This is a genomic window from Gracilibacillus thailandensis, assembly GCF_010994055.1.
GTDB lineage: Bacteria > Bacillota > Bacilli > Bacillales > Amphibacillaceae > Gracilibacillus > Gracilibacillus lacisalsi.
This window is the reverse complement of the sequence record NZ_WJID01000016.1, coordinates 1-57671: the sequence shown is the minus strand read 5'-3', so window position 1 is coordinate 57671 and position 57671 is coordinate 1. Positions and strand designations below refer to the sequence as shown.

Annotated in this window: 54 protein-coding genes, 1 pseudogene and 1 other annotated feature; of the genes and pseudogenes, 30 read left to right on the top strand and 25 right to left on the bottom strand. The window is 33.9% G+C overall.

Going from position 1 to position 57671, the window contains the following annotated elements; genetic code table 11:
* Positions 1-41: 41 nt before the first annotated feature.
* The 9 genes from GH715_RS06625 to GH715_RS06585 all read left to right on the top strand — a co-directional run bounded on the left by GH715_RS06625 (position 42) and on the right by GH715_RS06585 (position 6632).
* Entirely contained in the window at positions 42-443 is a 402-nt protein-coding gene (locus GH715_RS06625) for a hypothetical protein (RefSeq protein ID WP_163578501.1), read from the top strand.
* Between the two features lie 67 nt (positions 444-510).
* The gene (locus tag GH715_RS06620) at positions 511-1248 is read left to right on the top strand and encodes a DUF5027 family lipoprotein (RefSeq protein ID WP_153834653.1); all 738 of its coding nucleotides are present in this window, start codon (positions 511-513) and stop codon (positions 1246-1248) included.
* Between the two features lie 12 nt (positions 1249-1260).
* Positions 1261-1527, top strand: a complete 267-nt coding sequence (locus GH715_RS06615) for a hypothetical protein (RefSeq protein WP_153834654.1) — start codon at positions 1261-1263, stop codon at positions 1525-1527.
* 59 nt (positions 1528-1586) lie between these two features.
* Complete coding sequence (locus tag GH715_RS06610) at positions 1587-2120, top strand: hypothetical protein (protein WP_153834655.1); 534 nt, start codon at positions 1587-1589, stop codon at positions 2118-2120.
* Positions 2121-2238: 118 nt separating this feature from the next.
* Entirely contained in the window at positions 2239-2949 is a 711-nt protein-coding gene (locus tag GH715_RS06605; RefSeq protein ID WP_163578500.1) for a hypothetical protein, read from the top strand.
* A gap of 37 nt (positions 2950-2986) precedes the next feature.
* Positions 2987-3646 (top strand): ATP-binding cassette domain-containing protein, encoded by a 660-nt coding sequence (locus GH715_RS06600; protein WP_153834657.1) that lies wholly within the window; start codon positions 2987-2989, stop codon positions 3644-3646.
* Positions 3643-4275: a DUF5028 domain-containing protein gene (locus GH715_RS06595; protein ID WP_153834658.1), complete on the top strand. Its 633-nt coding sequence runs from the start codon at positions 3643-3645 to the stop codon at positions 4273-4275. Before GH715_RS06600 ends, GH715_RS06595 begins: the two co-directional genes overlap by 4 nt.
* 458 nt (positions 4276-4733) lie before the next feature.
* Entirely contained in the window at positions 4734-5819 is a 1086-nt protein-coding gene (locus GH715_RS06590) for a sensor histidine kinase (protein WP_153834659.1), read from the top strand.
* Positions 5820-5867: 48 nt separating this feature from the next.
* Positions 5868-6632 (top strand): LytR/AlgR family response regulator transcription factor, encoded by a 765-nt coding sequence (locus GH715_RS06585; protein ID WP_153834660.1) that lies wholly within the window; start codon positions 5868-5870, stop codon positions 6630-6632.
* Positions 6633-6649: 17 nt separating this feature from the next.
* Here the strand turns inward: GH715_RS06585 and GH715_RS06580 are convergent, their stop codons facing one another.
* Positions 6650-6922 carry a hypothetical protein gene (locus tag GH715_RS06580; protein WP_153834661.1) on the bottom strand — a complete coding sequence of 91 codons (273 nt, stop codon included), beginning with the start codon at positions 6920-6922 and terminating at the stop codon, positions 6650-6652.
* 538 nt (positions 6923-7460) lie between these two features.
* Here GH715_RS06580 and GH715_RS06575 point away from each other — a divergent pair.
* The gene (locus tag GH715_RS06575) at positions 7461-9038 is read left to right on the top strand and encodes a Na+/H+ antiporter (RefSeq protein ID WP_153834662.1); all 1578 of its coding nucleotides are present in this window, start codon (positions 7461-7463) and stop codon (positions 9036-9038) included.
* Between the two features lie 444 nt (positions 9039-9482).
* Positions 9483-10571, top strand: coding sequence for an NAD(P)-dependent alcohol dehydrogenase (locus GH715_RS06570; RefSeq protein ID WP_153834663.1), 1089 nt, complete (start codon positions 9483-9485; stop codon positions 10569-10571).
* 121 nt (positions 10572-10692) lie between these two features.
* Here GH715_RS06570 and GH715_RS06565 read toward each other — a convergent pair whose 3' ends face one another.
* Complete coding sequence (locus GH715_RS06565; protein WP_240469354.1) at positions 10693-12879, bottom strand: Z1 domain-containing protein; 2187 nt, start codon at positions 12877-12879, stop codon at positions 10693-10695.
* Between the two features lie 854 nt (positions 12880-13733).
* Between GH715_RS06565 and GH715_RS06560 the strand changes: the two genes are divergently transcribed.
* From GH715_RS06560 to GH715_RS06495, 14 genes are all read left to right on the top strand, one after another.
* A complete protein-coding gene (locus GH715_RS06560; protein ID WP_153834665.1) occupies positions 13734-14579 on the top strand; it encodes a polyprenyl synthetase family protein in 846 nt (281 codons plus the stop codon).
* Positions 14580-14595: 16 nt separating this feature from the next.
* A complete protein-coding gene (gene comX / locus GH715_RS06555) occupies positions 14596-14751 on the top strand; it encodes a competence pheromone ComX (RefSeq protein ID WP_163578498.1) in 156 nt (51 codons plus the stop codon).
* 30 nt (positions 14752-14781) lie between these two features.
* Positions 14782-17037, top strand: a complete 2256-nt coding sequence (locus tag GH715_RS06550) for a sensor histidine kinase (protein WP_153834667.1) — start codon at positions 14782-14784, stop codon at positions 17035-17037.
* An 18-nt stretch (positions 17038-17055) separates the two neighbouring features.
* Entirely contained in the window at positions 17056-17706 is a 651-nt protein-coding gene (locus GH715_RS06545) for a response regulator transcription factor (protein ID WP_153834668.1), read from the top strand.
* A gap of 73 nt (positions 17707-17779) precedes the next feature.
* On the top strand, positions 17780-18451 hold the full coding sequence (locus GH715_RS06540; protein WP_163578497.1) for a response regulator transcription factor: 672 nt from the start codon (positions 17780-17782) through the stop codon (positions 18449-18451).
* On the top strand, positions 18448-19779 hold the full coding sequence (locus tag GH715_RS06535) for a sensor histidine kinase (protein WP_153834669.1): 1332 nt from the start codon (positions 18448-18450) through the stop codon (positions 19777-19779). The genes GH715_RS06540 and GH715_RS06535 overlap by 4 nt, the downstream gene beginning before the upstream one ends.
* A 258-nt stretch (positions 19780-20037) precedes the next feature.
* Entirely contained in the window at positions 20038-20970 is a 933-nt protein-coding gene (locus GH715_RS06530) for an ABC transporter ATP-binding protein (protein ID WP_153834670.1), read from the top strand.
* Positions 20957-21682: an ABC transporter permease gene (locus GH715_RS06525; protein WP_163578496.1), complete on the top strand. Its 726-nt coding sequence runs from the start codon at positions 20957-20959 to the stop codon at positions 21680-21682. Before GH715_RS06530 ends, GH715_RS06525 begins: the two co-directional genes overlap by 14 nt.
* 879 nt (positions 21683-22561) lie before the next feature.
* Complete coding sequence (locus GH715_RS06520) at positions 22562-22753, top strand: plantaricin C family lantibiotic (RefSeq protein WP_153834672.1); 192 nt, start codon at positions 22562-22564, stop codon at positions 22751-22753.
* Between the two features lie 69 nt (positions 22754-22822).
* Positions 22823-25987, top strand: a complete 3165-nt coding sequence (locus GH715_RS06515) for a type 2 lanthipeptide synthetase LanM family protein (protein WP_153834673.1) — start codon at positions 22823-22825, stop codon at positions 25985-25987.
* Positions 25980-28118, top strand: a complete 2139-nt coding sequence (locus GH715_RS06510; RefSeq protein WP_153834674.1) for a peptidase domain-containing ABC transporter — start codon at positions 25980-25982, stop codon at positions 28116-28118. The genes GH715_RS06515 and GH715_RS06510 overlap by 8 nt, the downstream gene beginning before the upstream one ends.
* A gap of 23 nt (positions 28119-28141) precedes the next feature.
* Positions 28142-28315, top strand: coding sequence for a class II lanthipeptide, LchA2/BrtA2 family (locus GH715_RS06505; RefSeq protein WP_163578495.1), 174 nt, complete (start codon positions 28142-28144; stop codon positions 28313-28315).
* A gap of 34 nt (positions 28316-28349) precedes the next feature.
* Complete coding sequence (locus tag GH715_RS06500) at positions 28350-28526, top strand: class II lanthipeptide, LchA2/BrtA2 family (protein ID WP_163578494.1); 177 nt, start codon at positions 28350-28352, stop codon at positions 28524-28526.
* Between the two features lie 118 nt (positions 28527-28644).
* Positions 28645-31521 carry a type 2 lanthipeptide synthetase LanM family protein gene (locus tag GH715_RS06495; protein ID WP_153834675.1) on the top strand — a complete coding sequence of 959 codons (2877 nt, stop codon included), beginning with the start codon at positions 28645-28647 and terminating at the stop codon, positions 31519-31521.
* Between the two features lie 310 nt (positions 31522-31831).
* On the opposite strand, the gene GH715_RS06490 is transcribed toward GH715_RS06495, so the two are convergent.
* The 7 genes from GH715_RS06490 to GH715_RS06460 form a co-directional block, all read right to left on the bottom strand.
* A complete protein-coding gene (locus tag GH715_RS06490; protein ID WP_153834676.1) occupies positions 31832-32167 on the bottom strand; it encodes a DUF779 domain-containing protein in 336 nt (111 codons plus the stop codon).
* A 23-nt stretch (positions 32168-32190) separates the two neighbouring features.
* The gene (gene adh, locus GH715_RS06485) at positions 32191-33711 is read right to left on the bottom strand and encodes an aldehyde dehydrogenase (RefSeq protein WP_153834677.1); all 1521 of its coding nucleotides are present in this window, start codon (positions 33709-33711) and stop codon (positions 32191-32193) included.
* A 300-nt stretch (positions 33712-34011) separates the two neighbouring features.
* Positions 34012-34482: a spore coat protein gene (locus GH715_RS06480; RefSeq protein WP_153834678.1), complete on the bottom strand. Its 471-nt coding sequence runs from the start codon at positions 34480-34482 to the stop codon at positions 34012-34014.
* Positions 34482-34769 carry a hypothetical protein gene (locus GH715_RS06475; RefSeq protein WP_018931967.1) on the bottom strand — a complete coding sequence of 96 codons (288 nt, stop codon included), beginning with the start codon at positions 34767-34769 and terminating at the stop codon, positions 34482-34484. The genes GH715_RS06480 and GH715_RS06475 overlap by 1 nt, the downstream gene beginning before the upstream one ends.
* A 656-nt stretch (positions 34770-35425) precedes the next feature.
* The gene (locus GH715_RS06470) at positions 35426-35680 is read right to left on the bottom strand and encodes a hypothetical protein (protein WP_153834679.1); all 255 of its coding nucleotides are present in this window, start codon (positions 35678-35680) and stop codon (positions 35426-35428) included.
* Positions 35681-35684: 4 nt separating this feature from the next.
* Complete coding sequence (locus GH715_RS06465; RefSeq protein ID WP_153834680.1) at positions 35685-36050, bottom strand: SHOCT-like domain-containing protein; 366 nt, start codon at positions 36048-36050, stop codon at positions 35685-35687.
* Positions 36051-36246: 196 nt separating this feature from the next.
* Complete coding sequence (locus GH715_RS06460) at positions 36247-36618, bottom strand: DUF2089 domain-containing protein (protein WP_018931971.1); 372 nt, start codon at positions 36616-36618, stop codon at positions 36247-36249.
* A 254-nt stretch (positions 36619-36872) separates the two neighbouring features.
* Here GH715_RS06460 and GH715_RS06455 point away from each other — a divergent pair, with 254 nt between their 5' ends.
* Both GH715_RS06455 and GH715_RS06450 read left to right on the top strand, forming a co-directional pair.
* Positions 36873-37502, top strand: a complete 630-nt coding sequence (locus GH715_RS06455; protein ID WP_153834681.1) for a lysozyme inhibitor LprI family protein — start codon at positions 36873-36875, stop codon at positions 37500-37502.
* Between the two features lie 83 nt (positions 37503-37585).
* The gene (locus GH715_RS06450; RefSeq protein ID WP_153834682.1) at positions 37586-38902 is read left to right on the top strand and encodes a TolB family protein; all 1317 of its coding nucleotides are present in this window, start codon (positions 37586-37588) and stop codon (positions 38900-38902) included.
* A 256-nt stretch (positions 38903-39158) separates the two neighbouring features.
* Here GH715_RS06450 and GH715_RS06445 read toward each other — a convergent pair whose 3' ends face one another.
* The 3 genes from GH715_RS06445 to GH715_RS21760 all read right to left on the bottom strand — a co-directional run bounded on the left by GH715_RS06445 (position 39159) and on the right by GH715_RS21760 (position 41690).
* Entirely contained in the window at positions 39159-40358 is a 1200-nt protein-coding gene (locus GH715_RS06445; RefSeq protein WP_153834683.1) for an MFS transporter, read from the bottom strand.
* A 99-nt stretch (positions 40359-40457) separates the two neighbouring features.
* Positions 40458-41276 (bottom strand): MerR family transcriptional regulator, encoded by an 819-nt coding sequence (locus GH715_RS06440; RefSeq protein ID WP_153834684.1) that lies wholly within the window; start codon positions 41274-41276, stop codon positions 40458-40460.
* 279 nt (positions 41277-41555) lie between these two features.
* Positions 41556-41690: a hypothetical protein gene (locus tag GH715_RS21760; protein ID WP_276208101.1), complete on the bottom strand. Its 135-nt coding sequence runs from the start codon at positions 41688-41690 to the stop codon at positions 41556-41558.
* A 179-nt stretch (positions 41691-41869) separates the two neighbouring features.
* On the opposite strand from GH715_RS21760, the gene GH715_RS06435 reads away from it, so the two are divergent.
* Entirely contained in the window at positions 41870-42700 is an 831-nt protein-coding gene (locus GH715_RS06435; protein WP_153834685.1) for a TraX family protein, read from the top strand.
* 512 nt (positions 42701-43212) lie between these two features.
* Here GH715_RS06435 and GH715_RS06430 read toward each other — a convergent pair.
* The 9 genes from GH715_RS06430 to GH715_RS06390 all read right to left on the bottom strand — a co-directional run bounded on the left by GH715_RS06430 (position 43213) and on the right by GH715_RS06390 (position 50115).
* Complete coding sequence (locus GH715_RS06430; RefSeq protein WP_153834686.1) at positions 43213-44412, bottom strand: DUF819 family protein; 1200 nt, start codon at positions 44410-44412, stop codon at positions 43213-43215.
* Positions 44413-44625: 213 nt separating this feature from the next.
* The gene (locus GH715_RS06425; RefSeq protein WP_153834687.1) at positions 44626-45015 is read right to left on the bottom strand and encodes an RDD family protein; all 390 of its coding nucleotides are present in this window, start codon (positions 45013-45015) and stop codon (positions 44626-44628) included.
* A 482-nt stretch (positions 45016-45497) separates the two neighbouring features.
* Positions 45498-45890 (bottom strand): DUF2178 domain-containing protein, encoded by a 393-nt coding sequence (locus tag GH715_RS06420; protein WP_153834688.1) that lies wholly within the window; start codon positions 45888-45890, stop codon positions 45498-45500.
* An 85-nt stretch (positions 45891-45975) separates the two neighbouring features.
* Positions 45976-46182 carry a helix-turn-helix transcriptional regulator gene (locus GH715_RS06415; RefSeq protein WP_153834689.1) on the bottom strand — a complete coding sequence of 69 codons (207 nt, stop codon included), beginning with the start codon at positions 46180-46182 and terminating at the stop codon, positions 45976-45978.
* A gap of 139 nt (positions 46183-46321) precedes the next feature.
* Positions 46322-46663 (bottom strand): DUF2178 domain-containing protein, encoded by a 342-nt coding sequence (locus GH715_RS06410; RefSeq protein WP_153834690.1) that lies wholly within the window; start codon positions 46661-46663, stop codon positions 46322-46324.
* Complete coding sequence (locus tag GH715_RS06405) at positions 46656-46883, bottom strand: helix-turn-helix transcriptional regulator (protein WP_018931982.1); 228 nt, start codon at positions 46881-46883, stop codon at positions 46656-46658. The genes GH715_RS06410 and GH715_RS06405 overlap by 8 nt, the downstream gene beginning before the upstream one ends.
* 231 nt (positions 46884-47114) lie before the next feature.
* The gene (locus GH715_RS06400) at positions 47115-47819 is read right to left on the bottom strand and encodes a ferredoxin reductase domain-containing protein (protein WP_153834691.1); all 705 of its coding nucleotides are present in this window, start codon (positions 47817-47819) and stop codon (positions 47115-47117) included.
* Between the two features lie 529 nt (positions 47820-48348).
* Positions 48349-49581: an endo-1,4-beta-xylanase gene (locus GH715_RS06395; protein ID WP_153834692.1), complete on the bottom strand. Its 1233-nt coding sequence runs from the start codon at positions 49579-49581 to the stop codon at positions 48349-48351.
* Between the two features lie 438 nt (positions 49582-50019).
* Entirely contained in the window at positions 50020-50115 is a 96-nt protein-coding gene (locus tag GH715_RS06390) for a putative holin-like toxin (RefSeq protein ID WP_073200242.1), read from the bottom strand.
* A gap of 159 nt (positions 50116-50274) precedes the next feature.
* Here GH715_RS06390 and GH715_RS06385 point away from each other — a divergent pair, with 159 nt between their 5' ends.
* Positions 50275-50682: a (deoxy)nucleoside triphosphate pyrophosphohydrolase gene (locus tag GH715_RS06385; protein ID WP_153834693.1), complete on the top strand. Its 408-nt coding sequence runs from the start codon at positions 50275-50277 to the stop codon at positions 50680-50682.
* A 17-nt stretch (positions 50683-50699) separates the two neighbouring features.
* On the opposite strand, the gene GH715_RS06380 is transcribed toward GH715_RS06385, so the two are convergent.
* A complete protein-coding gene (locus GH715_RS06380; protein WP_153834694.1) occupies positions 50700-53846 on the bottom strand; it encodes a DEAD/DEAH box helicase in 3147 nt (1048 codons plus the stop codon).
* A 495-nt stretch (positions 53847-54341) separates the two neighbouring features.
* Here GH715_RS06380 and GH715_RS06375 point away from each other — a divergent pair, with 495 nt between their 5' ends.
* A complete protein-coding gene (locus GH715_RS06375; RefSeq protein ID WP_163578493.1) occupies positions 54342-54491 on the top strand; it encodes a hypothetical protein in 150 nt (49 codons plus the stop codon).
* 378 nt (positions 54492-54869) lie between these two features.
* On the opposite strand, the gene GH715_RS06370 is transcribed toward GH715_RS06375, so the two are convergent.
* From GH715_RS06370 to GH715_RS21495, 3 genes and pseudogenes are all read right to left on the bottom strand, one after another.
* Positions 54870-56531, bottom strand: coding sequence for a 2-isopropylmalate synthase (locus GH715_RS06370; protein ID WP_153834695.1), 1662 nt, complete (start codon positions 56529-56531; stop codon positions 54870-54872).
* A gap of 57 nt (positions 56532-56588) precedes the next feature.
* Positions 56589-56856: a binding site (T-box leader), on the bottom strand.
* A 175-nt stretch (positions 56857-57031) separates the two neighbouring features.
* Positions 57032-57349, bottom strand: coding sequence for a hypothetical protein (locus tag GH715_RS06365; RefSeq protein WP_153834696.1), 318 nt, complete (start codon positions 57347-57349; stop codon positions 57032-57034).
* A gap of 30 nt (positions 57350-57379) precedes the next feature.
* A pseudogene (locus GH715_RS21495) lies at positions 57380-57671 on the bottom strand (hypothetical protein); the annotation flags it as partial.

Below are 57671 nucleotides of genomic sequence, written 5' to 3'. Positions count from 1 at the left end.
CAAGGAGAGTTGATTACAGTAATCTACTATCTTCCATCATGATGCTTACTTTAGTTCCAATTTCTACATTTGCTTCAAACCATGGTGATACGTCTTTTCGTTTTAGTGTAAGTACTTCAAATAATTATGCATACACAGGTAGCCGTTCTAAAGAAAATACAACTTCTACTTACGTTAATGTAGAACAAGTACCAATCACTTACATTTATGCAGATGTACAAGGTTATCGCCCATCCTCTGTGTCTGGAACAAATTATTGGGTAGATGAAACACTAGGTGGAGATAAAGTTACCTTAAGTAAAGGAAAGTGGCTTGTCAAACAACTAGTTTATGAAAATGGAGGCAGGAGTGCTAGATTAAAATTCCAAAGATATTATGGTACTGGTACTGTTTCTGGAGTTTGGAGCCCAGATAGTGTTGGTTCATATCCATACGCAAATTAAGGAATCTTTTATTTGAAGAAATAGAATGAAAGAATCATTTATCTATTTACGAGGAGAATTAATCCAAATGAAAAGAAAAAATAAATTTGGCTTAGTGTACGTATTAATTTTATCCGTTCTATTATCTGCTTGCTCTTATAAAGAATTGGAGGATTCACTTAAAAGTAAATTAAACAATGGGGAAGAAGATCAATACGTCAATCCATCTACTATACCGGACAGTGAACCTGAAGTTGAGCAAACAGAAGAAGCTACAACGGAACCTGAGCTTGCTACGGTTGGTGATACGATCACATTTACTTTTGATGGAGGAGATAAATCCCACCAATTTCAATATACCCTTAATCAAGCTTTTAAATCGGATAATATAAACGAGTTAGATCTAAAGAAAGAAGATTTTTCAGATTCCTCGCTAATAAACGAAGATGGATCGATTGACCAATCGTACCGGCTAGTACTTGTTGATGTCACTGTCAAAAATATTAATGACGATTCATTTATGAGTGAAAAGGATAACAAACAACCAGTGATGTTTATTGAATCAGCTATTGGATTCAAAGAAGGAATTGAAGATCCAAATGGGCCGTTCACTTTAGAGGCTGCTTACTTTAGCGAACATCCCCCATATGAGCAAAATCAATGGAGTGATTACTATCAATTCCCCTTATCCTTTGGTGAAGAGCTAGATGCCAAGGTTGGTTGGTTTGTGCCTGCTGAACAGTTGGAAGTAGAACCTTTATATTACATCATTGGATCTTCCGGCAAAGCTGAATATTATAAGTATTTTGAATTAAAATTTGACTAAGGGAGACGCGTTATGAATAAAACGTTTATTCGCTTATTACAATTAGAGCTAAACAAAGCGCTAACAAATAAATTCTTTATCACCACCATGATAATTGCTAGTATTTTCACACTACTGAGCGCATGGTATATGATCGATACCTATATTTATACCAATGCTCATTCGGCTATGAATTCGCAAGGTAATCCTTTACCATATAACGCAACGCTCTACAAGTATTGGATTGGCGGGGAGACATCATCACTTGGATTCACACTTTTTTCACCTTACTTCCACTGATTGCCGTCTTCCCTTACGGCTGGTCGTACATAACCGAAAGTAAAAAAGGATATGTGAAAATGATCGTCACACGAAGCAATAAATGGCAATATTTTTTAACTAAGTACATCGCTACATTTACTGCTGGTGGGGTCGTTATCCTACTTCCACTTATCCTAAATTTTATAGTTGTGGCATTGTTTGTGCCTGCCATTTCGCCAACACAGCTTAATCCTTATGTATATGGCGTAGAAATTGGTGCGATCTGGTCAAGCTTGTTTTATACTCACCCGCTCGTTTATACGATACTTTATTTGCTTTTAGATTTTACTTTTGGAGGATTATTTGCAACAATCAGCCTTGCTATTTCCTTTTTTATAAAAAATAGAATTGCCATTATCTTAATTCCGTTTTTTCTTCTATTTATTTTGCATTATAGCCGTACCTTTTTACAGTACAAATTTTATAAAGAAATTTCACCATTAAATTACTTACATGCAATTGCTATTGAAAATCCTGCAAGCACTGTTATCATCCTTATTGAAGGAATATTACTATTTATTATGACATTTGGAATAACGATGAGATTAGGTGTTAAACGTGAAGTTTTTTAACCTATTTAAATATGATCTAAAGAACGGTTTTCGAATCAATCTGGTTCACCTATTCGTTATTGTCTTAGTCGTACTCGCGTTTTGTATTGATTTTTATATAAGAAAAAAACATGCATATATGTTTGATCCAACGATTCCACCCGGTACGTGGGTTGATTATTTATTTTATGTACTTGCAGGTATCAAAGAATACATACCTTCTGATACAGAAAGCTTTCTATTTCCAATCAAATGGATGCTATTACATCTGTTTATACTTTATAGTACGCTACATTATCCATCTAGGGACCTATCATCACTAGGATTGAACATGTTAATGAGAACAAAGGGGAGAATGGCTTGGTGGATTTCAAAGACACTCTGGAATATCTGTTACGTTTTGGCCAATTATGCCATCATATTTCTAACCATTTTTGTTTTTTGCTTCATCATGCAAGAACCCATTTCATTTGATATCACACCAATGTTTGTCAATGACCTGTTAGAGGCGAAAAGCCCATATGATAAATTTCCAAGTGAATTAGTAGTTTACATTGTATTTATTCCGATGTTGATGTCCATTGGATTTAACCTGCTACAGATGACCATCGTTCTGTTTATTAAACCATTGCATAGTTTTGGCATGCTGGCTATTCTTTTGCTGTCCTCTGCCTACCTTGTTACCCCTTACCTTCCTGGAAACTATGCTATGCCCATTCGAAGCGATTATGTAGTTGAGCAAGGCTTTACGTTTAATGAGGCAGTAATTGCTTGGATTATCTTAACTGCCGTATCATTTACCTTAGGCTGTTTTTATTTTAGGCGATACGATATTTTACACGATGAATAAGTTAATCGTTTCACATCTAAATGAGAGGAGATTTACTATGACAACCATTCATATGGATCATGTAACCAAAACAATGAAGGGTGTTACCGTAATCAACGATATTTCTTTAACATTTCATTCTGGCAAAGCCACCGGGTTACGTGGCGTAAACGGCTCTGGAAAGACGATGATGATGCGGTTAATTGCTGGTTTAATCTTTCCTACCAAAGGATCGATCCACATAGACGATAAAAAGCTTGGAAAAGACCTTACCTTTCCTGATAGTATTGGCATGCTGTTAGAAAATCCAGCTTTTTTAGATAGCTATTCAGGCTTTCAAAATTTAAAAATGCTTGCATCGATTCGCAATGAAATCGACGATAGGCAAATAAGAACCGTTTTAACCCAGGTCGGTCTAGACGAGGAAAGCAGTAAGAAAAAATATAAAAAATATTCACTAGGGATGAAGCAACGTCTTGGTATTGCTGGTGCCATCCTCGAAAAACCGGATATTATTATTCTAGATGAACCAACGAACTCACTGGACACGAATGGTGTAGAACTCGTTAAACAAATCGTTCATCTAGAAAAGGAACGTGGTGCTTTAGTCATTATCTCTTGTCATGATACCGATATTTTGGATGAATTAGCAGATGAGATTCATTACCTAGAAAATGGTGCATTAATCAGCAGCACCAAAGGGAGTGAAAGCATATGAAAAAGTTCCTCATCCTTCTCCTATGTTTAGCTTTCATTATAGGAGTAGGTATTCGCATCTGGTATGTCAATAAAGATGTCGAGCTTCCACCAGTCCATACCTTTAAAATGGGAGAAGAAGTAGCAATAGAAGATAATATCTTTTTAGATGACTTTGAAAATATGGATGGTTATACCGTAACCGTAAATAATGCAGAAATCATTTCTTATGATGCGTATCTTGCTAAATATGAGTATCAGGATGATCCAGATAACCCTTTGTTTGCAGAAGATGATTTTCTTTTTCCTGAAATGGTTTATGATGTAGAGGTAACCATTAAAAACACAAATAAAACGGATAATCCAAGGGAACATAGTGGTATTAACTTTATTAATTACTATTTAATTGGTACCGATTTTGAACTGCAAATTAGCGACCAATTATATCGTGTTGCTAATCCTGATTTGGAAACAGGCTTGACAGATGGATTCCGTCTACGTCCAGAAACAGAAATGGACTTTCGCCTGCCATTCTATTTTTCTCCATCAGCTATTGTTGGTCCGATTCAAGTAAAGGATATTACTAGTGATCAAGTGTATCTGGTGGTTTCTTTATATCCTATCGTTAATCAAATTTTAGTAGAATCCTAATGTTGTCCCTCTGAAACTTTAACATTCAGGGGGATTTTACTATTATTATTGCTACAATCCTCTATAAGAAGGTAAACTTCTATTCTTATATTTCCCTTAATCAATAGTAATAAGTTGCTAAAAATAGTATAATTCTGTATAGAATCGTGCCATCTCTATCACACTTTCACTCGTTATTTCATTAGCGTTCACTTACTAATAACTTTACATTTATCTCAATTGTTTATAGAAGGTTGTGGCTCAATGGTCTTATCTCTGTTCTTTTTTATCATTGAATTAATGGGTATGTTCTTTGGCTTGTTTTATACGTTAAACATAAGATTAAGGATAAAAACGATCTTGTTGGTTTACCTTCCATTCTAGTCTACTTATATATAGCTAGCTGGTTTAGTATCATTTATCTATTAATCGCCTTAAGTCTATTCTTTTATATCTATACCAAAAAACTACGTGTACTGTTGGACGTAGCTATCCTAGCGGTTGCTAGCCTTGTTGCAGAAAACTTATCACAAATTATTCGATATTCCATTGTTACAGATCAACCATTTTATGTAGGAATTAGTGGTTTATTCCTTTTATGCTTTTTCGCTATTTTTACATATCTTTATCGTTTATTTATAACGAAGGTTTGGCATATGTTTACCATTGCTACACAAATCTTATTATTTATAATCGTATGGATCACGACAACCGTTATCTACTTCAATCTATTTATCGCTTTAAATCGCAAACTATATTATGCTGCCATATTTAACGTGCTTATTGAGACCATTTACCTCTTATTAATGTTCATCATGTTTACTATCTTGATGCGAAACATTAAAAAAGAAAATACGTTAAAGCGTAAAGAAATAGAAAGAGAGCAAATGCTACAATACATGCAAGAATTAGAACGAATCAATAAGGATATGCAAAGCTTCCGACATGATTATCAAAATATCCTACTTACAATGCAAGGATACATAGAACAAAATAATATAGAGGGATTAAAGAACTATTTTGACAATTATATTATTAAAGTAGAAAACAACACCCTCCATCGCAATCATTTATTTCATCAGCTTGATAAAATTAAATTGATTGAATTGAAAGGTTTTCTTTCCTCTAAAATATTATTAGCCCAGGAGTCAAACATAAACATTAACGTAGAAGTATCCGATCAAATCCAAGCTGTTGAAATGAATATAATCGATCTCATACGGCTAATTGGTATTTTATTAGATAACGCGCTAGAAGCTTCTCTTCACCAAGAAGAGCGAGAGCTAAATATGGCATTTATGCAGAAAATGGACGGTTCCTTACTTATTGTAATAGAGAACCGAATCGGAAATGAAGAGATAACTATCAGGGAACTGTTTCAAGCCGGATACTCAACAAAAGGAACTGGTCGGGGCAACGGCTTAACAACCGCTCGTCAAATTATCAATCATTGGTCAAACACTACCATGAACACGCGAATCGAAAATCAATTCTTCATTCACGAAATTGAAATAAAAACTGTAAACCTACACATTTCCGTTCCATATGAAAAAACGCTGGTCTAATTGAACGATCACGAAAAAAACCGCACATCATTCAGAGGAGGTTTTCTTATGAAGGTGATTATTTGTGAAAATGAAACAGAACAACGAGCATTGTTGGAGTCGATTATCTCTGATTATGCTTTGGCCTTTGAACCAAGCATTAAGTTAGTACTTAGTGCTGCTACTCCAGAAGAAGTGCTAGCTTACCAACAAGCACAGAGAGCAGATTGTTACTTTTTAGATATAGAACTTGCTTCGACACTGAATGGAATGGATGTAGCACGCAAGATCCGAGAACAAGATCCCTTTGCTACAATCATTTTTATTTCTATGCATGCAGATCGATTAAAATTGACGTTTAAATACAAATTAGCTGCGCTCGATTTTATTGTTAAAGATGATGACCATGCACAAATAGCTGAGCAAGTAATCGACGCATTAGAAGTAGCCTTTACCAAGTATCAGCAGCAAAGCACCTCACAGGAGGAAGCATCATCACTTATTATCCGGATCGGGGAACAGATTAAATATGTTAATTATGCGGATATATATTACTTTGAAACTTCTCCTCATGTACATAAAATTGGCCTACACGAAAAAAATGGCTATTATGAATTTTACGCAAAATTAAAAGACCTTGAAGACCTTCATCCTTTCTTTTATCGTTGCCATAAAAGCTATGTCATCAATCTACAGCACATTAAAGTAATCGATAAAAAAAAGCGCAAGTTAATCATGACAAATGACCAAGAATGTTATCTGTCCTTCCGCAAAGTAAAAGAGTTACAGGCCAAGCTTAATCAACAGCATCCTAACATTTCCATTATCGGTTAATAAACATTAAAAACTGCTTACCTCATATATAAAATTGTACCCCTATTGATCGAGATAGGAAGATTAGAAATATCTAAATCTTTCCCTTGTTTGGATTCTTCAACAAAGACCAAAATATCCATAATTCGCTCGGTTGCACCTTGCGCTTTCTGTAATTGAGTGAAAAACATCGCAAAGGTAGTAAAGAGTAAGAAGGCGACGAGCGAACCAGTTGACCTTGAGCCTTCTGCCACACGAATACCACAATAGCCAATAATCATCACAATCATGACCATATTAATTACATACATTAAAGGAACTACTAACGCAAATATTCTAGCTTCTTTCAAGCCAAAGCTAAAGAGTTTCTTAATATTTTGAAAACCTTTTTGTTCCTCTACTTATTCTGCATTAGATGCTTTCATTATTGAAAAGTCCCGCTTCCCCCTTGACATCTTTTCAAAAGTAGTTGTAATTAATTATGTTAACGCTCACAAAAGTAATGTTTGTTTTTAGGATTGTTACTGTTCTTCAAGATGAAACAGCAATATTTGCGGGGGACATTCAATAAACATTAGGTGATATACGTTTTATAGAGCTTGGACTTATTAAGGGGATTTAATGATCAATAATTTAATGATTAAAAACAATGTTATGAAGGAAATTGATCTTGCCATTAAAAATGTAAGGAAGGAGGATTTAAGTATTGATTATGATCAAAATTATCTTCTTAAAGAAGATTCTATGAAAAATGCTTTCTATTTTCATTTGTGAACTAGGCTAGGTAATGATTTTGTTCCAATTGGGTAAGATGAATAGTAGCCTAAGGCAAGTAAGGAGGAACGAATCATGCATGACTTAGACTTACACCATATCTTTCAACTCGGTCTTATTTTAGTAATGATCGCAGCTGGTATTACCGCAATTGCCAAAAAATTTAAACAGCCTTACCCCATTGCATTAGTCATTGTTGGGGCAATTATCGGCCTTATCAACATTCCCGTATTGGAACCATTGAAAGACTTTATTACGGAGGGGGAAGTGTTTAATTTTGTCATTATTACATTGTTCTTACCAGCTTTATTAGGGGAAGCAGCATTAAAACTGCCCTTCTCCCATTTAACTGATAACAAAAAGCCAATTCTTGCTTTAGCATTTGGCGGAACCTTCGTATCTTTTATTATTATCGGTTTTTCTTCTATGTGGCTTTTACACTTTTCTATTCCTGCAGCATTTGTATTTGCAGCATTAATGAGTGCCACTGACCCTGTTAGTGTTTTGTCTATTTTTAAAAGTGTAGGCGTTAAAAAAAGGCTTGCTACTGTTATTGAAGGAGAAAGTTTATTTAATGATGGGTTAGCGGTTGTCTTATTTAATATATCAGCTTTTTCTTTAATCTCTTATCTTGACTTAGGATTATTAGGTGCAGGTTATGGATTATGGGAATTTATAAAAGTAGTATCATTAGGTTTGATAACCGGGGCTTTACTAGGTTATGTATTCTCACGTCTAACCAGATACTTCGATGATTACCCATTGGAGATCATCTTTAGTATTATTCTCTTTTACAGCGCGTTCTTAATAGCTGAAAGTATTCATGCTTCTGGGGTAATAGCAGTTGTTGTTGCTGCTCTTACATTTGGAAACTATGGTTCAAGAATTGGCATGAGCCCTGCAACTAAATTAAATATAAGTAATTTTTGGGATGTCGTAACATTACTTGCCAATTCTCTTGTCTTTTTAATGGTCGGACTAGAAATTACACGAATCAATGTCGCAGAAAACTGGGGATACATTTTTATCGCCATTCTGATCGTTCTAATTGCCAGAAGTATTGCGGTATATAGTAGCCTTTTCTTCATCAAAAACATCCCACTCTCATGGAAACACATTCTAAACTGGGGTGGTCTGAAGGGATCATTATCGATCGCGCTTGTGCTTAGTCTTCCAAGAGACTTTGAAGGCCGGGAGGAAATTTTACTCATGGCTTTTAGTGTCGTATTGTTTTCCCTTGTTGCCCAAGGCCTTTCGATCAAACCGCTTATTTCATGGCTAGGTGTAAACAAGAAGGAAAAAAGCTATCAAGAGTATGAAGCACTTATTACACGCTCCCATCGAATGGAAACAGGTATTCAAGAAATCATCAAGGTTAGAAAGAATTTATTTGTATCAGAATTAGTTTCAAAAGAAATTATTGATGAATATGAGAAAGAGCGTACGGCATTGCATAACGAAATTGAAGAGCTCTTCCGTAACTACCCTGAACTGAAGGAAAAGCAGAAAATGGCCCTATTGAAACATTCACTATATGCACAATACGAGGCAATTAGCCATTTGTTAAGGGAAGAAATTATTTCCAATGAAGTTGCGGAAAAAGAACAAGATTTAATTACCAATAAGATCGTCGAATTGGAAGATGAACATTAATATGGCATTTTCGGGGGAGATGAACGAGATCAACATGCTCTAGTAAACGGACCATTTCTCTCCGTGATCGGAAGGAAGTGAACGTTATTCTAAAAGAATCGAGGGTTGCCTTGCTCTTAGTCTCCCCCCTCCATTACCTTTACCTGCTCTAAGTTACTTATTAAAACTTTCTTCGTCATGTTAATAAATAATCCGTTTTCAACGACGTCTACTAAGCACTGTAAATCCCTATTTAATTTCTAGGATCTAATATTTTTTTCGAATTTACAATCTAAAATATAATTTCCATTGTCTGTACATAGACTTGACCATTAACTGTTCGACGTTCTAGTTCACACATTTGTGTTTTATTGTATGGATTTTGTTATCGTTCATTTCTGTATGCCCTGTTATAAATTGGAGATAATGATGTATAGATTACATATCATAGGAGGTAAATGAACGATGCAAATGAAAGGCGCAGTTATCCATGAAAAAGGACAAGAATTTAAAATTGAAGATTTGGAGCTTTCGGAACCAAAAGAAAATGAAGTGCTAGTGAAAGTAGTTGCAGCGGGGGTTTGTCACACTGATGCAGTTGCACGCGACCAGATGATTCCGGTGCCACTCCCTGCTGTACTCGGCCATGAAGGGGCAGGTATTATAGAAAAGGTCGGCTCGGGTGTTGAAACAGTGGAACCAGGTGATCATGTTGTTTTATCTTTTTCATCTTGTGGACAATGTGAGAACTGTCTAACAGGTCACCCAGCTTCTTGTATTTATTTAAATGAATTCAATTTCGGAGGCAGAATGCCAGATGGTACACACCGCATTCACCAGGGCGATCAAGAAATGTCAACCTTCTTTGGCCAGTCTTCATTTAGCACATACGCTGTTTCGAACGAAAGAAACGTAGTGAAAGTAGATAAAGACGTCGATCTTCATTTACTTGGCCCTTTAGGATGCGGGATCCAAACTGGAGCTGGAACCGTCATAAATAAATTACAACCTGCATTTGGATCAACACTCGCAATATTTGGGTGCGGCGCTGTAGGATTAAGTGCAATTATGGCCGCTAAAATAATAGGATGTGCCAAAATCATTGCAATCGATTTACACGACAGTAGATTAGAATTAGCAAAAGAATTAGGTGCAACACATGTTATCAATGGATCTGAAGTCGATACAGTAGAAGAGATCAGAAAGATAACCAACGGAGGAACAAATTACGCAGTTGAAACTACAGGTGTTTCATCAGTAGTTGTTCAATCCATACAATCACTACGAAGTTTAGGTACTGTTGCAGTAGTTGGAGCAACTGGAGAAGTGACACTAAACGTTCAAGAAGACCTATTGAATGAAGGAAGATCTATCATAGCAGTAGTTGAAGGAGATTCAATCCCTCAATTATTCATTCCACAGCTTATAGAATATTATAAAAAAGGGTTGTTTCCTTTTGATAAATTAGTGAAATTCTATGACTTAGAAGAAATTAACCAAGCATTTGCTGATTCTGGAAATGGGATTACGATAAAACCCATCTTAAAAATGTAAAGCAAACAACATATAGGCTGGTGTGAAGACGGTATGGAGCCGAACCTCACACCAGTCCTTTATGATGGCGCTGGAGAAAACGGCAATATACCGTAGTGGTGAACAACTAGCAAAGAAATCATCACTGTTTAATAGTTTCTTTTGCATATACCGTCGAATCCATATGTAATGGCGTTACCATAATTGGCCACCAAAAAGGCGTCCCTCTCCAGCCGTTCTCTTCTAACCCTAGCTGCTTCAATAATATAATAGCAGGATGATCAGTCGCTAATTCTCTAGCAACTTTTAGCTCTCCCTTGTTCCCACTAGGTGTATCAGGAGCATTTTCAAACCTGCCTTCTGAATCGATTCTCTTTATATTTCTCCCTTCTCTAACAATAAGCCATACATACTTTTCTTCCATATCCAATGTTATATAATCCAGTATCGAGAAATACTCCTGTAGATCCCATTCATAGCCTTCTTCCATTTGTAACGTAGCATGAATCAAGGATAAGATCTCTTTAACTATGTTACTTGGTGCCAAAAAAGCGTCATCCGTAATCCCAGGTGAAGTTTTTTTTGTTTCACGAAGTATTACAGAGATTTTTTCAACCGGTTTGCTAATATATGTTTTATAGCCTGTTTGAAATCCGACGGGAAGCATTCGTTTATGTGGTTTTAATGTAACAATGTTTGATAGCAATATTTTATTGGGACTGCATGGCACGATTTGATTAGAAGCGTCCTTCTGAATAAAAACCACACCTTGATCATGCCCCTTTTTAAAGGCTTCCCTTAACTCCGTATCGAACTCGTGAATTCTCTCCATCACCTGATAGATATTTCTTGTTGTGTAAAAGCGCGTAACTGCCATATCTTCCATTGATCTAGCTCCATACATCCGTGAGTGCTGTAACACTGTATCCTGTTGAAAGGACTTTGGATTTCTGCCATAGAAGAAACCTGTTAAGTTACTTATTGTCACGCCTCTGTCTAAAATTTGCCCACCAATAAAAATATTCATCGGTGTCCGAAGTTGTAGTTGCCCAGTAAAATCCAGTAACTCTTCCACCTCTTTATCCGAATTGACAGTTGATACAATAACCATTTCTTCCATAAACGCTTCATTCACTTCTTTTAGAATCTCAGCAAAGGAAGGTTCAGGCATATCTACTAGTCTGACAGACTTCATTAAATGGTGATAAGACTCTTCTATTCTTTCTGTAAATAAGTCATCATTGCTCTTAGCTAACTTGGTTAGGTCAGCTATAATACGATGAATCAACTGTTGTTGCCAGTCATGTGCTTTTTTGCCTCTTTCTGTATGAACAACCATTGCATACTTTTCCTGTTTTTCCTTTAGATAATGCTGTTGCCATCTTCTGATACAACTTCCTACAATAAAGTTAATGACCGCTTTGTTTACATTCGCTAGATTGTTTTGAGCTAACACATTTTCTTTTCGAACACGGCGTAAATCCATCTTTTTCATGACAGCTAAATCATTTTCCTTAATTTCCTGATAAAGATAGTAAGCTGGTGATGTTGGATTTTCTGCCTCATCAAAGTAAAAGTTACCACCTATATATTGATCATGAATCGGCACTAGTGTAGTGAATGCAGGCCGAACTGGTTCAAATTTAACAAAGTCATTTTTCCTCCTTTCCTCTGGTTGTAAGTACAGGGAGTAGGGTGTTGCGGTAACTTGCAGGTAGGAGCCTTTCGCTACATTTGCTCTAATATTATCGATCTTGGATGCTATGACTCTCATTTCAATAATGTTTTTCTCTGTATTATTTTCATAGGAGACACTTGCAAAATCAGCCTCATCATCAATAAACAAAATATGTTTATTTTTCAATTGCGGATACGTTTCAAATAAGGCCTGCTGCAATTTATCCATATTTCTTGTTTCTTTTTTCACCACAATGGCAAGTTTTTTATGTAACTCCCATTTACTTAGATTGCCTGGCATGGTCATAATGTCATAGACACGCATATTATCCCGTACAAGCATCCCATCAAATTCCTGGTGTAGACGAGCAATAGTCTGCTTAACCAGTGCTTTTGTTCCTTTAGTTAAAATAACCACAGCATCATAACCATTATCATAAGCTAAGCCCATTATTCCTAGAAATGTTCTAGTTTTTCCTGACTGAATTTTTCCTAGTAGCATTCCTGGTTTGTTAGCAGAAGTTTGCTGCTGAACTAAATTGCTTACGGTGCTTTCGATACAATCTAGATACACCTTGTCATAATTGTTTTTTTGTATTAAAAAGTTATAGAATGTCCCTTTTATGTCGATTCGTGATTGTGTTTCTCTCACTAAAAACTTCCTTCCACGTACGTATTTGCTACTGTTGGTAGACAGAAATATATCATAATAGATTTTGTGTGATTTGGCTATTTTGGTGAAGGGTTTTATTACAAGCCCTCCTTCTCTATCACATTATCAAGATGACTATATAAAGGAATGTAACACTCTTCACTTGAAAAAGATACTTCAATGCACAAAGGTCTGGGTTTAAATTAAATGAAACCCAGACTTTTTGACTGTTCTTTGTTCTAATAACTCACTGAATAATCATTTCACGAAATCAACTACTGACACTCATTAAACTGCTATATTTGCCAATGGATATGTCATAAAACCACTCTCCATTTATGGTAATATTAAACATATATATTAACTGTGATAACAGTATTTCAGTTAAGAAAAAATTATTGCACCATGTTTTTTAATTATCTAGCATCTATATATTTAGACTCTCCCCTAAAGTAATTAGTTGACAGTAAATGTATGGTAAATATAAACTTTAATTACCAGAACTTTCACCTAAAGGAGGGATGTTTTATTAATAATTGGATTTACCAGATTTATAAGCTCGCAATTATTACACCCATGCCTTGATAGCTTCCTACCTTCAAAGAGTCCTTCATCAATTAGATCAAGGTAAAAAACGATGCACCTACTATAAACTTCTACACAGATCAGAAATGACTCATTTTTATACACCGTTCAATTATACACTTAGATCAAACATTTCAATCAATTGACTGTTTCTCTATATAAGAGTCTACAGTTGAAGCAACTACTAATAATGGTAAAGATTGACTTTTGAACCGATATGTGTTAAACATTAGAATGGGAGGTTTTCATTTGGGGATACATATAGCCTTCTGAGCTTTTATAACAAGGCAGTAAATTATAGTCTTGATGAATCTACAGCTTTTAAAAATATTACAGATATTCACTATAATGCTTTTAAAAGTTATGAGAATGACGAAAATATTCATCTTACTAATAAATTTGTACAGAAATTGATTTTATCTTTTGATATATTTGATGACGTTCAAGATAAAGATAATAAACGCGCACCATGGTCAGGTGATGAAAGACAAGCAATAAATTTGGGTTTAATACTTTTAATTGATGCCTTTAAAGAAGCCCATGAATGTAATTTCATTAACAAAAAAACCGCACTAGATTATATACATTTAAACTTATCAAATTCCATTAAGGGACAGTATATAGATATTCAAAATCGTATAAAAACTCCACTAGAATATATTAATATGTGCAAAAGTAAGTCTGGCTCTCTTGTTTCTTTAGCTGCTCTACTAGGTGTATTAACTACATCGACCAAACACTTAACAGAAATACATTCATATTGTTTAGATATTGGTGTAGCAGCACAAATTTCCAATGATATAAAAGATGTAATTAACTTTGAAAAGAAAAATGATTTATCTGAAAAAAAAATATCGTTACCAATTTTATATTTATTATATCAATATAAAGGTCCTTCTATGGTCAAAGATTATTTCTTAGGGTTAGTGGATTATAAAGAGATTTGTATGAGTAAATCAATGGTTATTAGACAACTTTATCATTCTGGTGCATTAAATTATGCAAAGCAAGTGAAAGAAAAATATATGAAACAAGCTAAGGAAAAAGTGAATAACTTGCCCATTGGGAGTTCAAAAAAACTATTGATTATTAAAAATCTTATAGATGAAATTTAAAAAAGGAGTGGAAGTTATGGAGGAACTAGTAATTTATCTACTAAATAATCCAGAAATTATTCAACAAGTGAAAGACGGAAATGCGTCATTAATCGGAGTAGAGAAAGAAGAGGTTCATTCAATCATAAAGGAAGTTGATGAGCTTATTACACCCAATTACTATTGGAGGTAGAAAGTAGCTAAATATAGCTACTGGACGGCAATGAAAACTCTACTAAACAATTCTTTTAATAAGTTTACTTTACTACTTAGTATTTTATTATTAATATACTTTGCGTACATCATAATAAAATATCCTCTAGTAGGTATTGTTGTATCCAACATAGAAAATTCTTCATATAAAGTAATAGAAACCCATCCTGTCAGTTGGTCCAATTATATAGATATTGAAATTAATGATAGAGTTTTATTAGAAACTGAGATTGACGATAGGGAAATAAAAATTGAAATGGTTCAGGATATTTTTCTACAAGATGGACAATCTTTCACTAAACATAATATAAACTACTCAGACACCTCTATTGGCTTTGCTTTAATTTCAATATTACCAATTATAGTATGTATTATAAATATAATTATAGCAGGATACCTACTCAAAAAATACCAAAGCAGAAGTATAAATTTACTAGCAATTTTATTTTTAAATATAGGTTTAACCTATATTAGCGCATCCATTTCTGCTAGAGATAATATTTTGGGGCTATATGTAAATAGTATCGGTTTATTGCTATGTCCGGTGGTACTCTTACATTTCTTAAATGAACTAAATTATGAGAAGGCACATGTTAGAATTATTCAGTTAAAGCACTTAAATCTCTTCTATATTATTTCAATAGGAATAGTAATATTAGATGTACTACTATTATCCGAAGATACAAGTAAAAGTTTAATACTATATACTTTTTCTATTATATTATTTATTATTTGTATCCCGATATTTAAATTAGTAAAGTCCCTTCAAAAATATGTTAATAAATATAAATTAAAACTTTTTTACTATGGACTACTATTAGCTTTTCTACCATTCATTAGTTTATACATAGTCCCGTTTTTAGTATTAAAAGAGACGATCATAAGTGCTGAAACAACTAGTCTATTTGTCTTAGCTGTACCATTTATGGGTGTATATATCATGTTAGTAGATGTGCTTCCTGACATTGATTATCAAGTTGATAAACTGATAATGGTAAGTAAACGTTCGTTTTTTCCTGCAATTTTCATAAGTTTTATTGCTTTTTTTTTAATTAGTACTCGCTCTTCATTAATTGAATTATGGTTACTAATTATGATAAATCTCATTTCTTTTAGTATATTACTATTCTTTATTGATTCGAACTATAAGTTGAAAAGAGAATTTGATGAAAGCTTTCTTCATTTCTCAATAAAAGGTAGAAGTGTAAAAAGTAAAAATTCATTAATTATGTCTTTAACTCAAGAAATTGAACAATTCTTAGATGTTCCAAAAATAAATTATTTTATATACCATCAAAAGAGCAAAATATTCTGTAGCAATGAAAGTATTCATGGTGTAAAAGCCCTTACTACTGAAATTCACAAAAGTAAAATGAAGTTAGAGGTTGGCCAACTTTTTAATACAAGCTTTGGGTATTTTTTAATAGTTGGAATAATCTTTAATCAAGTAATATTCTTTTTTCTGCCCTATAAAAAAGGAATAATAAAATATAACAGAGCTGAAAAGTATTGGTTAAGAACCCTATCTATTATCAGCCAAAACATCTTAGAAAATTTAGAGAGCGCTAATAAAATAGTAGACGAATTAGAAGAATCATTAAGAGATGAGGAATTTACTTATTCACAATATTCGAGACTATTCTTATTGATATCAGAAAGAGAGAGTAAACGCATTTCAATGGATATTCATGATACATTGCTTCAAGAAATTATTTTTTTATGTAGGTCTATAGGTGATGACGTTTCCAATCAGAAGCTTCTATTTATAAAAGAACGATTATTAGATCAAGTTAAGTTTATAAGAGAATCCTGTTATGAATTGAACCCTGTATTTATAAATCAGTTTGACTTTATTGAAGCTATTAACAATCTCATTCTTACTTACAAATTAAGAGAGAACATGGAGTTTAAATTGACAAACAATATTAAAAACTATAATTTAACAGAACACCAAATGATTTGTTTTTATAGAATAATTCAAGAACTACTTATGAATGCTGTGAAACACTCTAGAGCAAATAGTGTCTCTTTAACCTTTACTTCTGACTATAATAACATACATTTAGAGTATGAAGATGATGGTATAGGATTGAATATTGAGAAAAGAAATTCACCAAATCACCATTTTGGTTTACTTGGCATTAAACACAGAGTAAAGAGTATGGATGGAAAGATAACATTTTCATCTAGCCATAACGGTTTGGACATCTTAATTAGTGTTGAAAAGGTTTCTAAATACAACGAAAAAAAAGAAGAACTGTTCTAATAATTTGGAGGTTTTTCAATGATTAGCTTACTTTTGGTAGACGATCACATTGTAGTTGGTGAAGGAACTAAATATTTACTAGAAGAGACGGGTGAAATTACTGTAACACTTTGTACATCTGGTCATGATGTTTTAGATTTAATACAACACTCAGAATTTGATATCTGCATGCTCGACCTTTATATGCCAAGTTTAAATGGCTTAGACTTAGCTAAAAAAATAAGCGAATTTAATAAGAATAGTAGGATAATAATATATACTGGCTTTGAAACAACAAGTTTGTTTAATGTATTTGTAGAAGCAGGTGTATCAGGATTTATTAGTAAGACAGCAACAGGTTCACAAATCATTACACTAATTAAATCTATTTTAAATGGATACACTATTCTTCCACTTGAATTGTATAAACAGTTAAGACGGACTGGAACTAAAGAAGAACTAGTTGAAGACGATGATCCTAATAATATTATGTTAAGTCCGAGAGAAGAGAAGATATTAATTGGAATTGCCAAAGGGCTTAAGAACAGAGAAATTGCTGAAGAACTACTTTTAAGCCAACGGTCAGTTGAATATTGTTTAACTAACATTTACAAAAAATTAAACGCAACCTCTCGCGCTGATGCATTAATGAAAGCAGAGAAATTGAAGATAATACATGTGCAATTATAAGTTACTTCATTTGTACTTTCACAGTACATCTCTTTAGTCAATAGTTAAAATAAAGTCTCATGGAGGTTTTTCTGTGATAAATATACTTTATATAGAGGATGATCAAGAAATAAGAGATATTGTACGTAATGCTCTACTTAAAAAGGGCTATAACGTGATACATTTAAATTCAGGTAACGACTATCAACAATACATAGATGATATCCATATAATTGTATTAGATGTCATGCTGCCTGGTTTGGATGGATTTACGATAGGCCAAAAAATAAAAAGCGTTAAAAAAGATATTCCTATAATTTATTTGACAGCCCTCACTGCTATAGAAGATAAAATAAAAGGGTTAGAAAACGCTGATGACTATATGACTAAACCTTTCGATCCAAGAGAGTTAATTATTAGGATAGAAAAATTATTAGTGAGGTTTGAAAAAGTGTCTGAACACTTTTTTAGAGTGAAACATTTAGATGTAGATCTAGATACAAACCAAATCATAAATAATGAAACAAAGGAAGAAGTAATACTAACTGGGATTCAATATAAAATACTATCTTACTTGTTAAAGAATCACAATCAAATATTAACTAAAGAACAGATATATAACTATGTTTGGCAAGATAATTATATTGAAGGTGATAAAGTTGTTAATGTACATATTAAATATTTACGAGAAAGAATAGAAAAAGACCCCAAAAAACCAACAATAATAGAAACTATCCGTGGATTAGGTTATAGAATAAAGCTATGAAATTATCAACTAAGTATATACTAGTTATTTTGCTTTCTATCCTAATTTTTCCAATTTCTTTCTTTGGGGTTAATTTCTTATACTACCTTTTGTTAAACTTTTTATCTACTATTTATAACGAAGAATCAATAAGTGAACAAGACTTAGAACAACTATGGGAAGAGAAAATAGCAAGTTTAGCATATCAAGAAACAAACTATATAATAAATGAATTAGAAGATTTTGATATAGAATCTGATGAGATAATCTACTGGATTGGCGATGATGGGGAGATAATATTTTCAACCGAACATCGAGAAGCCTCTTTGAGTGTTACTGATACTATTGAGTTCGTTCAAAACAAACAAAATGAAGACTACTATAGTAATTTTACATACTTGGAAGGTGAGGAAAAGAGTGGCTATATAATCCTACAAATTCCTAATCAAAACATCGGAACAGATCGAGAGATATTAGATCAAAAGTATTCTTCTTTTTGGTACTTATTTTTATTTACAATATGGAGTTTATTCGTTTATATAACTTGGTTATTTTTTAAAAAGACAAGTAAAAGATTGACCGAAATACAAGCACATATGGAGGAGAATAAAAACAAATTAACTCCTTCTAAAATGATCGTTGAAAAGAAAGATGAAATAGGTGCTTTAAAAGAATCCTTTAATCTTATGGTAGATGATTTAAATGAGAGTCATAAAAAAGAAGAAAAAGAGAAGAAAATAAGAAAGCAACTAATTGCTAGTCTTTCACATGACTTAAGAACTCCATTATCGATTATAAATGGACATGTCCACAAATTGCGAGAGCTGCCATTAGATAAAGAAGTTGAAGAATCACTATTCGTTATTACAAAGAAAGTTACATTTTTAAGTGAACTAATAGACAACCTATCTTCTTATACCGTTCTTAGCGAGGGTAGACTTCCTTTGACCATGGAAAAGAAAGAAGTGATACCTATTATACGAACGTCCTTAATTGATTGGTATCCATTATTTGAAGACATGGGGTTTGAAATAGACATTGATTTATCACATTCGTTTATATGGGAAATAGATGAAATATGGCTTCTTAGAATATTAAATAATTTATTTCAGAATATAAAAAGACATGCATATCAAGGAAAATATATAAATGTGAAGACTGGAAGACAAGACAATATAGAATATATAACAATTGTAGATCGCGGACCAGGGATGGAGGAATTATCCAATAATAAAGGTAAAGGTATTGGTTTATCTATCGTTCATATGATGGTGGAGCAAATGAACTTATCCTTGGATATTACATCTCATTATGATGGGACACAGGTTACTATTTACAAACACACGTAAACTCGGATAACAGAAATGTGTAATTCAACTGGTATATACTAAGAAGTAATTCCAATAAAGATATATTATATATGACCTCTCTATCTTTTGAAATATAAAGGATGGAGAGGTTTTTGTTATTTATAGTGAGGAAAATTAAATCCATATTTTCTAGGATAGGTATTAACAATTTTAACCTGTTTTTAAACTGAATTAGCTCCTTATTTTAACTTTCAATCACTATAATGATGTTAAACAAAGCAATGGAGGAGGAGCTACATGACTTATTTAATAGAATTAAAAGACGTTAACATTGACATTAAAAAGAAACAAATATTGAAAGAGGTGAATTTTAAGTTCGAAAAAGGAAAAATTTATGGCTTATTAGGACCCAACGGTGCTGGGAAAACTACCTTATTAAAATCAATTTTAGGTGTTTTTAAACCAACCTCTGGAGATATACTATTTAATGGCCATAATATTTATCGTCAGCCTTCCATGAATATAATGAAGGAGATCGGGAGTATTATTGAGTTTCCTGGTTTCTATGCAAACTTAACACTGAGTGAAAACTTAGCATTGCATATGAGTTATCATCGTATCAAATATCGCCAAGAGCAAATAGATAAACTGTTAAATTTTGTAGGTTTATCCAAACAGAAAGATAAGCTTTTTTCGCAAACCTCTTTAGGTATGAAACAGAGAATGGGGATTGCTCGCTCTATAGCTAATGATCCTCAATTATTATTATTAGATGAACCAACAAATGGATTAGATCCACAAGGAATTAAACAAGTAAGAGAGATGTTAATACAGGAAGTAGAGTTAAACGATAGAACTATTATCGTATCGAGTCACTTATTAAACGAAATTAATTTAATCGCAGATCAACTATTATTTATGAATAACGGAGAAATAATTCTCACTACTGAAAATAAAGAAGAAATGAACTTGTTCGAGATTCAAATAGTTCAAAGTGATGAAGAAAAGTTAGAAGAATTACAGCGACTAAGTGGCATAGAAGTAATTAAATCAACTCCTACCTATTTAGAAATCATTACAGCGATGGAAGAGCCCGAGTTACTAGGCTATATTAATAATATTTTACAGATTAGAGAAATTAAATGTTCTAATATATCTTTAGAAGATCTCTATCTATACCTATTGTCTGAGTCTCGCTCTGAGGAGGATGTTCAGTATGCAATTAGTTAAAAATGAATATTTTAAACTTAAACGACTTAAAATTGTTTATGCTGTTTTGGTAATTAGTTTTGTTCCCTTTATCTTTAATACTATTGGAATGATGATGTCCACTAATATGAGTGCTTGGAATTATTACTTCTATGTATTTAACCAATATGCCACTCTTTTCCCATCGATCGTTTTTATTTTTTCCGGTGCTTTCTTTAATAACGAATTCAAAAATCAAACAATGCTTAACTGGCTCTCTTATCCACAAAATAATTTCAGATTAATATTCTCAAAAATAGTTGCAATTATGACTTTATTGCTGTTTACGTCTTTAGTAAATCATTTGATTCACATCATCACACTTTACACTTTGTTTAATAATGAAGTCATAATTAGTGAAGCTTTACGAATGTTTATGAGTTTAATGTTATACAGTCTGTTAGTTATTTTAACTGTACCAATATCAGCGCTTATAATAATCTTAACTAAAAGTTTTTTAAGTGTAGTTTTGATAGGTGTTGGCTCAATATTCATCACTACTATCATTCTAGGAGCAGAAATTTCTCTCTATTTTCCATTTACTTTTGCATGGAGAATGGGAATGCAAGTGTATGAGCCTTCAATGGGTTATGAGGATACCGGTTTGCATTTACTTGGATTAATGATGATGGTTTTATATTTAGCTATATCTTTAGGTGGATTATCGCTATATTCAAGAAAACTGAGAGTATAGAATATTTCAAGTAACGTTGCAAACAAGGGTTCATTTTTTATTGAATATGCTAGTGCATTCCAGAATTCCTTTGTAGAACTTCATAAATGAAGAAGGACCCCTATAATAGTGAATTTAATTAGCTAGCATAGAAAGAAAATTCTTAATATATAGTAGGAGGTAATTAAAATGGAAGCTATCTTTTTGATAATAGCTATTCTTTCAGTTGTTGTATCAGTAGCAATGTTGATAGGCAATGCCATAAATCATGGTTTAAGTGTATTGTTAACTTTTAAAGGTGTAAAAGTACCCTTGATATTCTTTGGGCTCTACGTAGTTTTTTACATTATCTTTCTATTCATATCTAACTAGGCAAACTGTAATACCTTAAAGTTACTGAAGTGTCGCTGTTTGAAGAGCAACCAAAAACGACTAGACAAGATTATTTCTTTGTGCAGCTTTTTTGGGGTCTGGGCTCGATATAAAATTGAGCCCAGACCTTTCATTCGTTCATTTTTCTATCGGAGTGAATAATATTAAAGAAATCCGTCTAAGTGTATTTTAACATTGCGCTTCTCCGCAATTGAAAAGAGAAAATCACGTGAAACACATGTTAATTATTGAAGGCTAGCTAGAACAAATTGACGGGTTTCAGCAAGAATTTTATAAGCTTAAAATCAACAGATCGTTCATATGCAACCACTGTTTAAAGTGTTGTATGTGAACGTTCTTTTATTATATAGAAAACATACTTCATTTCAATTGTAAAATTCCATTTATTTTGCGTTAAACCGAATAAAAGTTTGTGAAAAGCCGATATAAGTATTCGTTACCTAATATTAAATACGATTATATAATCAAGATAGGCAATACAAAATAAATAATAAAGGAGATGAGAAAATGAGTGAAAAAATGTATGAGTTAGCTGGGGATCTAAGCACAGAATTAGATGAAATATCCTTAGAGTCCATCAACGGTGGTTCTGATGTTGATGTTAGAGGAATTTCTGAAGGAAATGACGGTGATTTTTGTACTCTTACATGGGAATGCGGAAAATGCCCAACAGTAACTTGTTGGAATTGGTCTTGCTAAACTACTAATTTAAATAATCGGAAGGTTTTATCCTTCCGGTTATTTAAATAATATAGGGAGTTGAACTGATTGGGAAACTTAACAGCTATACTAAACATAGAAGAGAAATTAAGAGATCAAAGTAAAGATCTGTCGGGCGGGTTATTAGATCGGAATATTAAAATTACTTATAAAGATAACATGGAATTATTTGAAGATAGCATTGCCAATATATTGAATATCCATTCAAAGAAAGAATTAACTGAGCTATACAAATCGTCTGCAGTCAAAAATGATGCTAGATTGATTCTGAACAAATATCGAGCTTTTAAAAATAGATTAATAACTGCTCCTTATACAAAATATAGCGATAAAGAAAATGTTTTGTTTATTAATTTTGCTTCAAAAGTTTCAAGCATTGCCATCCAAGATATTAAAAATAGAAATGTGTTTAAAAATAATAAATTTATTCTTGTAAATGAACAACAATTTTTGGAACATATATCATTTCAAGTACAAAGTGCTATTTTAAAGACTTGTTACCGCACTTTAGTTTTAGATTTTAATGTTTGTTTAGAAAAGAATCAATTAATAGGAGAAACAAAAGAAGAAAAATATAGATATTATAATGAATACTTCCTGGGTGATAGTACTTACTTAAATCATTTTTTTGAATTGTATCCGGGAATTTTGAGGATTTTACATAACGAGGTTAGAAAAATTGTAAAAATAACTACTGATATCGTAAAACATTATGTTGAAGATATGGAATCAATCAACTTTTTTAAATCTAAACAACCATATAGGATAGAAACCATTATCCTTGGATTAGGTGATAGCCATTCTGATGGAAGAAGAGTGGCAAAAATAATATTAGAAAACAATTATAAATTAATATATAAACCAAGAGATTTACATATTGATCAAATGTATAGGGAGATATGTGAATATATTAATCAGCTTGTTGATAGTCAATTTTACATTAGAACACCAAAGGTTTATCAGGGTAAAGATCACGGTTGGGCAGAATATATTGATTATAAAGAGTGTAGTAGCGAAGAAGAGATTGCTAATTTTTACAAAAGAATGGGTGCACAGTTAGCTTTACTCTATACACTAAATGCCATTGACTTTCACTCTGAAAACTTAATAGCTCATGGTAGTTTTCCAGTTCTTATTGATCTTGAATCGCTATTTCATATGCCCTATCAAGAAAAGAATGTTTCTGACGCCTATAATAAAACAAAAGAAAAGCTTTCTACCTCTGTTAAATCGATCGGACTATTACCTTTTATTTTTGGTAGTAACCACACTGATGTTAGTGGAATTGGACAAAAAGGTGAAGTTAATACATTTATAAAAGTACCTAAGATTAAGTTAGACGAAGACACTGTCAAAATAGAGCGAGAATATGGCAAAATGAATGCTTCTCTTAATCACCCGAAAATAAATGGGCAATATGTTGAAGCTAATCACTATATAGAAGAAATCAAACAAGGTTTTACAGAAATTTATAAACTAATACAAAACAATAAAAAAGAAATAGAAAATATTATCCATATGTCAGCTGATAAAGTAAGGGTTCGTTTTATCCCTAAACCAACTGTACGATATGCTTCACTACTTGAATTAAGCCTTCATCCTCGTTTCTTACATAACTATATAGATAGAGAAGTATTCTTAGCAAAAATATGGGAAGATGCTATTTCTAACGAATGGTATGAAAAGATAGCTAGACACGAATTTCAAGATCTCACAAACGGTGATATACCACTTTTTTCTCTGTCAATTAAATCATGTGACTTATTTTCATCCACAAAAGAGAAGATAAAGAACTATTTTAATAAAACACCTTTTGAAGTTGTTCAACAAAAGCTTAATAAAATGGATAGTGCAGATCTAGATTTTCAAAAAAAGCTTATTGACTTATCTATTCAGTCTATTAACCACAACATTTTGCACAACCCTACACCAAAAGAAGAAAAAGATTATTCTCACACATTTATTCACACTGATTTTTTTATTGAAAAAGCCAAAGAAATAGAAGAGGTAATTAAATCGCAGGCCATAGTTGGTCACAATATGGAAAAGAGAAATTATTCATGGGTTAATTCAACACCTATTGGAGTGAAGGAGCTTCATTGGAGTCATGCTCCAATGGGAGATACACTTTACAACGGATTATCTGGAATGGCTATGATGTACTTATCTTTGTGGATCGTTACAAAGAGAGCAGCATACTTAAATATAGGCTTAGAAATTGTAGAGGATCTGCTAAATAGAATTTTAGATTGGAAAGAGGTAAATAAAAATGAAATGATACCAATTGGAGCATTTACAGGAGCTTCATCTTATATTTACCTATTAATGAATTATTTCGTAGCTACCAAGGAAGTTAGATTTAAAAAAGCAGCTTGCGAACTAGCAACGCGATTGCCACAACTTATTAAAAAGGATAAAGAATTTGATATTATAAGCGGTGTCGCAGGAACTATAGTTGTTCTTGTCAGTAGTTATGAATTAGAGAAAGAACGGATATTTATAAATATTGCAGAAAAATGTGCGGACCATTTACTTGAAAACTTAATAGTAAATGATGATGGAAGTATTGCTTGGATTGGTGTAAGTGAAGTTCCATTAACTGGCTTCTCTCATGGTAATGCCGGTAATATATATGCACTAGCAGTATTAAACAAACATCTAAAAAGAAAAGATATAGATAGCGTAATTAGTAAAGGCTTGCAATTTGAGAACAGTCAAATGATGGAGAATGGCTGGTTAGATAATCGTATGGATAATAGCGTAGTCACTGCTGCATCATGGTGTCACGGAGCGCCAGGAATATTGCTTAGTAGATTAGAGCTGGCACAATACAATAACCAGGAAGTTGCCATTCAGTCAAAGAAAGATTTACAATACGCTATCGATAATATTCTCGAAGATGGATTTGGCCGAGAACATAGTTTATGTCATGGAGATATTGGTAATGCTATGATACTTATTAATTGCGGCAGAAGTATGGATAACCAACACTATATTAACATTGGTAAAAATCTTTTATATGAAAGTATTCTGAGAGGAGAAACTGACGGTTATAAATGCGGTGTAGGAAATGGAATAGAATCCCCTAATTTAATGATAGGCTTGGCAGGTGTTGTTTACGGCTTAATGTATGCTAGTGACGATAGAATTCCTCTATTGCTAGATTTAAAAATAGGGACGAAAATTGCTGACAAGGGTGCATATCATGTTTAAAAAGAAATTACCTGTTCTACTCCAAAAAAGCCAATATGAATGCGGAATTATGTGTATATCTATGCTACTAAGTTATGAACTTTCATTCACAGTAAATCCTCAAAAATTAAAAGGATCACAAGATGAGCAAATTGGCAGGGATGGAACAAGCTTAAAAAAGTTAACTGAACTCACAGAAAATGTAGGATTTAAACTAAAATCATACTACGCAAAGAATTTATTAAATGAGATAGAAAATTGCAACATGAAAACACCTTGCATGGTTCATTGGAATAACAACCACTTTGTGATTTTAGAAAGAGTAAATAAAAAATTAATTCAGATTATTGACCCTGCAGTTGGTCGTAAGAATATTACAATAGAAGAGTTTGATGAGTGTTATAGCGGAACTGTTGTGAAACTAGAGAGCGATCAGAAATTAGGCAAACTACAAAAGAGAGAGTTACAAGTAGAGAATTTAGCAAAAAAGATAGGAAGATACTTATTTAGTGAGAAGAAATTTCTTATTTTAGTTATTATTCTTTCTATTCTCTTTCAATCTTTAAATGCTATTACTCCGTTTATAACGGAATATCTAATCGATTCTTTTATGGCCCAAAAAGAAAATGCTATACGCTACGATTTTCTAGCCATACTAATTGTGTCTATAACCATCATTTTCTTAGGCGTTTCACTGTTAAGAATGATCTTTATTATTAAATTACAAGTATCTATCAATAAGAGATTAACAACCAGTTTTGTAAAGAAGATATTTTCCTTGCCTCTAAGTTTTTTTGAGGCAAACTCTTCTGGAGATATTGCCTCAAGAATTCACAATATCTCGGCAGTTAGAGAGATTATTTCCAGACTAGCTTCTACACTAATACTTGATATCAGTCTGCTGCTAGTATTTTGTGGGGTAATGCTTTATTACTCTCCTATGCTGTCAGTTATAGTATTCGTTGGGGCACTCATTCAAGTTTTAGCAACTGTATTCCTTCTTCCAAAAATAGAAATGTATACAAAACAAGAAGTGCATGGCCAAGCTCAGTATCAAGGTCAATTAATTGAGGTATTACGGTCTGCAACATTTATCAAAACAATTGGTGACACTCAAAAAATAGAAACACAAATGAATGATATTTTTGAACAACAATTAGGCAATTTTTCGAAAAGAATGCATGTTTCTTCTTTGTTAGGTTCTGTATCAAGTTCAATCAATATTTCCTTACCATTAATTATATTAGTTTTTGGAGTTTGGATTGGCACTCAAAATGGCTTGACCATTGGGGCAATTGTCGCTTTTTCAACCATCGCTGGCCGTTTTATGACCCCATTAGGTTCCATAATTGGCAGTATACAATCCATTAAAGTTGTAGAAGAAATGATTGATAGGATAGAATACGTACTTTTAGAGAAAGAAGAAAAGCTTAATCCAGAGAGTAATATAATATTTAATCCAAATGTAGATGTTATTAAATTCAAAGATGTTTCTTTTGGTTATGATAAATCACACAACATACTTTCAGAAATCAACTTGGAAATTTATCCTCGAGAGAAAGTTTTTTTAATTGGTAAAACTGGAAGTGGTAAGTCTACCTTATTAAAATTAATTGCTGGCTTATACCAACCAACTATTGGTCAAGTTTATATTGGTGAAAACAACTTAAATGATGTAAATATACAGAAACTCAGAAGTGATGTAGGTTTCATCGTACAAGATGTACAGCTTTTTAACGATACGATAATGAATAACATTAAATACTATTTTGATAACATTTCGGAAGAAGCTGTTATTCAAGCTGCAAAAGATGCTGAAATACATGAAGATATCATGAAACTAAAGATGGGATATCAAACTGTTATTGGCGAAAATGGGATAAGTCTCTCCGGAGGTCAAAGACAAAGGCTCTCGATAGCTAGAGTACTGGTGAAAAATCCGAAGTTATTAATTATTGATGAAGGTACTAGTAATTTAGATACTACTACAGAGAGAAAAGTACTAAACAATATTTATGCAAGAGATATCACGATTATCACCATTACGCACCGAATATCTGCTATTGAAAATTACGATACAATCTACGAACTTCATAATGGGAAATTATATCCAAAAGATGTAGAAACTGAAAAGATTGAAATTACTGGTTAAATATTGAAAGGAGGTGATATAAGATGCGTAAGAATGGTCTAGAAGAAGTGGTAGAACAGGAATTAATGGATCTTGCTGGTGGCAACGATGAAGTTCAGCCTCATACTGTAACACCTACAACAGTAACCATCCCAATTTCTGCTTGGGGCTGCCCGACAACCTCATGTGCTTCCATTGTAAAACCTTGTAATGATTAAGTCTTGAGCTTTAATTAAAAAGGAGGAATTAACAATGAAAAGAAATAATGGATTAGAAGAAGTAGTAGAACAAGAATTAATGGATCTTGCTGGTGGCAATGATGAAGTTCAGCCTCATACTGTAACACCTACAACAGTGACCATCCCAATTTCTGCTTGGGGCTGCCCGACAACCTCATGTGCTTCCATTGTAAAACCTTGTAATGATTAAAAAAGCATATTACAACTAGCGTTACTTATTGATAATTAAAAGAGAAGGTCTTGATTATTATTAATAACAAATAAGCGGGTGTTTTATACATCCGTTTTTTTTTTAGGAGGTATAAAAAATGAAGAATGTCGTACATAGCAATTCCACTGATATTACTTTTGTTGGTGAATTCTTTAATCCATTTTATGAGAATATGACTCATTTTTTTCACCAGAAATTATCGGAAAGCTGGAATGATATCGATTCCAAAGCAATTGATAAGGAATCAATCATCTTGTCCTTAAAAGAAGAATTCCGAAAAAAAATAAAAGACCTAACAAAAAAAGTACTTATTTATGAATTTCAAGATAGTTTCACTTGTGATGTTCAAGAGGGTAGCACTAAGTATTATGAAATGTTTAACAGGAAGTTAAAAGATTCTCAATATTGTTGGACATTACTCCAAAAATATCCAGTACTTAATGAGATCTACGATAAAACACAAAGCAACTTATTAAAAAACAGTTATGAACTCATCATTAGATATATTACAGATGTTAAGGAATTAGAAGTACAATTTAATAAAAATTTAGGTTTATTAAAAGCAATATCCATTAATTTAGGTGATACACATCGTAATGGTAATAGTGTTGCTGTGCTCCACACAGATAAGGAAAAAATAATTTATAAGCCAAGATCTTTAAAAGCAGACATTATATATACACAGGTTACAAATTTATTTAATAATACCTATTCCGAAACATTAAAAACACCAAGTACTGTAGACAAAGATGATTATGGTTGGCAAGAATTTATAAATTTTGAAGGATGTTATAATGAATACCAGATAAAGGAATTTTTTAAGAAATTGGGTATGCACCTTGCCTTTGTTTATGCTTTTCAAGGATCTGATTTTCACTACGAAAACATCATCGCAAGTGGTCCTGATCCATATTTAATTGATTTAGAAACGCTTTTCCAACCTACTTTAGATTTTATGGAAAGAGAAGAAAAACAAACAGAATCGTCTTTTATCGACTTCCTCCATAAAACAGTTTATAAGTCACTATTTTTTAATAATACTTCATACCCAGAAGAAGAAAATCCAAGAAATGCATGTGCATTATCAAATACACATGAGCAATTAATAGAACAAGAGAGAATAAAAGATCAAGGTACAGATAGGGTGAGTCTAAAAAAGGAAATTCAATATATGGAAACCGCTTATAATCTTCCTTCTAAGAATGGCAATACAATAGAGATATTTGGATATGAGAATCTTTTTATGCAAGGGTTTAAAAAGGCTTATAATTTCATTTGGAAAAATAAGAGTGCTATTTTAAATATATTAAATCAATCCAAAGATTTCCCTGTAAGGATTATAGTAAGACCTACTCATGTATATGCAAATTTTTTAACCTCCCTTTTGCACCCAAAATATTTAAAACAACGTAGCGAACGTTATAGAGTTTTATCTTTCTTTAAAGATTCTTATCAAAAGTTTAGCTTCTTTCAAAAGGTATCGCAATTTGAAATAGAAGATATGTATCATGGTGATATTCCTTATTTTAATAGTTATTTCAAGATTAACAAAGTCATTGACAGTAAAGGTAATCAGATAGATTGTAAATTAATAAAAAGGGCAACATTAGATGAAATCAAAGATCGATTTAATCGTTTGTCTAATGAAGATTACTCTTATCAGGTTTCGCTCATAAATATGGCTTTAACTGCATTAAGAACGAATAGTAACTTCACTGGAAGAAAAGAAGTGAAAAGTAATAGTGACTTTAATATATCTTTAAATTATTCTGATCCAAATAATTTATTATTAAAAGAAACAAAAAAAGTTTTAGACGAAAGATTATCATTTGATAACCATGTTCAATGGGTGTCATTGTCTTTTCATCCATCTGGACAAGTAGTCGCAGGCCCCTTAAATTATAATCTTTACGATGGTCTAGGTGGAATTGGGTTATATTTAATTTACTATTACAACAAACATTATTCATTAGATCAAAATTTCATAGACTCCTTTATCAACACGATACGGATGCTTTACCGTACAACAAAATCTATTAACAATATTTCTGCTTACCACGGATTAACATCCTATATTTATATAGTAGATAAAATGCTTGAATGTGGACATGTTAATAAAAAAGATGCAACCGAGATATATGAGGAGTATTGTAATAAAATCAACAAAAATATCGATTCTATTATAGTTACTGATTTTATTGGTGGTTTAGCAGGTGTATTAAAAGTGCTAACACTATTATATCAAAAGTATAAATTAGAATTTCTTAAACAAACAGCCGATATTGTGTATAAACAACTAATTAGTAAAGCATATTCTAAAGGGGATATGATTTATTGGAAGTTTGATATTAATAAACAACATGGTTTAACTGGTTTTTCACATGGTCAAACAGGTGTATGTTATGCACTTTCTGAATATTATAAGATTATTGAAAATGACTCAAAAAAAAGGAAAAACATATTACATTTTATAAAGCAAGCACTAAATTATGAAGATGAATATTATGATCCGATAGAGGGAAATTGGTATGATAACCGGCAAAGTAGAGCGTTTACTTTTTCTGATCCCTTTTGGTGTCATGGTGCAGCTGGTATTTTACTGGGGAGAATAAAAATTCAGCATAATTTAAAAAATAATTTAAAGGTAAGATATATTAGGGAAGCTCTTTCCACCACTATAAGATTAGGGAATAGGCATACAAAGGGAAATTCCTTATGTCATGGTACACTAGGAAATCTTGATATTCTAATTGAAGTTAAAAATCATTTTAGTGGAAATGATTTGGCTTATGTAGACTCTTCCATTAAATCTTGGATTGCTAACTATGTTAAATCAATGAATGAGCTAGGTTGGCAAAATGGTTTTAGTAAAGATATTTCTAATCCTGGGCTAATGTTAGGTAAAACTGGTCAACTTTATACGCTTTTAAGATATAAAGATTCCAGTTTACCTTGTATTTTAACGCTATCTTAATTTAGTTGAGTTCGATATGGTGACAAATGATTTGGACAAGATGTGATATATAAACTCGTGAAAGTATAAATAAATGGTAAACGTAATTGACTAGTGTGTTAAAAGTATTTAACTGAATGCACACTAGTCATTTTTGGTTTTATATCTTCTTTTATTCTACTTTTTCATCTCAAGACTTCTCACCCATAACTATCGTAGATGTAGACATGGTATAAATAATACCTAAGAGGCACACCTACTTAAACACGATAACACGAATAAATCGACTCTATGCCAACAATGGCTATTTTGAACCTAATCCGCATACACACTACTCAAATACCCTAGACCGAATCAAAAACCGCTTCCCTTCTGGATTTTCCAGAGAGAACATCCCCCCTCTACCTTCCACTACATCAATAATCAGTTGGGTATGCTTCCAGTATTCATATTGATCTTTCGACATATAAAAAGGGGTATCATTCACATAACCTAATAAAATATCAGAATCTCCAACTCGAAATTCCCCTCTTGGATAGCACATCGGCGAGCTTCCGTCACAGCAACCACCAGATTGATGGAACATTAAAGGACCATGCTTCTCTTGTAACAGATCCATTAACGCCACTGCCTCATCCGTTGCTAAGACTTTTTCTTGTTGTGCCATGCACCCGCCTCCTTCTTTAAGAATTAGAAAAATCCTTTTGGTGTCTTACTATAACTTACGAGCAAGTTCTTCGTTTGTTGATAATGAGATAACATCATCAAATGATTTTCTCTTCCAATGCCTGATTTTTTATAACCACCAAAAGCAGCGTGGGCAGGATAATCATGATACGTGTTGGTCCATACACGTCCTGCTTGAATACCTCGACCGAAACTGTATGCCTTATGAAAATCCCGTGTCCAAACACCTGCACCTAATCCATATAACGTGTCATTCGCAATATCCAGCACTTCTTCATCATCTTTAAATGTGGAAACGGCAAGGACAGGACCAAATATTTCTTCTTGGAAAATTCTCATCTTATTATGACCTTTGAAAATAGTTGGCTTAACGTAGAAGCCTTTGGACAGCTCTCCATCCAATTGATTTCGTTCACCACCAACTAGTACCTCTGCACCCTCTTGCTTGCCGATATCTAAGTAAGACGAAATCTTTTCCATCTGTTCTGTAGATGCTTGAGCACCCATCATCGTTTCCGTGTCTAATGGATGACCAATTTTGATTGCTTTCACACGCTCTACAGCTCGCTCGATAAACGCATCATAAATATCTTCATGTATTAAAGCGCGTGACGGACAGGTACAAACTTCCCCTTGGTTTAAAGCAAACATCACCATACCTTCAATGGCTTTATCTAAAAAGGCATCGTCATGAGCCATGACATCTTTAAAGAAAATATTTGGCGATTTTCCTCCTAGCTCTAATGTAACTGGAATAATATTTTCAGAGGCATATTGCATAATGAGACGCCCTGTTGTGGTTTCGCCAGTAAAGGCAATTTTAGCAATACGACTGCTTGAAGCTAACGGTTTACCCGCTTCTAAACCAAATCCATTTACAACGTTGAGTACCCCAGGCGGAAGTAAATCATGAATTAGTTCTAGCAAGACATGAATCGATGCTGGCGTTTGCTCTGCAGGCTTGATAACAACCGCATTACCAGCAGCTAGTGCTGGAGCGAGTTTCCATGTTGCCATTAATATTGGGAAATTCCATGGAATGATTTGTCCAACGACACCAAGTGGTTCATGGAAGTGATAAGCGACTGTATCTTCATCGAGTTGACTAATCGATCCTTCTTGTGCTCGGATCGTTGCTGCGAAATATCGGAAATGGTCAACAGCTAATGGCAAATCTGCAGCTAACGTTTCTCGTACCGCTTTTCCATTATCCCAAGATTCTGCGACAGCTAGCATTTCCAAGTTTTCTTCTATGCGATCTGCTATTTTATTTAACATATTCGCGCGCTCTGCTGGAGATGTTTTCCCCCACGTTGGTGCAGCCTCGTGGGCAGCATCTAGTGCCAGCTCTACATCCTCCGCAGTAGAACGAGCTATTTCACAAAAAACTTCTCCTGTTACGGGTGTCACGTTTTCAAAATATTGTCCTTTTACTGGCGGAGTCCACTCACCGCCAATATAGTTGTCGTATTTTTCTTTGAAGTTCACTACGGAACCTGGTTGGTTTGGTGTTTCATATTTCATACTTATTCCTCCCCATTTTTAACAATACTTAAAGTAGGTTCATCCATTTGGACAACACCTATTTAAAATATATTGATTGATGAGAGGAAATATGACTAGCGTTAGAAGAGGTTATTTTTGAAGAAATCTATTACTATATTCATCCATTAATACCTTCTCCTATTATGGAGAGTGTCCCTCAAAGGTACACCTTAAACTAGTGCATTAAATACTTACGAAATGTTGTGAAAATGAACTATGGAAAGAGCCAACTCTTCATAGAGTTGGCGATAAGAGGAGTGTCAGTTTAGCTATAGGGGCTTAAAAAATATCCAGCTGTATGAGTAATGCTAACAGAATTTGCACTAGTACTTGTAAAGAAATAGCAACATCCGTGTCAGTAGTGGTTACACTAACATTATCTGAACCTTCTATTAAGATTTTTTGTCTATTCACTTGGTCAATTTCTGCACGTTGGAGCAACTCCTGTGTAACTAGCTCTGCTCGATTACTATCTGCTATCGTGATGTTAACAACGAGCGCAATTGCAACCTGTAGGGCTGCTTGAAGAGAAACAGCTACTTGAGTATCAGTGGTTGTAACATCCACACCACAAGAATCTCTTACTTCGATTACTTCAAAGGATCCTTGAAAAATGTCAGCATCCTGAGTAGCATTATTTTGAATAGCCGCATTACTGTTATTACTGATATTACGGGTACTATTGCTATTACAATTGGAACGACAGCCATAAAACTCATCGATCACTTTTCGTCTTCTTTTTTTACCCATTACTTACCACTCTCCTTTTTATTCACTTTTTTCATTAACTCTCGTATTGGACTTTCTACGGAGTCTAATTCTTTTTTAAAATTCTCTGGTTTATTTTTAGCAGTAAAATCGCCAACTAGTGATTCTAGATTTTCAGCAATATTTTTTAATTCTTGTTTTTGATCCTGTGATAATTGATTTGTGATAGTTTCTTCATTGGTTATTTTGTGTTTTTTTAGCACACTTGTAACAGTCACTCCTGCTAAGCTCTTCGATAACTTTTTTAGCTCTTGGTTCATTTCTTCCAACTTCTACTCCCTCCTTTCAGTACCTTTCACTATTAATATATCGATAACCACGCTAACAGATTGGACTTGTTCCTTAATCTACTAAAAAAAAGGTAGATGTCTTCATATATTTGTCTCTACTATGGTACAGAATGTCCAATAGAAAAAGGCCTATTGATGCAACCACTGAAAGATTGGCACGAATAGACTACTCATTTTGAAATTGCTGTGCTACCGATGAATGGAAAAGGGAAATACTCAAAACTCTGCATGGATTATTTCACAACATTCGCTACAGCTTAGGAATGCGAAAAAGGAGGGAACACAGAACGCCTTCAATACCTTTAATTACAGTCTTTTTCGGCAATTCTACAGGAAGGGAAGGTACAACGGTCTGCGAATTCAATAAGCAAGGATTAATGTTGGAGCGGTATAAGTCCTGGGAACATCTAATGGAACCAGAAAGTTCCAGCATAACCTAAGAAGATAAAAGGGCAATGCAAAAGTGGTTTGGCAAGCTATTTGGAAGAGCACACTTTGACATCTATAATGTAACGATAATATATACGGAAGCAGGGACATAACTAGTCAAACAGCCATTTTAGGGTTTAATTAGTCCTTATCACCTTCTTTGGTGATAAGGACTTACATTTGGCTAGGAGTGCTTGCGCAAATATCTATAGCGTAATTTTCACTTCTGTTCCATCTTTCGCTTTGACATTGACAAGTTCTGTTCCTTTCAAATCTTTACACGTTTTAAACACTTGTTTTAGCGCTTTGTAGTCTATCTGATCAATAATCTCTTCTACATTATCTACACGCTTTAGTAACTTTTTTAGAACTCGCTTTGAGACGAATAACCTCAAAAAACTATTAGGGAACAAGATACGGATTGGAAACTTCAACTCATTTGTTACAACCTTTATTTTCATGGCTTTACTCAATCACTATTTTTACTATTTCACCCTTTGCACTATCCACATCCACAATAGGGCCCTCGACATTATTTGAGATGGCATCGAGAATTAAGTTGATATCGGCTCCACCTAAATGCTCTTGGACAGCGGGAATATTTTCAATCGCACCATGTAACGATTTCACTAATTTTAATGGTAAATTAACATTAACTTTATCACCATCAGAATCGATGATGACTTTTAAGCTTTTAGACATGTAACTGTTGTTCTCTACTGCAGGTGAGGCTGCTTCTTCTTTTAACGTTGATATAATTTCTGCGGCCTCACTATTACTCAGCTTACCTTCTTGAACAAGTTCCAACACTTTCATAATTTCGTTTTCCAATTTGTCCACTCCTTATTTAATTTTTTGTTTTGGTTCGCCCATTCAAAAACATCATCTAAAAGAAGGATCTCGTCTTTCGTCGCCATCATTACTAATCAATTATGCTTTTTTATCTCTCGACAAATCATTTTTCTTTTTGTTACAATACAAATACGAATAATTTTTCTTGCCTTCACTTTTTCGAGTGAAGGTTTTTTTATTTTTTCTTTAACAGCTTAATGGCTTCTTCTGCACTTAGTTCACCATTGCTTAACCTATCAATAACATCCTTCTTCTCATCTTCTTTGGCCTGCTTCACCTTATACGGATCACCCAATTCAGAAATGATTTCTTCCAACTTATTTCGTACAGTCGGATAAGAAATATCGAGAACTTTCTCAACTTCTTTAATGCTTCCACGGCACAAAATAAAGGTCTCGATAAACTCCAGTTGTTCTTTCTTTAATGAAAGTAGCTTTGGGAACTCAAAGGTGTTTTCAATTGTTGTATGACAATGTCCACACGTTAGTTTCGTTACATTTAACCCCTCCCCACAAACTGGGCAAGCTGTAATGACTGGTAATCCCACTTTTTCACCTCCTTTACATAAAGTATACGATTATACTTATAAAAAATCAATTATTAAATTAACATATTCAATCTTAATATTAATTTTTTTAATATAGTAATTGAATTTATTTATAAACAGAGGGATAAACTCATCTTACTTGGTTGAAAGGATGTTGGACTGAACAGCTGTAACAAACGAGATTATTTATGCAACCTAACAGGGAAATTATGTTAACATAAAATAAATAACTTTATGGAGGGGGAACTCCTTTGATGAGAAAAAAGAATAGTAAAGCTTTATTAACTATATTTATTTTTGTAATTATTATACTGCTAGCAGCATGCGAAAATTCATCTGCCAAATCGGATAATCATGGGAACAACCAATCACCCGATCATACTTCAGATGAGGAAATCCATGACTCTAGTGAGGAAAATGTAACAGAAACTGTGTCGAATAAGGAGATGGATACTAAAGAGGAAACAGAAAAGACTTCAGATCAACTACCAGAAGAAAAGGAAGAAACAACTGCTAATGATACAACTACCAACCAAAAAGAAACGTACTTGAACAAATTAAACGAGACAAATGAAAAAACGGAAAGTATGGAAGCTGTAGACAGTTCTACATATGCTTTAAAAGATGTAGCACATAAACAATATGAGGCATGGGATGATTTATTAAACGAGATTTATGGTGTTTTAGAAAAACAACTATCTGCAGAAGAAATGAGCCAACTGAGAAAAGAGCAACGGGATTGGATCACTCATAGAGATAAAACGGCGAAAGAAGCATCACTAGAATATGAAGGTGGTACAATGGAACAATTAGAGTATGTAACTGTCCTTGCAAACGAAACAAAAGAAAGATGTTATGAGTTAGTGGAAGTATATATGCAATAGCTTGAAGTACGGACCAATAGCACCGTGATAAAAGCTATTGAACATAAGATTAAACATATAAACTAGAAAGGAGCATAACATTTTTGAGGCGAAAAAAGCTCTTTCTAATTATTATTGGTATAGTATTTCTTTGTTTTGCGCTAGCATTACTTTATACTATTTTTAGCGATAATGATAACTATAAATATTTCACAGGACTTGGCTCAACGATTAGTATAGCTCCTGATGATTCACAAATTGCATTTTCCTACTACATCGATGGAGAAGAATCTATTTATACTGCAAGTCCAAACGGTACTGATGTTAGACAAATAACAGACGACAGTAATACAAGAGATCACAATCCCTCCTACTCATCTGATGGATCCAAGATTGTGTATATGAGTGAAAACAACAATGGCATTCAAACACTTCAAGTAATCAATCAAGACGGTAGTGACAAAAAACAATTGACTAATCGTGATATGCACGTAAGAGATGCGATATTCTCAAATGATGGAGAAACGATCTTTTTTATTGGAATCGAAGCGGAGGAATATAATAAAGGAGAGCAATCTAGAGAAGGATTTGATTTGTATTCCACCCAGATTGATGAGGGAACTATAAGTAAATTAACAGATGCTGATCATTTTTCGATGGATGATTTGTCTCTTTCTCCTGATGGGCAAACTATTTATTATAGCGAGTTCGACGGCAAAGGTGACCGAATTTACTCTTACTCACTCGAAAAAGAAAATATAACGAAACAAGCTCCGATTATTCCTAAAGAAATAGTTGAAGAACAATCATTCCACTCACCACAACTATCTCCAGATGGAGAACATTTGGCGTTTACAGATGTGGCAAATGAAGCTGAAGGTAATTCATTGTTTGAATATGAATTATTCTTGTTAGATTTGACAGCATACGATGTTGAGAAATTAACTAGCTTAGAGAATTCTATCGAATCTCCAGTATTTTTTCATAGCGAAGATAAAATCGCATTCTTGGAATATACTAACTGGGCACAAGACCCAGCTGAATATCAACTGATGACGATCGATTTAACATCTCATAACATCAAAAAAATGGAGTTAGACTTACCTGCATCAACAAATGAAAAGCTATTAATGCGACTGATAGATCAATCGATAAATAGCTTCACATTAGCTATTTTGTATATGTTACTAGTCGGATTATTAAGTGTGTTTTGCCACTATTATTATTATCCTAGAAAAACCTATTTACCTTCTATCGTTAGCTTTTCTATTGCTGTTTTAACATTTATTGCAAGTATTTTAGTAGCTATGATGATGAATGCATGGTATGGAATCGCGTTAGGAATGTTAGCTGCAGGAATATTTGGTTGTTCTGTAGTTGTTGTCTTGTTTGTGTTTATTTTTAAACGACTTGTAAGGTGAATATATGGTTTTTTCTGGTACCAAACAAAACCTTCTAGGTTATATTAAAAAAATGAGTTTATTCTTTTCTCCAGCTTCGTTTCATTCTTCTCCAAGATCGATCACGGAAAAAAGACGACTCTCATTCTCGAATGAAAGTCGTCTTTTTAAAATTTTTTTAACTGGCATAATGAACCAAATGTCATGTGACCAACAAGTTTTACTTTACTTGAGCAGATAGTTTTTTAACTGATGGGACTTTTTTAGTAGCCAGCTGTTAAAAGCTGCTCACTTGGTCACTTTCCCCACTATTCTTCTCTGATTGCCTTTTTATAGAAATAGAAATAACATAGATCAGGAGAAATACAACATATACAATGGTTGCTACACCATATACTGCTTGATAAGAACTAACATTAGCCATTAATCCTAATATAAAGGAACCTCCCCCAATACCTAAATCAAAGAAGTTAAAGAAGGAAGCCATTGCACTTTCATGCTCGTGTTCGTCTACCAAGTTCATACACCATGTTTGAATAGCTGGGAAGATAGAACCAAATCCAAACCCATAAAAGATAGCTGCTATAAAGAAGGTGCTATCACTAACTGCTACGTAAAGTAGAATCAAACCTATAATAGATAGAATCGATCCAGGTATAAGAATAACCGACGGTCCATATATATCAAATAGCCTTCCTGATATTAGTCGAATGACGAGACTAGCTGCTGCGATTAATAAGAAAAACAAACCTACTTTATCAAAATCTTTCTCTATCGCATACAAAGAAAAGAAAGACATAATTCCTCCTGCTGCAATACCGATTAAAAATACGAGCATTGCTGGAAACAGCACTTTCTTCTCCCATAGTTTAAATTTTATATTTTCTCTTTTATCTAACTCTTGGCTATTAGGTCCTCTTTTTATAAAAACTGCCATGATAACAGCTAGTAACATAATAGCCATTCCTCCAAGGAATAATCGCTGGAAGTCATATAATTCTAATGTTATCATTCCAATCATTGGACCTACAGAGATCGCTATTGTTTCTCCTGCCCCGAAGTAACCAATCCCCTCACCTCGTCGATCACTAGGAATGATTTCAGCTGCAACGGTAGTAAAGTAAGTAGTGGCTAACCCAAATCCAGCTCCGTGAATGAGTCGAAATAGTAATAACATGGTGATATTAGTTGATAAATAATAGGCTCCTGTAGACAGGGCTATGATTAATGTACCTAAAATTAAAAGCAGTTTTTTATCAAATTTTGTTGCAAGGATTCCTGCAAATGGACGAATAAAAATAGCTGATAACATAAAAACACCTGTTACTAAACCAACTTGGCTCGCTTCTCCTCCTATAGCTGTTACAAATAAAGGAAGCGTAGGTAATAGCATTTCAAAAATCATAAATACTAAAGCATTGGAAATTACTACAAAAATGAACGACAGTGACCACATCTTATTATTAACATGAGTCATACTTTCTCACACCTCTATTTTATTATTTTGTTGTAATCAAAAAAGAAGTCCTTTTTTCAATTAGCAACAAAAATAATAAACCTTCCTGTAAGGGGAAGGTCAATAGTTAATGGGAATTTGTATTTCTGTAAGGTAATCTTCTTTATATTTGGAGATATAGTGGTCAATGATGGTCCTCTCTATAGCATCTCCTACTATTTGATAACCGTTCTCTTCGATGTAATGAAGTAATTTCTTATAATATGGAGCAGATCCAGTATGATCTCCATTATAATAAATAGAGGCATATTTTCCCTTTGGAAAAGATGTAACTAAAGGGCTATCTATATCTTCTTCTTCGATGATGATGAAAATAGAGTTATATTCATCAAATTTTTTGTCATCAAGATTTTTGGTCCTAACCGTAAATCCAACACCACCAATAAATATAGAGGAATTCATATTCGCTAGATTCTCTAATTGTCTCAAAGAAAGTTCCACCTCTGGTTCTGAACCGATATTTTCAATTAACCTTATTACGTTCCGCTCTTCCATTTCGACTATTCGTACGACTCCCAACTCCCCTACTCCTTGAGCCAATTTTATATCCTTTATTCGATTCTCAAATTTGCGGTTAACCCGCTCTAACTCTTTGATTTTATTCTCAGTTAGACGTTTTTGCGTTTCTAATAAATTCACGAAATCATCTATATCTCTATGATCTAAATGGCTTTTTATATCCTTTAAAGAAAAACCTAATCCTTTTAAATATTGAATAGTATTTAATTGCTCAAATTGTTCAGTTGAATAATATCTATAGCCATTATTCACATCAATTTGAATAGGTTCCAGTAAACCAATCTGGTCATAATACCTTAGCGTTTTCATAGTGGTGTTATGAAGTTTCGCCATTTCTCCAATTGAAAATAAATTTTTCATTGTGATTTCCTTTCTCTTTTATTCTTATAAAGACTATGATAACCGATTTTAATATACAAGTCGCTAAAGCTGTAAGACAACTAAGCAGATGCTATGTACAAAACCTACCAACAGTCCTCTTCACGTAGGGTTCTGACCTCTTCCTCCGATACGCACATCATTTCAAGGTAAATATTTGAATATTTATATATAATTTACACAAAATTCCTAATTTCTATGGTAAACTAAAATAGATTCAATAAAGGGGATTAAAAAAGAGGAGATTTCTCCATTTGGTGTTTATCCTCCTTCACAAACACCTGACATATCTAAATCAGGTAGAATGTTTTTTTCTGGTAAAGCAAATACTTCGAATTTATGGATAAATAAGTAATGATAGGTTTGGCTATCCTTCTGGATTAGATCATAATGCAAAGTATTATCTGTTATTTCACGCCCCTAGTAACTTTGATCGCTACATTGATATGTAACATATAATGATTTTTTGAACTAAATATTATAGGTTAGATAGTTAAACAAAGAATATAAAACGCCAAAGTAATCCATTTGGCGTTTTATATTTTATCATCTACATTTTAAAAGGTGAGAGCACTATGTCCAATACAAAATTAAAAATTATAGCCTTGACTGCTATGGTTATTGATCATATTGGTTATTTCATCCCTGATATGCCAGATTGGTTTCATTGGCTAGGAAGGTTAGCAGCTCCTATATTTATATACTGCATAATAATAGGTTATAAACATACATCCAATATAAAAAAGTACCTTGTCCGCTTATACGTATTCGCATTTGGGATGGGTGTTATGAATATGATTATTAATCAAATTGTCCATTATTATGAAAGAAGAGAAGCCATTTATGTTGATTATTATCTAACAAATAATTTCTTAGCTCCCCTATTTTTAGTTGGGCTATTGATTATGTTATTAGACCAAAGGCAAACAAAATATCTTCTTTATTTTTTCGTATGGCAAATAATCTCGACTTTCTTGTCTATTACTCTCGTAGAAAAATATAGCTTGCTATCATTAAATGATTTAACAGCGACCTATATGTTTTTTGGTACCATCTTTGGTAATGTTTTGTTAACAGAAGGTGGGATTCTCTTTATCGTATTAGGGATTCTTTTTTATTTAACTAACAAAAATAAAGGGGTAGTGGCCGTTGGATATCTCCTGTTCAGTTTAATTATTTTTGTAATCCCACTAAAATGGAGAGGAGGAATAGGAGGTGGCATCTCAAATATCTTGTTTCCATTTGAAGACACTCAATGGTTAATGATTTTTGCACTTCCTTTAATATTGCTTTACAACGGAAATAGAGGAAAGGGAGCGAAGTATTTTTTCTATATATTCTACCCTGTACACATCGTTATTCTTTACTTTATTCATTTATGGATGCTTAATAGCGCGCCTATCTGACTTTAAAGAAGCGATTGTCTATAGAGTGAAAGAGAACTTTTTAAAAATCGGGTTCTCCCTTCATGGTATATACGATTAATTTATAACAATGATTCATCTGTTTCTAGTAAAACGCACTTGGCACAAAGCATAATACTCTCCAAATATTTACTTGAATCTTCAATTGATTCATCTACCCCTAAATTTTAAGTTGAATCTCTCTAATGTGACAAGACAACCCCCTGATTAAATCCACGTTTTGCCAATCCCCTATCATATCGTCTAATTTCTAATAAGAAGACATAAATCGATCCGGACCGTCATTGGCATATGTATCCTCCTTGCTCACTCCAGGTAACAGATGAGTATAATATTAAATACAACTATAAATGTACTTGACATTATTGCCTAACAAACAAAACAAAGCCCCAAATCAGCTATAACAACTGTTTGGGGCTTTTCTACATTTGTTAATATTAACTGTCTGCTAAAAGGATCTCGAGTAGCCATTCGAAGAACCAGCGATATATAGCCTATCCTCCTACAACCATCCGTGCTAATTGTCCACACAGTAAAGCTGCATAGGTCCCGACAATATTACCTAAAATACCCATCAATAATCCAACAGGCGCTAATGCAGGCTGGAATACCGATGCAACAATCGGAGCCGAACTTGTTCCACCTATATTACCTTGAGATCCAACTGCCACGAAAAACAACGGTGCTTTTAATAATCTTGCAGCAATAAAGATACAAATAATATGAATCGCTAACCAAACAGCTCCCATTAGGATAAACTGAGGTGCCTGCACAACATCTGCTAAATTCGCTTGTGCACCAATACCAGTTAAAAATAAGTATATGCCTAGATAACCTATTTTACTAGCACCGTAGTATTCTAGATTTCTTACTTTGGTAAAGGAAAGTGCAATTCCAACAGCAGTAATTAAAATAAACGTCCAAGTGGAAGTATTCATCACATCACTTTTCGGAATAAAATCCATATCTGCGAAGACACGAATAATATAAGAGCCTGCCACCCCAATTCCTAAAATTCCGAATAGCTGTGGAAGTTGCAACGGTTTAGCATTTCGTTCTATATCTGTTGCAATATCTGCATTCACTTGCTTAATAGTAGAATTATCAGCGCCATTCCAGCTATTAAATTTATCTTGGAAATTGGCTAATGCGATCATGACACCCATCCAGCTAATTCCAACTAATGTATCTGTCAAAATAACCGGACTTAATATGTCATCAGGTGTCTGGAATGCTTCAATCATAGCACCCATATTGGCTGATCCACCAATCCAACTTCCAGCAAGCGCACCGACTCCACGCCAAGCTTCCTCTGGCAGCATTCCTTGGAAGAGCGCAAATGCAATCGGTCCACCAATAACAACGCCTATGGTCCCTGCCAAAAATAGTACAACAGCTTTCCCGCCAAGCTTAAACGTGGCCGGAACGTTCGTACTAATCATTAGTAATAACAAGCCCGCCGGAAGGATATACGTACTTAGAAAACTATATAAATCCGAACTTTGCGGAATAATACCAAACGTCGTAGAGAGCATTGGTAAAAAATACATCCAGATTAAAGGTGGAGCATATCGAAAAAATTTACGCAGAAATTTATTATCAATAGTAGATAACATAAATACAATCCCGACAATTGCGCTTAAATAAGCAAAAATCGCCATAGGATCTTGAATTAACACCAAATCCTTACTCATGATGATAAGCACTCCTTGTTGTTTTTTGAAAATTTTCAGATAATTGGTTAGTTGGCACTTGAAGAATTTTATCATTTTTCATCAAAAATTCAACTATAAAATATTTACATGTCTACTATTCAACCCAAATCAAGAAATTAGACACCTCTCTATATATTATTCTCATCTAAGAAAGGCTACCTAATCACTTCAACAAACGGAGTGTTGTAATTCTTATACTTCTTTAACCACTGTCTTTGCATAGCGATCATGAGGAAGTACCGCTCCATCTTGTTCCTCGAATGTTTTAGCGTCTTTCAGATAATCAATGGTGCTCACTGTATCTCTGTACGCTATACGTTTCACGATTTGGCTCGATGTCAGTTGAGCATTATTCTTATTCACAAGCGTCAGACCCATTTTTTTGTAGCCAAAGGTTTGACCACATTTTCGCAGTTGCATATATTCAAGCGCCCACATAACGACAGTTGGTGTTACGACAACATGAACAGCTTCATTTTTTACTTTTTTCCTTAAGAAATACTCTACACCAACAGTTACAGCACTCGAAATGGCTAAGTCAATTAAAATAGCCTTCGTTCGTTTTTTGGTAATAGGCTTCATTCTGTTCATCTCCTTTATTCATCATGACAAGTTAATAAATATACTATACCATTATGTTTACAGACGCTGAAAACTAATACTGAGCCATTATGTATATTACCTGTAATGGAAGCATACCGAACTAGGAGATGTTGACCAAAATATGGAGTGTGAACTGAAACAAAAAGGAGTAAGTGATACATCCTTCTCGGCAATGTTATAGTTCGGGGAGAAGGATAATGACTAACGGCCATCCTGGAAACCATTAAAAGTAGGGACATGGTAGTGTTTAAACTAGGGGTTACCCTCGACGGTTAATGCTCAGACATTAGAACAGTTACCTATCAATCCATCACCGCGAAAAATATTATTATGGAAGCTAGGCTATGGCAACTGCTTTCCACATATTTTCCTAGAGTTTGCCCCCTCATATCATAGCAGAATTATGTAATAGCTAACGCAACAAAACTCTAAAAGATATAATATGAAGGGTATGTCTAGCCTTATTTAAATTTTTTAGAAAAGAAATACTCCGTTATAGGTAAGACTATTAATGAAGAACAAAAAACAAATAGAAGTGGCATATTTTCAATATCATTGAAATTAACTGCAAAGTCGGTTGTAAATAAAGTGATCCCGGCAATTATTAATACAATAAAATAACTTATCTTAGCACTTTGAGTAGAAATATGCTTATCTAATTCATCTTCATTATCGCCTCCTTGCATATCTCCCCAATTTAATGAGTTGAATAAATAAGCAATAGCTATAGCTATAAAAAATATAGTGTTAATATCTAACATATTGAATCTAATCCATTTGTATAATCCAAAACCCACTAAAATAAGTAAAAGTAAACTAGATAACATTATGCTGAAACGTCTTTTATTTTTCATTATTATTTCCCCCATATTCGTATTTTTTATTATAAAAGAGCATCTTCAACTCTCTAATATAAACCTTCACACTTTAGAAAAGTTTTCACGATCTGTTTTTCACCTTAGGTACAAATAAATCCTCCATAGTAACACTTAAATTTCTGGAAATATCAAATGCTAATTGTAAACTTGGGTCATATTTGTTGTTCTCAATAGCGTTAATTGTTTGTCTACTTACATTACACAATTCAGCTAAATCACCTTGTGAAAGACTGTTTTTCTCTCTGTAATGCTTAATTCTGTTTTCCATCCAATATCCTCCACATCCGAATGGTGTAAAAAACGTTTTACACCCACATAATAAAATAAGACAAAAGGGTGTGTCAAATACTTTTTACACCTCTTTGCCTTATTCATATTTACTATACTTTTGTTTTGCACTAATCTAGTTAGTTTAAAAAATCTCTCTTATATTGAACAGCTAGATATATTCCCGAAGCGATTAATGCCAAACCATATTTAAATAAGAGGAAAATTTGCCACATGTATTCTTTCGGGAAAATAAAATCACATATAACTATTCCCCATAACATAATGAGGGAACTTTTTAAATTTATGGTATTGGTTCTTTCATCACCTTTACCCATTTTCTTCGTAAATACGAATACTAGAATCATTCCAACTGTAAGCAATACAAAACCACTACCAAGGAGGATATTCCAATTACCAGGTGATTGTTCCGCCCAGGTTCTTAAAGGATCAAAGATAGATTCAATTTTCAATTTAATCATTTCCTTTCTCATAAGTAAAAATATCGTTCACATCAACTTCAAAGAAATCAGCAATACGAAAGGCTAGTAGTAACGTAGGAACATAGTTTCCTTTCTCCATTACAAAAATGGTTTGTTTAGAAACACCAACTTTCTCTGCCAGCTCTCGTTGAGACATTCTGGCAAGGACTCGATATTCATACACTTTATTGGATATCGAATCATCAAAATTCCCTTTCATTATCATCACCTCTACAGAAATTATAAACTTTTTCTTTAAAAAAAGTAAAGTATACTTATACAAATTAACAATAAACTTATCTGATCGTTTGATTCATACAACTTACCTAGACGTTCTTCATACCCATTTACGTGTATGCATTTAACGCGTTAACTTCATAAAAAAGCCTAATTCCCCCTTATTTGTACAGAGGAACTAGGCTTCTGGATTTCCACAAAGATAATCTTCTTTTTAAAATGCTAAAAACTCAGATCGTGATTGTTCATGCTTATCAAGCATAATTTGTTCCGGGTTGATGCCCTGCTCACGAAGTACTTCTATGTTCTGAACAAGGAATTCATCACTGCCGACAACGTAGAAGAGACCATCCTTGTCAGCAGCAAGATTTTTCACTTCTTCATAGTAGTCTTTACGGTTATCAACAAACTGTGATGTGAACTTCTTGTCAGGTGCAGGTTGAAAAATATTGGTAAATAAAAAATCTTTTGATGAATCGATGTTCAGAGAATGCATTTGATTGACGTTGTCAGCGCGTTCGAAATAATCAAGTACAAGCGGTCTGAAAGTTGCTAGGCCGACACCAGATGACAGCAAATAAACATTTTTGTCTTCTCTTTTAAGTGGTACATTCGAATGTGTCTTAAATATGGCCACTTCATTGCCAATCTCCATATTTCTTAAAATCGATTTAAATTCAGAACACTGCTCTCTGATACGTGTTGTAATACCGATTGAATTTTCATTTGGTAGAGTGGAAATGGACATGTGACGAATCAGGCTACGGTTTGGTTTATCTCCAGCATTAAAGCCTTCCAATGCGAAGTGGGTGTGGGAACCTTCTTCCCATGTAAAGTCTTCCGGACAGTCGAGCAGGTACGTTTTGACCTCAGGTGTTTCTTCTATGATTTTATTTATTTTAGTCCAGTATATTTGCATGATATATTCTCCTTAACTCCAATATAGTATTGTTACTATTTACTATACAACAAGTGATAATAATTCTCAATTAAATGGATTTTTCTCAAATAACTTTACCAATTGGAGGATCATGATGAAAAAAACAATAGAAGTAGCTGTGGCCTGTATTGAAAATGATAACCATAAATCTAAGTGCTTTGCGCTCACATACGAAGAACATGCTTAGTAAATGGGAGTTCCCTAGGGATAAGGTGAAACTGCACATGAGCATTACAACGCAAAATATTAGAAGAACTGGATTGTAAATTTGCAACCACTGAGATTATTTGTGAATATACACATGAATGTGATACGTTTACAATTCACCTCCATGAAAATAAGGGGAAACCTCATGAACAAAATCATATCCAAGCGATCCGCTTTTAACCGGCCTAAACTTTCAATCAATTTCATGGCTCTTCTTATTTTTATTAAATTACTGCGTTTTAGATGCTTTCTTTACATACCATTTTTACGAATAAAAGGGGACAAGAAACCTGTCCCCGATTCACACTACCAACTGCATAGTTCCTTCACTCTTATCTAATGTAAAGCTTACCTTTTTACCATCACATAAAAGGTCATAATCTCCAAGGAATCCTTCCAATGATACCATACCGTTGTCATCTGTTTTAGATTGTTTATTCGTATACCAATCACCTTTAATTAATTTCTTTAATACCTCATAAGATGGCTTCAAACTGTTATCCTTCCGAACAAATCCCGCTGGAGCCCCAAGCCATGCACCATCATCACTGAAGGACCATGTCGTAATCGCCTCTACAAGAGGATGTTCAAACAAAATAGAATACATTTCTTCCACTTCTTGCGCCTGACGTTCCTCGAATTCTGGTGTAGATGGCCATTCTGGAATCTGATAATCATTCAAATCATCTATTTCAGGTGGCATCAGGTGTCCAGATGTTAATGTATTTTCTGTAAAGTGAATTGGAAGACCGAAATGTGAAAAGCGATCTAATACTTCTTCTAATTTCTCACGTCCCCAATATCCTTGATGTTGATGGGACTGAATACCAATCGCATCAATTTGGATACCTGCATTTAAGCAGCCATCAATTAATATTTCATAATTTATTGATGTATTGAAGTCATTTAATAACAAGGTCGCATCTGGGTTAAATTCACGTGTCTTCGCAAACATTTCTTTTATAATACCAACACGCCCCAAATCTTTACTTATTCTGGTGATACCATTATCATATTTGTCAAAAATCGGCATAATGACTACTTCATTAATGACATCCCACATATCGATAAGGCCTTTGAAATCTGTAACTTCCCGTTCAATTCTAGCAAACTGTGCTTGCAAAATTTCTTCATTGCTCATATCTAGAAGCCAAGGAGCTGTTACGGTGTGCCAACAAAGTGGATGTCCTTTCACCGTTACATTTCTCTCTTTTAACCACTGAGCTGCTGCCTGTAATTCTTTTGTTTGAGGTTTACCTTTTTCGGATTCGAACCTTCCCCAATAGAAAGGTAATGTACCAGCGTTAAATACATCTATAAATTTATCTAGTTTTTCTTCTTGAAATGCAAGTCTGTCTGCTGGTACATTCTTATTTGCTACATCGATGACATCAAAAATCCCAGAACCAAATAAAAATTGATGATTGGTCTGTTTCAGTTCCACTTCCTTCCCTGCTACAGGGTTCCCTTGTGCATCAACGAGTTTAATCGTTTTATTCGCCATTCGATGTGCTAATTTATTTGTTTGTCCCATTCTAATACCTCCTCCACTCATAACATGTTGTTTAATAGATAGCGCTTTCTTTTCTATTCATTAAATATTAGCAGAATACAGTTGATATAAAAACTAAGTAAATTAAAGATTTTATTGTAAAAATTAAAGATAGTGTTGCATGACTCCGAAACCTGATTTCTTTTTTCATTATTGAAGGAAAATTTTTGTGGCAGCTCAATTAGATAAGTGGGAATCCTATAAGGATTTTCATCTTTATAATCACTACATTTAGGCTTCATATTCCAGTTGCTTGTATTCACAAATTGTTTTAAGTTATGTTATACTTATATTGAGCAATGCATATACTAAATAACCCGTAGCTGTCACTACGGGTTATGGATAAGCGGTTCCCCTAGAGGGATCGGCTATCGATTGTGATAGACCTCTCCTACTCACTTGGTTGGTTAATAGGGAGGTCTATTTTCTATTGATCAGTGATACGATCAAAGCGAGCAATGCAATCAAGAAGGTACCGAAACCAAATAGTACCATGAAGCTCTCATACATGCTCATAAGCATCACCCCCTTTCATAAGGGGATTAGCCGACCTTGCCCTATAAGAACGTTATCCATTTTTTAGTATATCACAATCAAATCGAACATTCATTCTATTCAAGGGATTTTCCACTAATTTAAATGATATATTTACAGTCTTCTCACTGGAGGATCATAATGGAAAAAACAATCGAAGTAGCTGCTGCCTGTATTGAAAATGATAACCATGAAATTCTTTGTGCTTTACGTTCACTTAAAATGAGCATGCCTAATAAATGGGAGTTCCCTGGGGGTAAAATAAAAAAAGGCGAAGCTGCACATGAGGCCTTACAACGTGAAATACTAGAGGAACTAGATTGTAAAATAACAACCGATGAAATTATTTGTGAATATACACATGAATACGACACCTTCACGATTCATCTCCACGTAATCAAAGCAGCCATTAAAGAAGGAACACCAAAAGCAACCGAACATGCTAAATTAGTATGGCTTGCACCAGAACATTTAGATTCACTCATCTGGGCAGCAGCAGATATTCCTGCTGTCAAAAAAATAATGAAAACTAAAACGTCTCCCTCGTAGTATGAGGAAGACGTTATTTATAAGATATGTTTATTCACTTGAACAATCAGCTTTGCTGGTATTTTTTCATGGAGTTTCCAAACAAAACTAATTGGCTTATTGCCCGAATGTCTTACATAATCAGCGGTTCCTAAATAAGTAAAAGGCGCCGCATAGCCATTCTCTTGTTTATATTCACGCACAAATAATAAAATTTGATGATTGCGCTCGCGATGATGGATATATCGCTGAGCAGTTTCAGAAGTTATCGATGTTCTACTTTGCGATTGCCAATGAAATAACCACTCATTCATTGCATAATCATCATACATCGTCGAAGGAGAAAAATCTTTATCCGATATATTTAAAGTGATGAAAAAGACATCTACCTTTTTATCTTTCAAATATTTTACACCTTCACGAAACTCTGGACGTTGTTGCTCATTATAATAACCCAAGGCTGATAAAACTTGATCTGTTGAATAACTAGAATGAACACGTAATGGCGATGCGAAGGTTAAATCATGCGATTTTTCCACTAGTTCTAAATGTCGATAATTATACGTAAAAATTGCTTGTATCTCTTTCTTCATCTCATTACTTTTTAATACTTCATGTAAGCCTTCTGCAATTGAATCAAAACCTAATTTTTCCGGACTCTTTCGGTAAAACGTGTAATATAACATGTTTACCATTAATTGTTCTTCCTGATTACGTACTTCCTCATCCTCTAGATAACGTAGATAGAAGCTTAACAAGTGCTCCGAATTAATATGTAATAAATAGGGAATACGCTTCGTGATTTCTTTCTCTTTTTCATACTGAAAGTCATCATATAGTCCGGCTTCTACCAGCAAGCGATAAAAGGAACGATCACCATTACGACCATAGAATTCAAATGGGGAAAGTTGGTAAAACTCCAGAAAGTTAACTAATGTTAGCTTCTGACTTGTATTATATTTAAAGTTTTCAAGTTTCATCAGGATATTCTGCTTCGAATTCTTAATCGTTTTAATATTTCGAAGCACATAGTCTTTTGCTTGCTTTTCTAACTGGATAAAACTCCCCCGTGGTAAATTAGAGAAACCGTTTTCCACATAATGCTTAATAGCATGACGAGAGCGCCCGATTAAGGCACGAAATTTATCTTCAAACTTATACTCCTTATGCGCTTGTCCGATAAAATCAAGGACCGTTAAGCATTCTTTATCGTCATGCAAACGGAGCCCACGACCTAGCTGCTGCAAAAATACCGTCAAACTTTCGGTTGGACGCAAAAATAAAATCGTATTAACCTGGGGAATATCCACCCCTTCATTGTAAAGATCTACAACAAAGATAAAGGTGATGTCCCCTTTTTCCAATAACTTCTTCGCATTATCTCGTATTTCATGATGGGTGTTGCCATCCAATGCTAAACTAGGAATACCGTAATTACTAAATTGCTGAGCCATATATTTTGCATGCTCTACACTGACGCAAAACCCTAATCCCTTTACTGTATCGATATCTGTTACATATTTGTTTACACTATGAATAATTTGCTGAACACGTTTCGTATTATGGGTATAAACATTCTCTAATTCCTTCAGATCGTAACCTTTTCGTGTAAATTTTACATTGGATAAATCGACCGTATCGGTGACACCAAAATATTGAAACGGACTTAGTAATTTTCGATCGATTGCCTCTGTCAAACGGATTTCAGCAGCAATTCGGCCATCAAAGTAGTTAATCACATTTTTACCATCCATCCGCTCAGGCGTTGCCGTCAACCCTAACAAAACCTTAGGAGAATAGTAATCTAATAACCTTTGATAGGAGGCTGCCGCTGCATGATGAAATTCATCGACAACAATGTAATCATAAAAATCACTAGACGTATGTTCAAACAACGCTTTACTGTTCAAACTGTCTATCGTAATAAAGAGGTGATCAATAGATTGGACTTTAGTCCCTCCAAATAATAATTCTCCAAAATTAAAATCCTTTAAAATATGACGATAGGTTTCCAATGCTTGTTTTAATATTTCTTTTCGATGGGCAACAAACAAAAGCCTAGCAGGTCGACCATTCTGCTCCAAAAAGCGCTTATAATCAAATGCTGAAATAACCGTTTTGCCAACACCAGTCGCTGCAACAATTAAATTTTTATAATGTTGATGTACTTCCCGTTCTGCCTGTAATTTATCCAGCACTTCTTGTTGGTAAGGAAAAGGCCGAATATCAAAGGTGGCAAAATGACTTTCTTCTGCTCGATACGGCTGCAATGATTCTTTTAACACATCGTGATCCTCTTGTTTGTTTGGATCAAATAAAATAAACTCTTCATCATTCCAGTAAGAATCAAACGTAGCATCGACTTTCTTCATCACATCAAATGATTCTTTCTCCGTGATTTTTAGATTCCATTCCAATCCAGAAGTTAACGCAGGATTGGATAAATTGGATGAACCGATATAGGCTGTGCTGAAATTGGTATCGCGCTTAAAAATATATGCTTTCGCATGAAGACGAGTCACTTTAACATTGTAAGATAACTTGATCGTCGTATTCTGTAATTTACTCAATTCATTGATTGCTTTATAGTCCGTCGCACCCATATAGGAGGTTGAAATAATGTGAAGTTTTCCGCCACGATCGGTAAATTGTTTTAATTCGTCAAAAATGATTCGTAGCCCACTCCATTTAATAAACGAGACTAGCATTTGAATCTTGTCCGAACTTACAATTTCCTTTTTCAATTCATTGACCATATTTGGCTCACTTTTTGATCCGGTAAATAAGGATGTTTCAGATAAAGAAGTAAGTGGTCGAATAGGTTTGTCTGTGGGATGTATACTGCTTGCCGTATTTAACTTCTCATACAAGGAAGTAAGCACTTCTCCTTCTTCCTGAATTTGAAGCGATGCTAAGGTTTCCTCATCTAATGTTTTACTTAGGTAACGAATAATTTTATTACAAACTTTTATTTGATAGAGTAGTGATTTATCCTTCTTGGTTTTTTCACGCAGCATGGTTAATGCTCTTCGAGTTACATCTGTAATATAGCTAGCCAATTTTTTGCTGGCTTCTTCTGCATCTAGGTTTTCTTTGCTTATATCATATTGATCGTCTTCTAGCATAGATAACGCTTGTTTTAATTCTTTGTTTACGATTTGTTCGTACAGGCCTGGGTGGAGCATGTTTGCACCTCTATTCTCAGACTATATTTAGAAACAGGTTTTAAAGGATCTAATACACGTCTCTCAATATTCAAACGAACGTTAGACCCCTCATGCCTATTGACTGCGATCATCAAAGCTTACACCGTTGCCCTTCATACCAAATAGCTGGATTTTCAGTGAGACTTTTTTCGTAATTCCCTTAGTAAATTGTATCATTTTTGCAAATGATAGTACATGTTGTTTGACGACTTTATGACTAGTTTATTAGTAATATAAAAAATTATAGTTCAGATTTCTATGTTATGGTAGAGCTAATAATTTCTTCGCTCATCAAAAAATAAAGACTTTGCAATTTCATTTACCGTACATTAGTCTATAGCTTCGCAGCTTTATTTACTAATGTAGGTTTATAGATTTAAATAAACGCACAGAACTAAGCGAACACAAGTTCTTGAAAGCGGTTTTGTTTTAGTGTATAATTACCTATATTAAGTAAGAAATGGAGGTGACATTATGGCTGTGAAACATACCCCAACAGGAATTATTCATAGTGGTACAAAAGGCGGCAGTACAGGATGTGGTTATAATACTAATGACCATGCGAATCATTGGGTGAACACAAATTCTAAAATTAATTGTGAAAAAAATGGCTGTAAAAATTAATTAATACATGTTCCAACTTAATTTTCTATCTTCTTAAGACATACTGATGTCAATATTAATCTTATTTAATTGAGTCTGATAAATAAAAGACAGGTACTTGTTACCTGTCTTTTATGACATCATAACACATTGAAGAAGAAGTCCCACCTCTAAGATACTTGAATAAGCACGACCTCATATAAATTTTCAACAATAGTGAAACACAATAATCTTATTCTATTGCAAAAGGTTGTAAATGCATCTGGTGATGCTTTAATGACTTCTTGAAATACTTCATTTTTGTGCAAATTCTTTGTACTGCTCCATTTCTATTAAAATTTTCAAAGTCCTCCTATCAACTATAGTTTCAGAGCCAGCCTGCAATTTTTCCCTTTCCATCTACTTAAAAGCTACCAACCTATTTACCGCAACCACCAAAGCCTGCACCGATGCCTTCATAATATCCTCATCAATTCCAGCTCCCCAATACATTTGCCCGTTATGTGAAATTCCGATCTGTGCACAGGATTCTGCCAGAGAATCTTTTCCTAAGGAATGTTGCTCATACACTTCCAATTCATAATCAAGCTTAAAGGACGTTTTTAATGCATTACTGACTGCATCTAAACTTCCAGTACCTTCTCCTTGTAACTCGATGTTTTGCTCGGCTTGTTTTAATTTCAAAGTGACTTCCTGCTGCTCTCCTTTTTCAAAGCGATAATCAACTAACTGGAAATGCGGGCAATAATCAAGATACTGCTCTTTAAAAACATGGTAGATTTCCTCGGAAGACAGCTCTCGATTTGTTTGATCCGATACTCTTTTCGTAGCATATCCCATTTCTTCGTTCATTTTATACGGGAGCTTAATACCATAATTGGTTTCGAGGATATAACCGATCCCGCCTTTACCAGACTGACTGTTTATACGGATTACATCTGTTTGATAATTTCGTCCCAAATCCATGGGATCTACTGGAATATACGGTACATCCCATTTTTCCACCTGATTTTCCTTGCGGTATTTCATGCCTTTGGAGATAGCATCTTGATGTGACCCAGAAAATGCTGTAAAAACAAGATCACCGGAATAAGGCTGTCGTTCATATACTGCCGTTCTTGTCAGTCCTTCATACTGTTTTCGAATCGCTCCTAAGTTACTAAAATTCAATTTAGGATCATATCCTTGAGAATACATATTCATTGCCAACGTAATCAGATCGACATTTCCCGTACGTTCCCCTATGCCAAATAAGGTTCCTTCTACTCTCTCTGCACCTGCCAAAACACCAAATTCGGCATCACTTACTCCGCAGCCACGGTCATTATGTGGATGAATCGACAACCTGACACCATCGCGGTACGATAAGTTTTTATGGATATATTCAATTTGACTGGCAAAAATATGAGGCATCGCATTCTCGACTGTTGTCGGTATATTGATGATTGCTTGATGTTCGGGTGTTGGCTTCCAAATATCTAACACACTATTACAAATATCTAATGCATAATCCACTTCTGTTCCTGGAAAACTTTCTGGACTGTATTGGAAATAAAAATTGCCTTCTGTTTCCTCTGCAAGCTCTTTTACTAAAACGGCTCCATCTACAGCAATTTGTTTGATCTCATCCTTGGTTTTCTTGAAGACCTGTCTGCGCTGGGCTTCTGAAGTCGAATTGTATAGATGGATAATTGCATTGGGAGCACCTTGAACCGCTTCAAACGTTTTACGGATAATGTGCTCTCTCGCCTGCGTGATCACCATAATCGTCACGTCGTCAGGGATCATATTGTTGTCAATCAGTGTCCGCACCAGATTAAATTCTGTATCAGAGGCAGCTGGAAAGGCAACTTCTATTTCTTTAAAGCCGATATCTACCAACAGTTGAAACATTTCTAGCTTTTCTTCCAAATTCATCGGGATCGGTAATGCCTGGTTTCCATCCCGCAAATCAACACTGCACCATGTTGGTGCTTTCTCTATCGTTTCTTTCTTCACCCAGTCATAAGAAAGAGTCGGCGGCAAAAAGTATTGCTTTTCGTATTTTTGGTGATTAAACATTGTACATTCCTCCCTTAAATTTGAAAATAAAAAAAGCCCTTCATCTCCAGCAATTGCTATGGAGACGAAAGACTTATGCTTACGCGGTACCACCCCGATTTCATGATAATCAACTATTATCATGCACTTATCCAGATACAGACAGATTTGCCTTATATCCTTCCCTGTTAACGGCGGGGTTCCGTCCTTAGCTAATCTCTACATCGTTTAGGTTTCACTAAGTCTGCTCTAAGACGAGTTCCCTGCTTCCCTGTTATTGCTTTTCATCAACCAGCAACTTTCTAAAAACAAGTTAGCAAGTACTATTTCTTATCAACGCATTTCCAATTTTTATTATGCTCATTATAGCAAACTAATTCAAAACGGGCTAGTGGTGGAGGTAATTTATTGAATTGATTCTTTGGAGCTTTATTGGATTAATAATTATTGTATTTTTCCGTTTTCTTCTACACACCAAGAAATGGTACAATATATAAACGAAATAGTTATCTTTTTCTAGACTAGACGTTATTGATTTTGTCCTTATATTCTTTTAAAATTTTTGTGTTCAAATCACTGACTTCAGAAAAATGCCATTCAAACGTCGTAATAATTCTATGAAGTTCAAATAACATTCTCTCTACTTCATCACCATCATTCTGATTTACTGAATTAAAACTGTTTAATAAAATATCTAAATCTCTAATTAAATCTCTAATTAAATCTCTAAAATCCTCTAGGTTTTCGTACTGCTCATCTAAATCCTCTTTGTTAACAATATTAATATTTGAATTAAGTCTATCTAGTATATTCAATATTCCTTCCATCTTTCCATCCATTTAAATTCCTCCATATCCCTTTTTCAGATATTAATTATCAGTTTTCTTTTCTACTTTATAAATTGATTGTCCATCATACTTTACTTTTGATTTTGATAGGGAATTATTAATAGATTTCCCAAATTCCATATCCCAAAACTCTTTCATATTTGAAACAGGTTTAACAGAAGCCTTATTACTACCTGAGAAATTCTTCAACCCTGGCCCTGCCACATCCCCCATTGTATCCAAGAACTTAGCTGGCTTTACAAAGGTGAATAGGGAGGCCATTGCCTTATCTTCCATTCGAGCATTCGGATCAATAATCGTTGCAATGTCTTCC

Coding starts and splice junctions, on each gene's coding strand:
- GH715_RS06625 (WP_163578501.1), top strand. CDS start 42: ATGCTTACTTTAGTTCCAATTTCTACATTTGCTTCAAACCATGGTGAT.
- GH715_RS06620 (WP_153834653.1), top strand. CDS start 511: ATGAAAAGAAAAAATAAATTTGGCTTAGTGTACGTATTAATTTTATCC.
- GH715_RS06615 (WP_153834654.1), top strand. CDS start 1,261: ATGAATAAAACGTTTATTCGCTTATTACAATTAGAGCTAAACAAAGCG.
- GH715_RS06610 (WP_153834655.1), top strand. CDS start 1,587: ATGATCGTCACACGAAGCAATAAATGGCAATATTTTTTAACTAAGTAC.
- GH715_RS06605 (WP_163578500.1), top strand. CDS start 2,239: ATGTTTGATCCAACGATTCCACCCGGTACGTGGGTTGATTATTTATTT.
- GH715_RS06600 (WP_153834657.1), top strand. CDS start 2,987: ATGACAACCATTCATATGGATCATGTAACCAAAACAATGAAGGGTGTT.
- GH715_RS06595 (WP_153834658.1), top strand. CDS start 3,643: ATGAAAAAGTTCCTCATCCTTCTCCTATGTTTAGCTTTCATTATAGGA.
- GH715_RS06585 (WP_153834660.1), top strand. CDS start 5,868: ATGAAGGTGATTATTTGTGAAAATGAAACAGAACAACGAGCATTGTTG.
- GH715_RS06580 (WP_153834661.1), bottom strand. CDS start 6,922: ATGTATGTAATTAATATGGTCATGATTGTGATGATTATTGGCTATTGT.
- GH715_RS06575 (WP_153834662.1), top strand. CDS start 7,461: ATGCATGACTTAGACTTACACCATATCTTTCAACTCGGTCTTATTTTA.
- GH715_RS06570 (WP_153834663.1), top strand. CDS start 9,483: ATGCAAATGAAAGGCGCAGTTATCCATGAAAAAGGACAAGAATTTAAA.
- comX (WP_163578498.1), top strand. CDS start 14,596: ATGGAGGAACTAGTAATTTATCTACTAAATAATCCAGAAATTATTCAA.
- GH715_RS06550 (WP_153834667.1), top strand. CDS start 14,782: ATGAAAACTCTACTAAACAATTCTTTTAATAAGTTTACTTTACTACTT.
- GH715_RS06545 (WP_153834668.1), top strand. CDS start 17,056: ATGATTAGCTTACTTTTGGTAGACGATCACATTGTAGTTGGTGAAGGA.
- GH715_RS06535 (WP_153834669.1), top strand. CDS start 18,448: ATGAAATTATCAACTAAGTATATACTAGTTATTTTGCTTTCTATCCTA.
- GH715_RS06530 (WP_153834670.1), top strand. CDS start 20,038: ATGACTTATTTAATAGAATTAAAAGACGTTAACATTGACATTAAAAAG.
- GH715_RS06525 (WP_163578496.1), top strand. CDS start 20,957: ATGCAATTAGTTAAAAATGAATATTTTAAACTTAAACGACTTAAAATT.
- GH715_RS06520 (WP_153834672.1), top strand. CDS start 22,562: ATGAGTGAAAAAATGTATGAGTTAGCTGGGGATCTAAGCACAGAATTA.
- GH715_RS06510 (WP_153834674.1), top strand. CDS start 25,980: ATGTTTAAAAAGAAATTACCTGTTCTACTCCAAAAAAGCCAATATGAA.
- GH715_RS06505 (WP_163578495.1), top strand. CDS start 28,142: ATGCGTAAGAATGGTCTAGAAGAAGTGGTAGAACAGGAATTAATGGAT.
- GH715_RS06500 (WP_163578494.1), top strand. CDS start 28,350: ATGAAAAGAAATAATGGATTAGAAGAAGTAGTAGAACAAGAATTAATG.
- GH715_RS06495 (WP_153834675.1), top strand. CDS start 28,645: ATGAAGAATGTCGTACATAGCAATTCCACTGATATTACTTTTGTTGGT.
- GH715_RS06490 (WP_153834676.1), bottom strand. CDS start 32,167: ATGGCACAACAAGAAAAAGTCTTAGCAACGGATGAGGCAGTGGCGTTA.
- adh (WP_153834677.1), bottom strand. CDS start 33,711: ATGAAATATGAAACACCAAACCAACCAGGTTCCGTAGTGAACTTCAAA.
- GH715_RS06480 (WP_153834678.1), bottom strand. CDS start 34,482: ATGGGTAAAAAAAGAAGACGAAAAGTGATCGATGAGTTTTATGGCTGT.
- GH715_RS06470 (WP_153834679.1), bottom strand. CDS start 35,680: ATGAAAATAAAGGTTGTAACAAATGAGTTGAAGTTTCCAATCCGTATC.
- GH715_RS06455 (WP_153834681.1), top strand. CDS start 36,873: ATGAGAAAAAAGAATAGTAAAGCTTTATTAACTATATTTATTTTTGTA.
- GH715_RS06445 (WP_153834683.1), bottom strand. CDS start 40,358: ATGACTCATGTTAATAATAAGATGTGGTCACTGTCGTTCATTTTTGTA.
- GH715_RS06440 (WP_153834684.1), bottom strand. CDS start 41,276: ATGAAAAATTTATTTTCAATTGGAGAAATGGCGAAACTTCATAACACC.
- GH715_RS06435 (WP_153834685.1), top strand. CDS start 41,870: ATGTCCAATACAAAATTAAAAATTATAGCCTTGACTGCTATGGTTATT.
- GH715_RS06430 (WP_153834686.1), bottom strand. CDS start 44,412: ATGAGTAAGGATTTGGTGTTAATTCAAGATCCTATGGCGATTTTTGCT.
- GH715_RS06425 (WP_153834687.1), bottom strand. CDS start 45,015: ATGAAGCCTATTACCAAAAAACGAACGAAGGCTATTTTAATTGACTTA.
- GH715_RS06420 (WP_153834688.1), bottom strand. CDS start 45,890: ATGAAAAATAAAAGACGTTTCAGCATAATGTTATCTAGTTTACTTTTA.
- GH715_RS06415 (WP_153834689.1), bottom strand. CDS start 46,182: ATGGAAAACAGAATTAAGCATTACAGAGAGAAAAACAGTCTTTCACAA.
- GH715_RS06410 (WP_153834690.1), bottom strand. CDS start 46,663: ATGATTAAATTGAAAATTGAATCTATCTTTGATCCTTTAAGAACCTGG.
- GH715_RS06405 (WP_018931982.1), bottom strand. CDS start 46,883: ATGAAAGGGAATTTTGATGATTCGATATCCAATAAAGTGTATGAATAT.
- GH715_RS06400 (WP_153834691.1), bottom strand. CDS start 47,819: ATGCAAATATACTGGACTAAAATAAATAAAATCATAGAAGAAACACCT.
- GH715_RS06395 (WP_153834692.1), bottom strand. CDS start 49,581: ATGGGACAAACAAATAAATTAGCACATCGAATGGCGAATAAAACGATT.
- GH715_RS06390 (WP_073200242.1), bottom strand. CDS start 50,115: ATGAGCATGTATGAGAGCTTCATGGTACTATTTGGTTTCGGTACCTTC.
- GH715_RS06385 (WP_153834693.1), top strand. CDS start 50,275: ATGGAAAAAACAATCGAAGTAGCTGCTGCCTGTATTGAAAATGATAAC.
- GH715_RS06380 (WP_153834694.1), bottom strand. CDS start 53,846: ATGCTCCACCCAGGCCTGTACGAACAAATCGTAAACAAAGAATTAAAA.
- GH715_RS06375 (WP_163578493.1), top strand. CDS start 54,342: ATGGCTGTGAAACATACCCCAACAGGAATTATTCATAGTGGTACAAAA.
- GH715_RS06370 (WP_153834695.1), bottom strand. CDS start 56,531: ATGTTTAATCACCAAAAATACGAAAAGCAATACTTTTTGCCGCCGACT.
- GH715_RS06365 (WP_153834696.1), bottom strand. CDS start 57,349: ATGGATGGAAAGATGGAAGGAATATTGAATATACTAGATAGACTTAAT.